Genomic DNA, 57,671 nt, shown 5'->3' with positions numbered 1-57,671 from the left:
CTCGAACATCGGCGCTTGCAACACCGCAGGCTCGCCGCCTAACATCAAACCTCAGACGAGGCCCGCACTCCGCAAACCTACGCCGCGAGTTGTGCCAAATGTTCTGACGACGGACATGCCGATACTTGCGCAGAACAATGAGCCAACTAGCCGCCACCGCAATCATCGAAAATGCGGTCATTGGCCAATGGAGCGAACCCAGAGGTGCCAAAACACTGCTCAGGCTCGCACTCAGCCCGGCGGCAACCAGCACCATCGGTAGAATGCAGCAAGAGCAAGCTGCCAAAACAGCAGCCGAACTGCTTATGACGCTCACAACGGTCGTCTTGCCGTCGTGCAAAGGTAGTGGTTCGACAGCATGAGTCGGTTCGGCCATCAAGCGACTAGCAACCACGAACGGCCCTTACCCATATGAAGTCTTCAAATAGGTCTGCCATAGTACTCTTTCGAACAGAGGCTTCACACGCGAGGGTTCATTGTATTTCGCGGATGTGGCATAGCCCTCCACCAAATGAAGGTCGAGGTCAATTGCGTCAAACTTTCTGACAGCTCCTCAACCCCGTCACGCAGCTGAGGTGTCCAAGCTCGGCGGACGCCGCAGTCCTTTGACCAACATAGCCGCGCTCAACAGCTATTGTACCTGAGAGACGGAACCCCGCGCCAGGCTTGGGTGAAGCGCGGGGTTCCTGAACGGCCCCGGGACACCTGCGATCCGCAGGGTTCAGGGGGAGGTGGGGCAGCCATTCGATTAACGAGGAGAAAACCGATCAGGACCGGATTTGGTTTTACCGTACACCTAATCGCTTACGCTTCTTGCCAATCTATATATCGAACAGATAGATCCACTCGCAGGTGTGGCGACGCGCTCAAATCCTAGCATGAGCATGCTATATTCACGCCGACATGCAATTGCTGGCAACCTGCTCGCGCAATTAGTCGATCGGTTCTTGGATCACACGCAAATACGGTTTCTTTTCGTCCCAACCATCGGGATATTTGGCTTTCGCATCTTCGTCCGACAAGGAAGGCGGAATAATCACATCATCACCCTTCTGCCAATTGACCGGCGTCGCTACACCCTTGCGTTCGGTGAGTTGCACCGAATCAAGCAGCCGGAGCACTTCATCGAAATTCCGCCCGCTGCTCATCGGATAAAGCAGCACGGCGCGAATTTTCTTGTCTGGCCCGATGATATAGACAGCGCGGACGGTGGCATTGTCGGCTGCGGTTCGCCCCTCCGCATTACCCGCTTCGTCGGCCGGCAGCATATTATAAAGCTTGGCGACCTGTAGGTCGCTGTCGCCGACCACGGGATAGTCGATCTTATTTCCGCTCACCTCCTCGATATCGGGAAGCCAATCGCGATTATCCTGGCTGCTGTCGACCGAAAGGCCAAGAATCTTGGTGTCGCGTTTGGCAAATTCCTCGCCAAGCCCGGCCATGTAACCAAGCTCGGTCGTGCAAACCGGTGTAAATGCCTTGGGATGGGAAAAGAGGATTGCCCAGCTGTCACCCATCCAATCATGGAAATGAATGCTGCCTTGTGTGGTCTGAGCTGTGAAATTGGGGGCTGTCGAGCCAATGGAAAGGGTCATGTAAATACTCCTACTTATCTTGTGGGAACTCAGGGCGCATTTCTAGCCATGCTCTGAGAAAAATGCGGGTTCGACTTCGGCTTGACCTTGGTCCTCAAGGATGAACGCCAGAGCCGCTTTGCTCGGGTCAATCGGTCATACGACAAACCGATCCCAGCCCGCATAATGCTCACCGCTTCGCTTACCGCGAGGCAGGCTCAGTCCGATCAAGAGCAGTCCGACCCCAACCGAGGCCACCGTTCCGGCAGCCGAAGCCCCTGCAAGCATGAAGGGCGCTGCGACCAGCCAGGCACCGAATGCAGCGTTGATGAAGCGCAAGGCGCGCGCGACTTCCGCGGTCGCGATGATTGCCACCGTAATCACCAAAGCACCCACCACGTGATCGCTGTTGGCCATCGCCCCCTCGCTGCCAAGCGTTATCCTTGTCAGCATCAGCCACGCTCCCAGAGCCGTGCTGGCCACCAGGGTCCACGGGAAGGTCACGCCGCGCACCGTGTTCGTCCAGATCGAACGCGCGTCGGTCATATAGTCGGTATCGTCGATTTCACCGTTTGACACTGCGCCGCCCTTGAAGAAGGTACGAACGAGTGACTTGCCTTCCTTTTTCGACCAGTAGAGATACTGTCCCATGGCGATGACTTCATCGAGCGAGAACGGGATCATGATGAGCATCGCAAGCGCAGCAATCAGAGCCGGCGTACTCCACGTCCCGATCATTATCGGCTGAATGATCACGAAATAGATACTGACCACACCGAGCGGAATGACCAGAATGCCGAAGAAGGTAACCATCCACGGCATCGTGCGCCAGCGCGTGCGGGTTCCCATGACCGCCATTAGGATCTCGAGCACATAGCTGACCGCCCCTAGTCCGGCATCCGGGATCGGCCACGCCTTGGATACATCCGACGTGATGATTTCCTCGGTGCCGTTCTTGGGATCGCCAAGCGATCCGGAGAAAAACGGCTCCCACGCCACATCGATATGGCCAAGCTGGTAGGAGGTAAGCATGCGCGATATCAGAAGGCCGATGATGCCCATCGCCACGATCGGGAATCGCTGGGCATCGGTCGAGGGACTGTAGGTCCACCCGGGCGGGATGGACTTCTTGTCCATCATCCCTTCCATGCTCATGCCGGGCATCATTGGCACCAGCACCGAGAATGCGATCGCCAATGTACCAACCAGGAGATTGGTCAGATATTGGGCCGCGCTCGGACTCCAGAAGAACAAGGGCGCGAAAAGCAGCCAGATGCCGACAAAGGCCGTCGCCCACTGCCCCAACCAGGCGGTGCGCTTCGAAAGCGACATCGCGCCGAAGATCATCAATGCGATCCCGCTCAGCATATCGCTTAGGGCAAGAGCATTGGCCCGCCATTCGATCGACGGCAAACCCCGCTCGAGAGTGACCGCTACGACCGAAGCACGCGCAGTATCGGCGGATACGACGTCATAAACACCAGGACTTGCAGCAAGCCACAGGCCAAGCCCGATGACAGCAAACTGCGTCCAACGGGTACCGCGCTGGGGGCCGTCCATGTCGTGCATGTTGCCGTCCATCTGGTGCCCATCATGAGCCATGTCGGTGTCATGCGATGGTAGTCGCGCCGGTTCGGTCTTCGCTGCATCCGAACTCTTTGGATGCCAGGCCACGCGGGACGTGTTCAGCTTGTTCGTTTCGTACCAGTCCTGCGGGTCGGCTTGCAACGCGTCGATGATGGTCGGAAGCGTTTCGCGGAGCGAGTGCTCTGGCTCCCACCCCAGCAGTTTCCGGGCGCGGGAGATATCGAGAATGTAGTGAGCGTTTGCGTCATCGACCATCCATTGCTTGACGAATCCGTCATGACCGAGGACTTCTTCCTCGATCCACGTGCCCAGTTTCGCCACGCTTTTTGGAATGCGCACTGTCGTCCATTCCTCGCCGTGGATCTGGCAATGAACGATGTCTTGAATCTCGGCGTATCCAAGCGTTTCGGGCTCGCCGACAAGTATCGGCGTCTCGCCCTCGAGGTCAGCGCGATTTGCAATTGTACGCTCTACCGCTCTGGTCAGATCTTCGAGGTGCAGTGCCGATTGCGCTGCGCACAACATGCCGGGATACAGATGCGCCGACACGCGGTGCTCATAGACACCGGCAATTTGTTCGGCGAGAAAGGCGGAGTGCCCCTTATCGTCATAGACTCCGGCGAACCGCAGGAACACAACCGGAATGTCGCCACGGTTCTCGCGCAGTACCTGCTCGGCGTCGGCCTTCGACTGAGGGTATGGCCAGGTAGGTCCGAGCGGACTGGATTCGTCGATACGCTCGTCGGGGAGCGGCTTGGGCTCGTGTACAAGCATCGAGCTTGCATAGATGAACTGTTCAACGTCGAAGTCCTGCAGCCCCGTGATCAGCCTGCGCGACCCTTCAACGTTGACGTCATTGTACAGAGGGTTCGGGTCGCCCGTGATGTCGAAATAGGCAGCTAGGTGTACACACGCCGCAATCGCGTTGCCGTGCGCGGCTCGCACCCTGGCCAGGGCATCGGCAATCGAAGCGTCGTCCGCGAGGTCAACGGCGTATGAGGCGTCGAGCCCAGGGATGTCTTCCGCGACCGCGCGATCGAGGCCGATGATGCGATATTGACCGCTTAATCGATCAACCAAAGAGCGTCCGATGTATCCTCTTGCACCGGTTATCAGGACGACGCCTTCAGCCATTGTCTACTCCATCGCGTTGTTCTTGGGTTTACTCTTCAAGACAGGACCGTCCTCAAAGGAAGACGGTCCTGCAGCGGCCCTCGGACTAGCAACAACCCGATGAGTCCTTTTCCTGAGATGGCTTGGAGATTTCCTCGACGAGTTCTGCAGTTTTTGCATCAGCACCGGACCGTGCAATATCGGCCTGGGAAACCATACCGCAGCAATTCCCTTCGTCATCAATCACGGGAACGCGCCGGACCTGGTTGCTCTCCATCGTGGAGCAACATGCATCTACCTCGGTGTCCGGCGTGACAGTAACAACCGACCGGGTCATGATGTCCCCCACCGGTGTGTCGGGCGACTTGCCTTCAGCTACGACGCGACAGCAAATGTCTCGATCTGTGACCACTCCCACCAGACCGCCTTCGCCATCAACAACTGGAATTTCTCCGCAGTCATTTCCCACCATGAGCTTCGCTGCGTCCTGTGCGCTCGCATTTTCGTCGCAGCAGGCGGGATTCTTCGTCATAATGTCCTTAACATGCATAGCTTTACTCCTTCATTGGTCGATCTGCGCGAAAGCACTTCCCATCAGGGCTGCTTCGCTCGAATCATTGGAAGTAATAAGGTAACGGTTCCCATCGTTGGAAGGTCAAGCATCCTCCTTGCGGCGCATTGGGTCTCCGCCGCCGACCTGGACCGCTCAAGGTGGTCGCGAAGGTGCTTTTCTTGCGAGGTTCTTTGATGGGTCACGCTTGCAGTACGAGCCAACTGCTCAAGCCCCTCAAATTTGCTGAACGGTAAAGGCGGGGAGCTTGGAAAAACATCGGCTCAGCGAATGGATAGCTCCCACTCAACATCGAGCTGATATCGGGATTAGTCCCAAATCAATGTTCGCAAGCGGGCTGACCACGCCTTGGCCAAAAACTGCAATCGCGAAACTGGCCAAGCTTGAGGTCTTGCGGACATCGACGCAGCTCCTTCGAACCCGCTCCAGGAGTCTTAAGTTTCTCGACGGTCAAATGTCGGACGTGTCCTGAACCAATTGCTGGTCCAACCCAAAAATGAAGCTGACCATGACAACAGACCAGTGCCAACTCTGTTTTTAGCAGACCCGCTGGTATCCGAACTTGTGACCGACTTCCTTTGCTAAGGCAGGATTGGCATCGTCGGACAGATCTTTGAGGATAGGACAATCTGGCTTGTCATCGTTCGTGCAACCCTCGATAAGATGCTCGAGGGCGTCGATCATGGAATGAATTTCTGCAGCCTTGGCGCGCAGAGCACCCAGATGTCCATCGGCAACCTCCCGAACATCCTTGCTGGCTCTTTTCTCGTCGTGCCACAGACCGAGCAATTCGCCGATATCATCTACCGAGAAGCCTAGGTTGCGGGCGCGGCGGATGAACCGCAGCGTATGTATTTCGGCAGGGCCGTAAAGCCGATAGCCAGCTTCGGTGCGCTCGGCCGCTCCGATCAGACCGATTTTCTCATAATGCCTGATCATCTTGGCCGACACGCCACTGTCTGCGGCGGCCTCACCAATTGTGTGTAGATGGTTCATGCATGCTGGATAACTTTCCCACGATGGGAATGCAAATAACCTCCGCCGCCGGAATATTTATTCTGACGCCCCTCTTGACCTTCCCATGATGGGAAGCCCTATCTTTCGGGTGATGTTTGATTCGCGGAGGAAGATTTGAAGAAAGCGCACTCCCGCGCATTGGCGCCGACATGCCCAGACGCTGCACCACCCTGGAAAGACGCAAGCCATATATGCGCAGCTAACCTGGGCAGGTAACTTGAGCGGCAAGTTCGCGCGCTTCCAAGTCTTGCGCATGATGACGCAAAACTGAATTTAGCGGAACAATGAAAGGAACTCTTTGATGAATAGTTTGAAACTAGCCGCCCTCGGAGCCTTGGCAACCGCCGGTCTCGCAACAGCTGCGGCCGCGCAACCCCAAGTTGATCATCAGCCCGCTCCGCAAGAGAGTTCGCAAAGTCAGGAGAGCAGCCATGAGCATGGTACAATGCAGGGCGAAATGTCGGGCTTGGAAGGCGACATGCGGGGCATGGATGGTGACATGTCCGGCATGATGGCGATGATGAACAATCCCGAGATGCGCGCTGAAATGATGGCGATGATGAACGATCCGGAAATGCGCGCCCAAATGATGGACATGATGCGCAACTGCAGCGAAATGATGAGAATGAAACAGGAACAGACGTCAGATGAAGAAGCAGGGTAATCCTGATCATCACACGTCACCTTGACGGATTGCCTTCGCAAAAACCTACCCCGCACACCCGAACGGGGCAGGCCTCGTCCGAATAACGATCGATAAATCCTGCCGACCTCATGTACCATGCAAGCGAACCATATTTATGATTGCTGCCACGACAGATCACGAAGGCTTGTCGAGACTCGCTTGCGCTCGTAGAGAAAGATGATGCGGTTACTGCGCTCTCTTGGAATTTTTCTGATTGCTTGCGGACTCTTTGTCCAGTCGGCCGCTCATGCCTCGGCGCTTCCACAGGCGCCGGCGACGATCGACGGGCCGTGCGATGAGATGCGCATGGAGGCTGGTTCTTCGACCGCTCCGGAAGACCAACACGGACCGTGCAAAAATCTTCGCCTGGATTGCCTTGTAGCCCTCGGCTGTATCGCTCCGCTGGTGATGGCCGGAGCCCCATCAGGAGAGCGTGTAACACTTGCTGCGCGTCCCTTGTTCACCCCGTTTGCCGCTTATTCTTTGGCTCTCGTTGGTCAAGGACCCGAGCCGCCCCCTCCGCAATAGCGATTCTGAGTATTGCCAGGGACTGCCCTGCATACTGAAGCTGAACGAATTTTCCGTCGCGCCTAGCGATGGTCGTTTGTTCCGTCCGCGCTTATATCGCGCGCTCTAGCGGAATCTAGAAATCATGCAGAAAATTTGCTGGACCGCATTTCCGGTCCTGCTGGCTTTGGCGCCAGCTAGTTACGCGCAGTCAATCGCCTACGAGGAGGCCTTGAGAGCGGCCGTTAGCGAACAGCCGCAGGTGCGAGCGCGGGAGTTGCAGCTCGAGGCACGTCGCAGCGTCGCTGATGCAGCTGACGAACTACCAGATCCTCGCCTCCGCGCTGGGATTCAGAACCTTCCGGTGACAGGCCCGGCAGCCTTCGAGATCGACCGGCAGCTGCCCACCCAGATCCAGGTCGGTGTGGAGCAGGACATACCCAATCTCGCGGAGCGCCATGCGAGAGCGCGCATGGCAGTGGCCGATATAGATCTGGCTTCCGCGCAGTTGACCCGCGCGCAGCTCACGGCTCGGCTTGGAGCAGGCGAGGCCTGGATTTCGCTCGCGTACACCCAACAGGCTCTGAATGTTATCGATGAGGCACTTAGGCAGATCGAAAGGCTGGTGCCCTTGGCGCGGAGCGCCGTTGCGGCGGGATCGGCCAGGCCGGCTGAGAGCCTCGAAATTCGCCGTGCGGTACTGGAAGTCGAGGACATGCGGACCCGCCTAGAAGGCGACCTTGACGCGGCACGGGCCATGTTGGCGCGATATGCTGCTGTGCAAGGCGCAGTTGCTACCGGGGCTATCCCCGCGGCGGATGTCGATGCCGAGCGACTCCGGGCGACCCTAGAGCTTAATCCCGATATCATTCTCGCTATCGCACAGGTTCGACAGGCAGATGCGAGGATCGATCTTGCCCGGTCGGAGAAGCGGCCCGATTTCGGCATCAATGTCAGCTATGGCAGGCGCGATCGGATGTTCGGTGATGTCGTCTCGGTCATGGGCTCGATTACGCTCCCCATCTTTGCGGGCAGGCGGCAGAACCCGAGGATTGCCGCTGCTGAAGCCGAAGCAAGCGCAGCGCAAGCAATTCAGCTTGATCGCTTGCGCGAACTGCAAGCGCAATTCGAGGCCGACCTTGCCGCCTGGCGCAGCGCATACCGCCAGTGGCAGCGAGCCACGGAGGAGTTGCTACCCCTCGCCCAAAGCCGGGCTGATCTCGAAAGGGCCAGCTTCGCGGCAAACCGCGCCGAACTGCTGGACGTCATCGAAGCGATCAAGGCGCTGGCGCTCCTACAAATCGAGATCCTTGAGCGTGAGGAGGCGACAGTTGAAGCCGCGACGACCTTGCGACTGACCTATACGGAGTTCCAGCCATGAGAGCCAAAATGGGAGCCGCGTGGGACAAACTGTCGCCGCGCCAGAAATCCTGGACGATGGCGGCAACGGTCGCCCTGATCAGCGTCACCGCAGGATACGGGTTATCGCAGCGGGGTGAGAGCGGAAGTCAGGCAAATGGCAACGGGGGATCATCCAGCGCCGAATGTGAGGACGTGCTTTACTGGTACGATCCGATGGTGCCGGGACAGCGTTTCGACGAGCCTGGAAAATCGCCGTTCATGGATATGGAACTTGTTCCCAAATGCGCTGGCGAGGAGGCCACCTCCGGGGTTCAGATCGACGCGGGGCTTGTCCAGAACTTCGGCATCCGCACCGCCGAGGCCGAATACGGCGTACTTGAGCCGGACGTGTCCGTTACCGGTGTTCTCGCTTACAACGGGCGGGACGTTGCAATTGTCCAGCCAAGGGCTGGCGGCTTTGTACAACGAACCTATGGGCGTGCTCCAGACGATGTGGTGAGCCGAGGCGCGCCGCTGGCCGATATTCTCGTACCCGAATGGGGCGGAGCGCAGCAGGAATATCTGGCCGTCCTGAACAGCGGCGATGAACAGCTTGCACAGGCCATGCGCGAGCGGATGCGGCTGCTCGGCATGTCGAATGGGCAAATTTCATCGGTGGGCCGGACCGGCCGCGCGCAGGCGACGATCACGGTCACCGCGCCGACCGACGGGGCCATCACCATGCTCGGCGTGCGACCCGGCATGACCGTGATGGCAGGCCAGACCCTGGCGGAAATAACCGGATTCTCGCCGATCTGGCTCGAGGCATCGGTGCCCGAAACACAAGCAGCGAATATCCGGGTCGGCCAACCTGTCAGTGCAACCCTGACCGCGTTTCCCGATGAGAGATTTTCCGGACCGATCATCGCGATCTTGCCGAGCGCACAGGATGCCAGCCGGACAATCACCGTCCGCGCACAATTGCCCAATCCTTCCGGACGGCTCAAGCCGGGCATGTTCGCGCAGGTCTCGCTGACCCCCGACACCCGGCGCGCTCTGCTGGTTCCTTCCGAAGCGGTGATCCGGACCGGGCGCCGCACCATCGTCATGATCAAGCAGGACGAGGGCGGCTTCATGCCTGCCGAAGTCCGGATCGGCCGTGAGGCGGGAGGCAGGACCGAAGTGCTGGCCGGCCTTTCGCAAGGCGAAGAGGTCGTGACCTCGGGCCAGTTCCTGCTCGATTCCGAGGCAAGCCTGGCAGGACTTGATGTTCGTGCGATCGATGAGGCAGGTCCGAACCGGGACGGTGAAGACCAACCAGTGACATTCAGCGCAATGGGGACGATCGAGAAGATTGCCGATGGCTCCGTCACGCTGCGGCACGGACCTGTCCCGCGGCTAGACTGGCCCGCCATGACGATGAGTTTCCGCACGAAGAATGCAGCGCAGATCAGCGGGTTCGAGGAAGGCGATAGAGTGCGCTTTACCTTCACCCAGCAGGACGCCGGCCCCCGTATCGAGACCATCAGGAGTGCCGGGCAATGATCGCGCGCATTATCGATGCCTCGATCGCCAATCGGCTTTTCATCGTCCTCGCCGCCATAGCTGTGACCCTTGGCGGGTTCTGGGCCGTCCGCACAACTCCGGTCGATGCTTTGCCCGATCTGTCCGATGTCCAGGTTGTCGTCCGATCCAACTATCCGGGCCAGGCGCCCCGGATTGTCGAGGACCAGGTGACCTACCCGATGGCCACGACCATGCTGTCGGTGCCGGGAGCGAAGACCGTACGCGGCTACTCGATGTTCGGCGACAGCTACGTCTATATCATTTTCGAGGACGGTACCGACCTTTACTGGGCACGGTCGCGGGTGCTCGAATATCTCAATCAGGTGCAGAACCGCCTGCCCGAGGGTGTTACGAGCACGCTCGGTCCGGATGCGACGGGCGTGGGGTGGATTTACGAATATGCGCTTGTCGATCGCACGGGCGGTCATGACCTTGCCGGGCTGCGCAGCCTGCAGGACTGGTTTCTGCGCTACGAGCTCAAGACGATCCCCGGCATTGCCGAAGTCGCGAGTGTCGGCGGTATGGTGAAACAATACCAGATCGTGCTCGAACCTTACCGGATGGCATCGTTCGGCGTCACGCATGCCGAGATCGTAAACGCCATCCAGTCGTCCAACCAGGAGGCCGGCGGTTCGATCGTCGAGATGGGTGAGGCCGAATACATGGTACGCGCGTCGGGCTATCTGACGACGCTGGACGATTTCCGCGAGATTCCCCTCAGGACTGCAACTGGCGGGGTTCCGGTTACCCTTGGCGATGTCGCCACAATCCAGGTCGGGCCGGAGCTGCGCCGCGGCATTGCCGAGCTCAACGGCGAAGGAGAGGTCGCCGGCGGCATCATCGTTCTCAGACAGGGCGCGGACGCTCGCAGCGCAATCCAGGCGGTCGAGGAAAAGCTGGACGAATTGCAGGCGAGCCTTCCCGAGGGCGTCGAGATCGTCACCACCTACGACCGATCGCAGCTTATCGACGCCTCGGTGGAGAATTTGACGACCAAGCTGATCGAGGAGTTCATCGTCGTCGCGATCGTATGCGCGCTGTTCCTCTGGCACGCACGTTCGGCACTTGTCGCCATCATCACCCTGCCTTTGGGCGTGCTCGCGGCGTTCATCGTGATGCGTTTCCAGGGGGTGAATGCCAATATCATGTCGCTGGGCGGGATCGCTATCGCGGTCGGCGCCATGGTCGATGCAGCCGTTGTGATGATCGAAAATGCGCACAAGCATCTCGAGCGATGGGAGCATGAAAATCCCGACACGGTGCTTTCGGTCAAGGAACGCTGGCGGATCATCGCCGATGCATCGAAGGAAGTGGGACCGGCGCTGTTCTTCAGCCTTCTGATCATAACCTTGTCGTTCCTGCCCGTGTTTACCCTACAAGCCCAGGAAGGCCGGTTGTTTGCACCGCTTGCCTTCACCAAGACCTATGCCATGGCGGCGGCTGCGCTGCTGTCGGTTACACTGGTTCCGGTGATGATGGGCTGGCTGATCAGGGGTAAGATACCGTCAGAAGACTCCAATTTCCTCAATCGCTGGCTGACCAGGATTTACCGACCGGGGCTTAATTGGGTGATGCGCTGGCCCAAAGCCACGCTCGCGGTTGCAGGCGCAATCTTCCTCACCACGCTGATCCCCTTCTCGCAGCTCGGCGGAGAGTTTCTCCCGCCGCTCGACGAGGGCGATCTGCTCTACATGCCGAGCGCCCTTCCCGGTCTATCGCCAGGCGAGGCCTCGGCGCTGCTGCAGCGGACCGACCGCCTCATCAAATCGGTACCGGAAGTCGAAACAGTCTTCGGCAAGGCCGGCCGTGCAGATACGGCTACCGACCCGGCTCCGCTCACCATGTTCGAGACCACGATCCGGTTCCGGCCGCGGGAGGAATGGCGCGAAGGCATGACGACCGATGCGCTGATCGAAGAACTCGACCGGGTCGTTCAAGTGCCCGGTCTCGCCAATGTCTGGGTACCCCCTATCCGTAATCGCATCGATATGCTTGCGACCGGAATCAAGAGCCCGATCGGCGTTAAGGTCTCGGGCGAGGATCTTGCCGAGATCGAACGGGTGGCGCTCGAGGTCGAGGGTGTGGCAAAGACGATCCCCGGCGTCAGTTCGGCTCTGGCCGAGAGGCTTTCCGGCGGGCGCTATGTCGATGTCGACATCGATCGCGCCGCAGCGGCGAGGTACGGCCTTAACATCTCCGATGTCCAGCAGATCGTCTCGGGCGCTATAGGCGGGGCCAATGTCGCGCGGACTGTCGAAGGCCTGGCGCGCTATCCGATCAATGTGCGCTACCCCCGTGAAATTCGTGACAGCGTGGACGAATTGCGAACCTTGCCTCTGCTGACTCCGTCGGGACAACAGATTACGCTCGGCACGGTCGCACGGATCGGCGTCAGCGATGGCCCTCCCATGCTCAAGAGCGAGCAGGGACGATTGACCAGCTACATCTATGTGGATGTGCGCGACCGCGATCTTACATCGGTGGTTGCCGACCTCCAGGAAGCGGTTGCCGCGGGCGTCAATCTTCCGGCAGGCGTCAGCCTGTCCTACGCGGGTCAGTTCGAGTACCTTACCCGCGCCTACGAACGGCTGCAGATCGTCGTACCCGCCACGCTCGTCATCATTTTCCTGCTGCTCTATCTGATCTTCAGAAGGTGGGACGAGGCAATGCTTATCATGGGTACGCTGCCATTCGCCCTGTCAGGCGGCTACTGGCTCCTCTATCTGATGGGCTACAACCAGTCGGTCGCAACTGCCGTCGGATTCATCGCCCTGGCCGGTGTATCGGCCGAGTTCGGCGTGATCATGCTGATCTATCTCAAGGCAGCCCTCGAGAAACGAAGTGGTGATTTGAGTGCCGAGGAAGTGGATCAGGCGATCCGCGAAGGGGCGCTCTTGCGTGTCCGACCCAAGGCGATGACCGTAGCGGTGATCCTTGCGGGTCTGTTCCCGATCTTGATCGGTACCGGAGCTGGCTCGGAGGTGATGAGCCGGATCGCGGCACCGATGATCGGCGGTATGATTACCGCGCCGCTCCTGTCCATGTTCGTACTTCCCGCCGCATATTTGCTGTTGCGGCGGCCCCGTCCGGAAAAACCGGCCAACCCTCAAGGAGAAGAAGAATGCGTACCCCAACCTATATGATCCTGCTCGCGGCACCGCTGGCGCTTGCAGCCTGCGACGCTGCAGACGACAGCTCAGAGACCATGATGTCAGACGACATGGCGAACTCGGACAGCATGCCCATGTCAGGCGAAATGCCGATGGCGGAGGAGACCGGCGGCGAGCAGAGCGCCAGCGCGGAGGGAACGGTTACAGCCATCGATTCCGAGGCGGGCACTGTGACCATCGAGCATGGTCCGGTCGAAAGTATCGGGTGGCCCGCGATGACCATGGCATTCGAAGCCGACGCGCAAATCCTCGAACAGGTCAGTGTCGGTGAGGGAATAGCCTTTAAATTTCGTACTGGAACCGAAGGCAGCGTCGTTACCTCGGTAACGCCGCGATAGGACGGTGGGTGGGAGGCGCTCGGTTGCGCCGGTGCCTCCCACGCAAAAACAGGTGAATATGCCAGGTATCGACAGGCCCGACTTTAAGGATCGCCGCGACTTCATCAAGAGCGCCGGCCTCGCGGCGACGGGTTTCACCGCGCTGCCGCTGCTGGGTTGCGGTACGCAAAGCAGGATGTCGCTCGATCAGGGAGGCGAAAGCAATCCTCTTGCCATACCTCGGCTACAGGCAGGAACGATCGAACGGGGCGAGCGTGTCTTTCGCCTGTCCCTGACACCGGGCGAGAAAGAATTCGTGCCCGGCACGGCGTCACCGACGATCGGTATCGACGCATCCTATCTCGGCCCGACCCTCGAAATGCGCCGCGGCGAACAGGTTCGCTTTCACATCGACAACAAGCTTGCCGAAGATGCGACCGTCCACTGGCATGGTTTCGAACTTCCCGCCACAGCGGATGGCGGGCCGCACCAGCTCATACGGCCCGGTGAGCGCTGGAGCCCGTCCTTCGAACTACGCCAGCGCGCTTCGTTATACTGGTATCATTCGCATCTGCATCGCCGGGCCGGACCACAGGTCTATGCCGGACTTGCTGCCCCGATCTACGTGCGCGACGAGGAAGAGGATCGCCTCGATCTGCCGAGCCGGTACGGTGTAGATGACATACCGCTCGTCGTGCAGGATCGCGTGATCGACGGCGCGGGCCGCCTTGTTTACCCGCTCGATATGCACTCGCGGATGATGGGGGTGATGGGTGAGCGCATCTATGTGAACGGAACGGCCAATGCCGTTTTCGAGGCCGCCGCCGGTCCGCTGCGCCTGCGGCTTCTCAATGGATCGAATGCGCGGTTCTACACCTTCTCGCTCGAAGGTGATCGTCCGATGCAACTCATCGCAAGCGATGGCGGCCTGCTTGCCGCGCCAAGCGAGGTTCGCAGTCTTACCCTTGCCCCAGGCGAACGCGGCCAAGTGATCGTCGATCTTTCCGAAGGGCGCCCGCTCCGGCTGATTGCCAGCAGCCCTGCTAACGCCATGGGCATGATGGGCGGACAAGGCGGGGGTATGATGGGCGGCGGAATGATGGGAAACCGGGCCGATCGCGAGAGGCAGGGGCGCACGTTTTCGATCCTCGATATGTGCCCCTCCGGCGCGGGGACTCCAGTAACGCTCCCGCCCATCCTGGCCACGCTTGCCGCGCCAGACCCCTCGCTCGCCGTTCGCAGCCGCCGCTTCGTACTCGATATGGGCATGATGGGTCGGGGCATGTCGATCAACGGCCAGACCATGGACATGGATGTCATCAACCAGCGCGTACCGGTGGGTCAGTGGGAAATATGGGAAATCGCCAACGCATCGATGATGGCCCATCCCTTTCACATTCATAATGTGCAGTTCCGCGTACTCGACCGGGACGGCCGGCCTCCGCGGGCGGAAGAGGCAGGTTTCAAGGACACCGTCATCGTCAATCCGCGTGAACAGGTCCGGCTGCTGCTGCGGTTCGAAGAGAATACCGATCCCGACACTCCCTACATGTATCACTGTCATATCCTCGAGCACGAGGACGCAGGCATGATGGGGCAGTTCGTGGTCACGGCCAATTAGGGGAGAACGACAAATGAGCGATGGGCACAATGCGATCGAGGGCACTGCGACCGACCCCGTTTGCGGAATGAGCGTGAAGATGGACGGCGCCCGCTTCATCGATCGACACAAGGGTGGCGACCATTACTTCTGCTCCTCGCGCTGCCTCGACAAGTTCCGCGCGGATCCGGAGATGTATCTTTCGAAGGCGCACCTCGATGCTGTCGAGGATGTCCCGGAAGGTACCATATACACCTGTCCGATGCATCCGGAGATCCGGCAGCCGGGGCCGGGCTCCTGCCCGATATGCGGGATGGCCCTCGAACCCGAAACGGTCACTCTGAACGAGGGCCCCGATCCCGAACTCGTCGACATGCGGCGAAGGTTCTGGTGGAGCGCGCTCTTCACGCTGCCGCTCTTCGCCTATGCGATGGGCGACATGATCCCGTCGCGACCGTTCGATCAGGTCATCGAACCCGCTATCGCGCAGTGGCTGCAGCTCCTGCTGGCAACTCCGGTGGTGCTTTGGGGCGGCTGGCCCTTCTTCACCCGCGCGCTGCAATCGGTCCGGACCATGAACCTCAACATGTTCACCCTGATCGGCTTCGGCGTCGCCATCGCCTATCTGTTCAGCCTTGTGGCAACCCTCGCCCCGGACATCTTTCCCGAGGCATTCCGCGATCATGCGGGCCGGGTCGGCGTCTATTACGAGGCCGCAGCGGTTATCACGACCCTCGTGCTGCTCGGGCAGGTGCTCGAGCTCAAGGCGCGCGGATCGACATCGAGCGCCTTGCGAGCGCTTCTCGAACTCGCACCCCCGACCGCGATGAAGATCTTCGGTCGCGGGGACGAGCGCGAAGTACCGCTCGATGAATTGACGTCGGGGGACCTGCTGCGCGTGCGTCCGGGCGACAAGGTCCCCGTCGATGGCACGCTCGAGGATGGAAGCAGTGCCATCGACGAATCCATGATCAGTGGCGAACCCATTCCCGTCAAGAAAAGCGCGGGCGATCCCGTGATCGGGGGCACCGTAAACCAGACCGGCAGCTTCACCATGCGCGCGACGCAGGTCGGCGCGGACACCATGCTCTCGAAGATCGTGCAGATGGTCGCGGAGGCCCAGCGCAGCCGGGCACCGATCCAGCGGCTCGCCGACCAGGTCACCGGATGGTTCGTACCCATCGTCGTCCTTGTCGCTATCGTGAGTTTTGTCGTCTGGGCCATCTGGGGACCGGCACCGGCCCTTGCCTACGCGCTCGTCAACGCGGTCGCCGTTCTGATCATCGCGTGTCCCTGCGCGCTCGGACTGGCGACGCCGATGTCGATCATGACCGGTACCGGCAAGGGCGCGCAGCACGGGATCCTGATCAAGAACGCCGAAGCGCTCGAAACGCTGGAAAAGATCGATACGCTGGTCGTCGACAAGACCGGAACGCTGACCCGGGGCAAGCCTGATCTTGTCGACGTAAAACCGCAGCCAAATTTCGACGAGCAGGAATTGCTGAGCCTTGTCGCTGCCGTTGAGAGAGGAAGCGAGCATCCGCTCGCCCACGCGATCGTGGAAGGGGCTCAAAACAGGGGCGCTGCCATTCTCGACGCTTCCGATATCGAATCCGTGACCGGCGAAGGTATCCAGGCAAATGTCGACAAGCGCCTGGTCGCGATCGGGAATGAAAAGATGATGGAGCGTATAGGGGCGCTCGAAGAAGGCTGGCGGTCAACGGCGGACGAAGGCCGAAGCCTCGGACAGACGGTGATGTTCGTGGCCGTGGACGGGGCACCGGCAGGCCTTATCGCGGTCGCCGATCCGATCAAGGCAACCAGCCGCACCGCTATTGCCGCGTTGCATGAGCGCGGCATCAAGATCGTGATGCTTACCGGCGACAGCGAAGCCACCGCGCGTGCGGTAGCAAGCCAGGTCGGTATCGACGAAGTCGAAGCGAACGTCTCGCCCGAGGACAAACATCGCAAGATCGAGCAGTTGAAGAGCGAGGGTCGCCGGGTCGCTATGGCCGGCGACGGCATAAACGACGCACCCGCGCTTGCCGCTTCGCATGTCGGCATCGCGATGGGAACGGGTACCGATGTCGCGATCGAAAGCGCGGGCGTGACACTGGTGCGCGGCGACCTCGTCGGCGTTGTTCAGGCGCTCGTCCTGTCTCGGGCCACTATGCGCAACATCAGGCAGAACCTGTTCTTTGCCTTTGCGTATAATGCGCTCGGCATACCGGTCGCAGCAGGTGTCCTCTATCCATGGACCGGGTTGCTCTTGAACCCGATGATCGCGGCCGCAGCGATGAGCCTGTCTTCGGTATCGGTGATCGGCAACGCCCTGCGCCTGCGCGGCCTCGCTCTTCCCAAATTCGATACCTGAGCGATGGGGACGGGACGGAGATCGCAGGAGTGACGAATCAGACGATGCAGGATCAGGACCAAATCTCTGAGGAATCGCGCGAATGGCGCGGTGCTCATCCAGCCCTCTGGATCGCGATATTCGGAATTCTCATCGCTTTCGCCTGGGAGATGCTCCAGCTTCCTTTCTACCAGTCGGGAGGTCTGTCGCCTGCCGAGGCAGCACGTCGCTGCGGCCTGGCCTCGTTCGGCGATGCCGGGATCATGGTGGCCGCTTATCTCGGCGCCTCTGTCGGCAGTGGTAAAACGCCGTGGCTCGTAGACTGGCCGATCTCGCGTTTTGTCGTGTTCCTGGGAATCGGCCTGGCCATTACTGCCATGGTCGAAGTGCTGGCTGTCGGTGCCGACTGGGGGTGGTCCTATAGTGCAATCATGCCGGTTGTGCCCGGGACCAAAATCGGCCTGGTACCGATCGTGATGTGGGTCGCGGTTCCCACGGCCACCTTGTGGCTCGCGCGCCGTCTCGGCACCGGACCCCGCTGATCGCAAACCGGGATCTCCTATCCCTCGACAGCTGCCGGCTGCGGTCCCGATGGTGATCGACTTACCCGAAATCCGGCAATCAGGGCCAGCAGCGTGAGCAATTGCGCGCCGATCGTCTCGACAGTCGGGAAGAAGCCGAGTTCGGCGAGGCGCGGCAAGCCGGCAATGAAAGTGGCGGAAAGAACTCCGGCCTCCTGGAAAGCGCCCACGCCCTTGCCCGCGAGAATGACCGCAAGGATCGCAATCAGGATAGCACTGTAGCGGAAGAACTGGGTGATCGGCAGTTTGCGGCTGTAGCGCAGCATGGCCCATGCAATGAGCGCCAGCAGCGCTACTGCGGACAAGGCACCTGCCAGTATGATGCCGCTGCTCTGCGGGTTCCACAGGGCAGCGTAGAACAGGAAAGTCTCGAACGCTTCCCGGTAGACGACCACGAATGCAAGACCAAAGAGAAACCATGCCGATCCGCGCGAAAGCGCCTTGCCCATTTTTTCCTGGATATAGCGCCGCCACTCCTCGGCCTGGGATTTGCCGTGCATCCAGATCCCGACCGATACGAGAATGACAGCCGCAAGCAGCGCGCCGATCCCTTCGGTCATCTCGCGGCTCGCCCCGCTGATGCTCACGAAGTAGGTTGCTACGACCCAGGTGGCGACACCTGCGAAAAGAGCAGCGATCCACCCACCATGGATATAGGGCAATACCTCGGAGCGCTGCGACTTTTTCACAAAGGCGATCATGGCGATCACAACCAGAAGTGCTTCGATCCCCTCGCGCAGCAGGATGGTGAACGCCCCGAGAAAGGTCGAGATTTCGCTGGCCGCCTCAGGAGCCAACGCTTCCTCGGTTCTTGCCAGCAGACTATCGATGCGAGCCCTTAGTTGCTGTAGTTCGGATGGATTCGCACCGGACTCTATTCCGGCCCGGAATTGCCCGAGCGCCTGTTCTACCTCCCGCATCAAACCGCCATCGCGCGTTGCCAGGAGGGCCTCCAGGGGTTCAAACCCGTCGAGATAGGCAGACAGGGCAAGCTGCCGCGCTTCCTCTCGGTCGCCAGCCCGATAAGCTGACAGGCTGCGATCGAGCGTATCGCGAACGAAGGCGAGCGAACCTGCGTCATTTGCCTGTCCCACCGCATCGGGATTGGCGCGAAGATAGGCCATGAGAGCGAGCGCGCGGTCCTCGCCGATCTGGTCGGCCAGACTTTCCGGCGTGAGCGCGGCGAGCGTCTCGAGATCGGGGACAAGCTGGCGTATGCCATCATCTTCCCGCCAGATACGCTCGCCTTTGGCCACATCTTCAAAAGCAATGCTGCCGGCATAGAATGCAAGCGCCCAGCGATCCTCGTCGGACAGCGATGCGAAGCTGGCCATGGACGTTCCTTCAAGCCCCTGCGTGATGACCTGGTAAAGCCCGAACGCACTGCGCTGCCGTGCCCGGTCGATATCGGTGAAGTCGATCGGCGGGGGATCAAGTGCCTGCATTGCGGCCGGTGGCGCACTTCCGGCGGCGCCGTGACACGAGGCGCAGTTTTGCGCAAAGAGCGACGCTGCCCGAGACAAATCTGGCGGGCTTCGGGGAGCCAGCGGAACCGGGTACGCCTCCAACAGCGATCCACCCAAGGCACGGGCCAGCCGGGAAACGCGCTCGATCGAGGCTTTCTTCTCAATCGCCTGACGCAGGTCCACCGACATCGCGATGAGGCCAGGTTTGGCCGAAGAACCCGGGAGCGCCGCTATTTGACCGCCGACGGTCGAAGAAAACTCGACCATTTCGCTGTATTCAAAATCGTCGATGACCTGCCCGTTCGACACCGCTGCGGAGTAATCGACAGCGATATAATCGAGCAGACGCCAAGTCGTACGCACATCGGGTTCTTCCGCGCTCGCGGTGGCGGACAGACACAGCGCAAGCGCCAGCAGAATGAGCCGCAGTGCCGGATGGACGGTAGCGGAGACGATGCGATGCATGAGGGAGCTCTATAACTTGTGCAATTAATTCGCAATAGCAGGGTATAGACGGAAACGTATTTCCCCCAATCCGCAATCGCGGGCATATTCTGAAGTTTAGGTAGAGCGCAGTTCGCCACGTGCCTGTTTGAAGACCTCGGCACTTCCCCACACCGCCAGTCCTGCCATGATGCTCGCCACAACCAGATCGGGCCACGCACGGCCGGTGCCGAAAACGCCAATCGCTGCCGCCAGCACGGCGATATTACCGATCGCGTCGTTGCGCGAACAGATCCACACCGAGCGCATGTTCGCATCGCCCGAGCGATACCGGAACAGCATCGCGGCGACGGCGAGATTTACCGCCAGAGCAAGAGAACCGATGGCGCCCATCGTTCCAGGCTCGGGCGACGCCTCGACAAAGAAACCCCAGATGGCCGAGCCGAGCACCCACACGCCGAAAGCCAGCATGGTCGCTGCTTTCGCAAGGGCCGCGCGTGCGCGCCATGCAATAGCCATTCCGGCAACTCCGAGACTGATGGCGTAATTGGCCGAATCGCCGAGAAAATCGAGGGCATCGGCCTGCAGTGCGCGCGAATCAGCTGCTATCCCGGCCACGATCTCAACAGCGAACATGATGGCGTTGAGAGCGAGGGCCACCCACAGGATCCGGCGCCATTGCGGATCGTTATGGGCATCGCCGACATCGGCGGCATCGCAACAATTCTTCGCCATCCACTCGACTCCTGGTTTCAAGACCGCCTATGCACCTTGTAGCCACTACAAGGTCAAGCGATTGGGGATGATGGTATGAGAATTGGTGAGGTCGCGCGCAAAACCGGCGTCAAGGCGGAGACGATCCGCTTCTATGAGCGCGAAGGCATTTTAACTGCCCCGCCCCGCACCCGATCCAACTATCGCGATTACGGACCTGACGAGGCGGCGACATTGACCTTCATTCGCCGGGCGCGCGATCTCGGCTTTTCGATGCCGGATGTCCGCGAACTGCTCGAGTTATCGAACGAGGACGATCGATCTTGCGCTGAGGTCGATTCATTGGCGCGTGCGCATCTTGATCAGGTAGAACGAAAGATTGCCGCCCTGCAGGTCATGCGCGATGAACTCTCGCGCATGATCGCAAGCTGTGAACAGTATACCATCAGCGATTGCAGGATAATCGATACTCTTGCCGCTTCGCATGGCCCCTGACGATCAGGGGAACCTGCGACAGTCAGCGCCTGCGGATTTCATTTTCATTTGCCATCCAGGGAACGCGGTGCTCGGGGACAAGCGCATTATCGCAACCTGGCGCTCGGCACGCCTCGAAAGACGCATGTCCAATTGCGAACCGTTCGGCAAGAAGGCTTCGCAGTTGAACCTTGAGGTCCTCGAAAGCATCTAGCGAGGTTGACGATAGGACGACGTGCGTCTCAAGCGCACGATGATGCTCGCCAAGGTTCCAGACATGAACGTGGTGGACGCTTTCGATACCTTTCTGATTTTCGAGAACGGCAACGATCCGGTCGAACTCCAGCCCGTCGGGTACTGCGTAGGCGCTTCGGATTGCGCTCCGGTTGCGACGCTCACTTCTCCGTCAAGAGCGCCCTAGCGCTTCATGCGGTGATTGGCGAAGCGAGCGCGCAGGCGGCGCGCGAGAGGGCAAGCGGAAATTCGACTAGACCGTCATCGCCTCTTCCAACATCAGCAAGAGAAGAAATCCGACGAAGAACATCGACGCGACCAAAGGCCCTTCGGGTGACTCGTGCGCGTCAACCAGCAATTCCTCGGTCACCAGATAGAGCAGCGCAATGAGTCCGAAGGCGAACAGGCCCGTCAGAACGGCCGTGGGCAGAACAGCGGCGGCCGTCCCAGCGAGGGTTCCCAGCGGCAGAAGCAGTCCGACGGCAGTCACTGTCAGCAGCAGTTTGCCGGTGCGCCAGCCCCGGCCAGCAAGGCCGAGAGCAAGCGCGACACCGATGAACAGGACCTCGAGGGATAACGCAATTGTGAGAAGCAGACCAGTTTGCAGCGCGGCAGTAAAGCCGATTCCCAGCACCAGTCCGTCGATGAAGAGATCGACCCCGATGAGCGTCGTCAGCGCCAGCGGCCCTTCGAACTTCTCGCCAATGCGCTTGATCGCCAGCATGAGCACGACGCCGAGGGCGCCGCCGATCAGGACTGCGACGGGCGAGACGGTATGCTTGAGGGCCGGGAGAATTTCGCCCGCCGCCGCCGCAAAGACGACCCCTGCCGCCAGGTGTTGAACGCCTGCGGTGAAGGCCGGACCGGGCCGGCGCCAACTCGCGTAGGCAGCCCCGGCAATCACGGCGACGAGCGGCACAAGGGTGTAGAGGAGCGCCTGCATTCGCTAAGACCCGTCTTTCCAGGCTGTGTCGCCTGACACGCCACCGCCGCGTTCGCCCTCGCCCGAAATTTTCAGTCGCGGACCGCCGGCCTTTTCGTTTCGCTTGTGCGACGATTGCCCAGCCACGGAAAGAGCGCGCCACCATCGGGCAAACCTGCTTCATGAAGAATGTTTACGAAGCTTCGACATGACAAGGGCGTTTCCAACGCGGGCTTGATGAGGACAGGACAACCTGCGGCGACCGCGGGTCCAAACTGGACGATCAGGTTGAGAGGGTGATTGAAAGCCGAGATTGCAACGACAGGACCGATCGGCTCGCAGAACGTGTACGCCGTCCGCCCCGCACCGGCCGGGGTAAGATCCATGGGGATCTCGCAGCTGCCCCCATCGAACTGCACCTGAACCCACAGTTAGACGTCTGTTGACCGCGCGCTCGGTTTCCACACGGGCATCGGCCAGAGGCTTGCCGCCCTCGCGGACAATCTGAAGCGCAAGCTCTTCGGCGCGTTCGGCCATGATTCCGCCTGCCCGCCGAAGGATGGCGATACGATCATACACCGGAAGCCATGCGCTGCGGTCGCTGTGGAGCGATGTCGCATCGTTCAGCCAGCCATCGATTTCAGGCCATTGGGCGAGTGGCACTTCGGCGATGGGTTCGCGGTCGAACGGGTTGTGTACGGTCGTTTTTTTCATAGGTCGCAGACCTTCGCGCCCAGTTCGTCGATGAGAACCTTATTGTTTTCGGAATAATCGACCGGGAGATCGACCAGATGGACGCCGCCTGCCTTGAACGCGGCATCCAACACGGGGATGAGCTGCGAGCTTTGTTCGATCCGGTGGCCGGTCGCCCCATAGCTCTTTGCATAAGTTACGAAATCGGGGTTGGCGAAAGTCAGACCATAATCAGGAAAACCGAGCTGGTCCTGCTTCCAGCGTATCATGCCGTAGGCCGCATCATTCAGAACCAGAACGACGAGATCGAGCGCGAGCCGGACGGCGGTTTCGAGTTCCTGCGAGTTCATCATGAATCCGCCGTCTCCGCACACTGCCAGGACTCGCCGTCCGGGCGACAGCATGGCTGCCATCATCGCTGACGGCAGTCCCGCGCCCATCGTCGCCAGAGCGTTGTCGAGGAGAATGGTCCCCGGCTCGTGCGCGATGTAGTTGCGTGCGAACCAGATCTTGTAGATGCCGTTGTCCAGCGCGACGATATCGTGGCGCGCCATCACACTGCGAACGTCGGCCACCACACGCTGAGGCACCATGGGGAACCGATCGTCATCACTCGTCTCCCGAAGGTGAGATGCGATTTCCTTGTGGAGGGCCGTGTAATAGCTCCGGTCGCAATTCAGCTTGCCATCGAGGCGTTTCCCCAATCGCTCGACCGATCCGGCGATGTCGCCGATGACCTCGAGTTGGGGAAAATAGACCTGGTCGACCTCAGCTGCCTTGTAATTGATGTGAATGACAGTCTGACCGTCGGGCTCCATGAAGAAGGGCGGTTTCTCCACCACATCGTGCCCGATGTTGACGATCAGATCGGCCTTCTCGATCGCGCAGTGGACATAATCACCCGATGACAGAGCGGCTGTCCCGAGATAAAGCTCGCTGTTCTCATCCACGACGCCTTTGCCCATCTGGGTATCAAAGAATGGAAATCCAGTTTGTGCCACAAATCGCCGCAGCGCCTTCGAAGCGCGCCAGCGGTTCGCGCCCGCGCCGATCAATAGCAGAGGCCGTTCGGCGGCTAGAATGCGCTTTGCCGCTTCATCAAGCACCGCGTCTCCGGCGACAGCATAACGCCGATCGTGCGGTGGTATGATCGGCTCGATCGTATCTTCCTCAGCAATGTCCTCCGGCAACTCTAGCAGAACGGCGCCAGGTCGCTCCTCTTGGGCCAGGCGAAACCCCTCGCGGACCAGCGAAGGAATACGGTTCCCGTTCACGATCTGCGTTGATGCCTTGCACAAAGGCCTAAACAGCGAAACCACATCCACGATCTGGAATTGTGCCTGCTTCGACGTCTTGATTGGTTTCTGCCCGGTGATGATGATGAGGGGGAAAGCCCCGAGCGCCGCATAAGCGGCAGGTGTGGTAAGGTTTGTCGCACCAGGCCCGAGGGTCGCCAGGCAAACGCCCGCCTTGCCGGTCAGCCGCCCATATGTCGCAGCCATGAAGCCCGCGCCTTGTTCGTGGCGAGTGACCACCAGTTGAATCGAGGACGTACGCAGGGATTCGAGCAAATCGAGATTCTCCTCGCCCGGAACGGCGAAGATGTACTCGACCCCCTCGGCCTCGAGCGCGGCGACAAAGAGGTCAGAGGCTTTCATGGGTTATCTTCCTCGCTGAATCGGCGATCTCGCGGAACGCCCCACCCGAAAGGATACCGCGAACGAACGGTCTATAGGACGCTGATCCCGACCGCGAGAACGGATGTGCCTCTCGCTCAGACGTTGCACGTCGGAGGGAATGACTCTGACGGCCATGAACGAAATGACGATGGGGTTCGGCCAGCAGATGGTTTCCATACAAAAAAAGGAGGTGACTTCGACGGCCGCCGATGGAGACGGATGACCAAACGAACCGGAGGCTTGAGGCGGCAAAACGGCCTCGATCCCCTCGGCGAGCAGCATCAGGGCAGCAAGGCTGGCAATCAGGACTGAAAGACCACGCCCAAGTCTGGGAGCGGCGGATTTCGTTTGATCAACAAGACCGAAAGCCCCGACCATGAGGGATCCCGCCTCGAATGCGAGCAACGCCGTCACCACCTCGGGGGTTAGCAATTTGAGCAAGGAATATGTTCCGAGTGCCCCGCCGAGAAACAGAATTGAAGCAATCGCGAAGTTGAGGCCAAGCTTCCTTTTGGCACCGTTTGGGGTTACGGATATGTCTGGAATCTTTGGCCACAAAACTGCCCAGGCCATGGCAAGGCCGATTGCAATTTTTAGTTCGACGTCGCGCGACGCGATGGCGGCGGTTCCAAAAATGAGCCCACCGGCGAGTGCCAGCGCCGCGGTTCGAAAGTTCTTGCGCCAGCCATATTGCCGATCCGTCGGCCCCTCGTTCGCCATACGGTTCCGAGTGAGCCATTTTGATGGATCCAAACCAAGACACGCGGCGAAGCTCAGGCCTCCCGCCAACATGGCCAGGGTTTCCGGCGGTCCGAGGGCCTTCTCGCTGGCGAGTTCGAAAAGAAGAATAAGAGCGAGACCCAGGGCAAACCCCGCCGACAGGAAGGCGGCCAGATCCCCGGCAGGCTGCGACAACAGAAGGCCGCGGACGCACAGAACGGTCGCCCCTGCAATCACTGCCATGAGGATGCCTACGGTCAGGACGTGCGAAAGTCCTTCGGAAGCGATAATAAGATCGACCAAGGTCATGCAGAGAACGCCGTTTCGCAGCGACGCCGCGTCGAAGCTTCATGTCGGCATGTCGCAACGGCCTGGATACAATTCGGATGGCTTAACGTCGCGACGGGCCTGGGTGAAAACCTTCCAATCACCGCCCGTCGCTCTGGCGGTTCGCTCTTTCCTCGTCATGTTTGTCGGAGTGCGCATCCCGGAGGATATCGATCCCGCCGTATAACGCGATGCCGGCGACCGCGACGCCCACCAAGAGATCGGGCCAGTTCGCGCCCGTGATCATCACAATGATACCGGCAATGATGATGCCGCCGTTGGAGATGAAATCGTTGAAGCTGAATGTGGTCGCCGCGCGCAGGTTGACATCCTTGTGCTGCATTTTCTGCAGCAGGCGGAGGCAATAGAGGTTCACGATCCCCGCTATAGCTGCCATCGCAATCATCAGGATGCCGCCGGGATCGGATCCCTCCAGGTAACGTCGGACGGCGTCGGCAATGACGCCGCCGGCGAATATCAGGAGCATGATCCCTGAAAAACGCGCGGCGCCGCGCTTCCAGCTTCCCGACCGCGACAACGCAAGGAGGCTGAGGCCGTAGACGATGGCATCCGAGGAGTTATCGAGACCATTGGCGAGAAGTGCGTTCGAGTCCGCAAAATAGCCACCAACGAAGAAGCCGACCGCGATCGCGACGTTGAGCCACAGAACGATCCACAATGTCCGGCGCTTGTCCGCCGAAGCCAAGTCGAATTCCGCATCATCGGTCATCGCATTGCCCCTTTCAAGTCTCCAGCCACCGCTTCGCCTGTGCTCGCTCCTCGCGTTCGAAAAAGCGCATCTTTGCAGAAGGGAAGAGGGGATTCGACAGCTTGGTTCCCCACTCCTCCCATCTCTTGTGGCCAACGACAGCGATCCGCCCAAAGCTGTCCTTGTGTTTCACGTCGAACTTCAGATCGCGCCAGAGCCCGCCCAGATCCCAACCGGCAAAGTCGTCATCCAATTCAATCAGCATCGGAAGGCGCCCCGCCCCGCGCGCGGCTGCTTCTTCGAAGGCGGGCACGAAGCGATCATAATCCGCCAGGGTGAGTTTGCCGCCCGCTCTGATGACAAGGATGCGGTCTTCTTCGGTTAGTTCCAACATATTCAAACCTCGCAGGCTGTTTGACTTTTCCTTTTCAGACACCGGGTGGGCGGTGTCGCGGCCCATCACGATAGGCAAGCAGTCGGAGCGCGTTGAACACCACGACCAGGGTCGAACCTTCGTGCATCGCGACCGCGGGACCGATCCCGAGGCCGAGAATTGTCGCCGGCACCAGCACGGCGACGACGCCGAGGCTTACATAGACGTTCTGTCGAATGATGGATTTCGTGCGCCTGCTGAGGCCGACCGCAAAGGGGAGATGCGCCAGGTCGTCGGCCATCAGTGCGACATCGGCCGTTTCCAGCGCAACATCCGATCCGGCCGCACCCATGGCGATGCCGACGGTGGCGTTCGCCATCGCCGGGGCGTCGTTCACGCCGTCGCCGACCATCGCGACCCTCGTGGTGTCGCGGATGGCCTTGATGACTTCGACCTTGTCTTCGGGGAGAAGATCGCCGCGCGCCTCATCGATGCCGACCTCGGCGGCGACCGCATCAGCGACCCGCTGATGATCGCCCGAGATCATGATCATGCGCTTGATGCCGAGCGCACGCAATCGCATCAGAGCATCCCTGGCGGGTCCCCGCGGGGTGTCCATCAGACCGATCGCGCCGAGATCGCGCCCGCCCATGCGCACGGCCACGCTTGTCTGACCGGCCCGGCGCAGCCGATCGATTGCCGCCTCCATGTCCGCGGACAATGGGGCGAGCCCCTCGACGCCGAACATCTCGGCCTTGCCGATGATGACATTCTCGCCGTCGATCTTCGCCGAAACACCCCGGCCGGTCAGGCTTTCAAGTCCCGTGGCGCGGGGGATGGGACTATCGCCCACGTGCTCGCGGCCGTGTTCCGCGATTGCTCGCGCAAGCGGGTGATCGCTCAGGCTTTCGACGGCGACCGCAACCCCCATCAACTCTTCTTTAGTCACGCCCGCTGCGGGCACGATCTCCTGGATGCGTGGCTCACCCATGGTCAGCGTGCCTGTCTTGTCGAACGCGATCACGTCGAGCGATCCCAACAGTTCGAGTGGGGCTCCGCCTTTGATCAGCACACCGCCCCGCGCGGCGCGCGCAATTCCCGAAAGGACCGCGCTGGGCGTGGCAATCGCGAGCGCGCAGGGACTGGCCGCGACGAGCACCGCCATGGCCCGGTAAAAGCTGTCGCGAAACGGCTCGTCGACGACCACCCAGGCAAACAGGAGCAGCACCGCGAGCGCCAGCACGGCAGGCACGAAGATCCGCTCGAAGCGATCGGTGAAGCGCTGCGTCGGAGATTTCCGCGTGTCGGCCTCGCTCACCATCTTCACCACCTTGGCGAGCGTCGTCTCGCTCGAAAGGCGGGTCACTTCGATCTCGATCATGCCGCTGCCGTTGATGGTCCCGGCGAAGACCCGATAGGCGGCATCGAGCCCGTCCGGGTCGGCGCGCGCGGCCTCGTCGTTCATCACGAAGCGCTTGTCGACCGGCATGCTTTCCCCGGTCACCGGGGCCTGGTTGATCGCGGTGATGCCCTTGACGATGAACCCGTCCGAGGGAACCCGCTCGTCGGGCCTGACCACGACAATCGCGCCAACCGTCAGCTCCTCGACAGGAACTTCGCGAAGTTCGCCATCGTCACCGCGCACGGTGGCGGTTTTCGGAGCGAGTTCGGCAAGCGCCTCGATCGCGCGCTTCGCGCGGCCCATGGCGTAGTGTTCGAGCGCGTGGCCAAGGCTGAACAGGAACAGCAGAAGCGCACCTTCGGCGAACGCGCCGAGCGCAGCGGCCCCCGCGGCCGCAACGAGCATCAGCGTGTCGATCTCGAACTTGCGCTGCTTCAGATTGTCGACCGCCTCGCGCACGGTGAAGAAGCCGCCGAAGAAATAGGCTGCGAGGTAAAGCGCGGTGGGTGACCACCCGGGCGCATCAGCCACGAGCTTGTCGATGGCGAAGCCGATAGCGAGCAGGCCGCCGCAAATGAGCGCAAATATCAGTTCCGAGTTCGCGCCGAGCGGGCCGCCATGTGCGTGATCGTGATCGTGATCGTGCTCGTGCTCGTCGTGGCCCTGATCGGGCGGCGGCGCGCCGGGGGTGCCGCATTCGGGCGCGGGAGATTGTTCGAAGGTCTGTGGCGGTGTCATTCTTGAACCTTAGGAGCTTCGCGCAAGAACAGCCGCGAAGGCCGCGTCTTGAGTGGAGCCGAGCACAATTGTGTCCGGGGCGAACGCGCCGCATCCAGCTGTCCCCCGCTCCCAAACTGGATGGACGTGGAGTCGGCGCAGAAGGCGGCCACGAGTTCGCTTGCTATCTGGCGTTGGCTCATTCAGGCCTCGCGTTTGCGGGGATGGTCGGCGGCGAAAAGGATTTCCACCGCCTCGAGAGTGATGAGCCCGATGCCGTGCATATCCGCGAGTTGCGGGACGAAATCGCGCAGCCGGTCTTCGCGGTCGACGAGCTCGATGACCATCGGCGGATTATCGCCGATTCCCAGCGAGTAGTGCCGATGCACCGCCGAACCCGAAGCGAAGCCGAGCCGACCGCGCAGCACGGTCGCCCCGGCCAGGCCCGCCTGTCGCGCCCTGCCGACTACGACGTGCACGGCTTCTTCGTCGCCGTGCATCGCTGCCTCATCGGTATAAATCCGCATCAGCATGGATTTGGTCTGCGTCATCGATGCTCTCCTTCAATCTTCACTCGGCAAAAGACGATCACACTGCGCCCCGTCGCCGCCAGCGCGCGAGAGGGCCGAAAGTCGGCAGCGTGGGCATCCATTTGCGAAGATCCCATCGCGCTCCCCCGTCGCCCTGCCGTGCCAGGATTAGGCGTGTCACCGCCGGCAGGACGAACAGGGTAAGGATTGTGGCCGTGATGAGACCGCCGATCACAACGATCGCGAGCGGCTTCTGCACTTCAGCGCCGGTTCCGGTCGCAAGCGCCATCGGCACGAAGCCGAGCGAGGGCACGATCGCGGTCATCAGCACTGCCCGGAATCGCTCGACGGCACCGCCATAGATGGAGTCATCGAGCGACATCCCTTCGCGCAATCGGCCCTGCATGCTCGTCATCATCACGAGTCCATTGAGCACCGCCACACCGGCAAGAACGATGAAGCCTACCGCGACCGAGATCGAGAACGGGAGTCCGGTCAGCGCCAGCGAGAATATCCCCCCGGCGATCCCGAGCGGGACCGTGACGAAAACGGCCGTCGCCATGCGCAGATTGCCGAGCGCCATGACGAGAAGGCCAAAGATAACCAGGCCCACGATGGGAACGACCACGCCGATCCGCGCCTGCGCGGCCTGGAGGTTCTCGTACTGCCCGCCCCACTCGAGATAGGCACCCGAGGGCAGCTGAACCTGTTGCGCGATCTTCTGCTTCGCCTCGGCCACGACCGAGCTGACGTCGCGCCCGCGGACGTTCAGCTGCACCACGACTCGCCGCTTGCCGTTTTCGCGGCTGATCTGGTTCAGCCCCTCAACCTCCTTGAGGCTTGCGAGCGAGCGCAAGGGAACCGACCGGCGTTCGCCTACCCCCTCTTCTGGGAGCATCACCGGAAGCGCCCCGATCGCATCGAGATCGTTGCGCACCTCGTCCGGCAGGCGAACCACGATGTCGAACCGCCGGTCGCCCTGGAAGACGAGACCGCTTTCGGCTCCCCCCAAGGCGGAGGAAACGGTCGCCGCCACTTCATCGACGGTCAGGCCATGCGCGGCGATGGCTGCCCTGTTGAATTCGATGTCGAGCGTTGGAAACCCTTCGGTCTGTTCTACTGAGACTTCGGTCGCACCATCGATCCCCGAAAAGATCGCTGCCAGCTGGTTGGCAGCAGCGGTTAGCTGCTCCAGGTCGTCGCCGAAGATCTTGACCGCGATGTCGCCGCGCACGCCGGCGATCAACTCGTTGAAGCGCATCTCGATCGGCTGACTGAATTGGAAGTCGCTGCCGATGCGCTTCGAGATCGCCTGCTCCATCTGTTCGATCAATTCCGGCTTCGACAGGTCGGGATCCGGCCATTCGTCGCGCGGCTTGAGGATGACGAACGCATCCGAGATGTTGGGCGGCATGGGATCGCTGGCGACCTCGGCCGTTCCTGTCTTCGAATAGATGTAATCGACCTGGGGAAATGCCGTGACCGTCTTCTCGATACCAAGCTGCATTTCGAGCGACTGATCGAGCGAGGTCGAGGGAATCCGGATCGACTGGATCGACAGATCCTGCTCGTCGAGCTGCGGCATGAACTCGCTGCCAATGAAACCAAAGACGACCAGCGAGAACGCAAACACGCCGAACCCCGCTAGCGCCGCTCGTTTGGGCCAGGCCAGCGCCTTGCGCAGCGCCGGCTCGTACTTGGCCTTAAGCCACGCGACCAGGCGTACTTCCTTTTCGGCAACCTTGCCGCGGATCAGGAGTGCGAGGAGGGCCGGGACCAACGTCAGCGAGATGACGAACGCTGAGAGGAGTGCGAGCATCACCGTGATGGCCATCGGCGAGAAGGTCTTGCCTTCCACGCCCTGGAAGGTGAGCAGCGGGACAAACACGAGCAGGATAATCGCTTGTCCGAATAAAGACGGTCGGATCATCTCTCTGGTCGACGCGATGACCTCCTCGAGCCGCTCACCGAGTGCGAGCAGGCGTCCTTCCTCATGCTGGCGTTCGCTGACCCGGCGCAGGAAGTTCTCGACGATGATCACACTGCCATCGACGATCAGGCCGAAGTCGAGGGCGCCCAAACTCATCAGGTTGCCCGAGACACCGACCCGGTTCATGCCGATCGCCATCATCAGGAAGGACAGGGGAATGACGAGCGCGGTGATCACAGCAGCGCGGAAATTTCCGAGCAGCAAAAATAGCGACGCGATCACCAGGAGCGCACCCTCGGTCAGATTTTTCTCGACCGTGGCGATCGTCGCGTTGACGAGCTTGGACCGGTCGAGCACGACATCGAGTTCGATGTCGGGCGGCATGGTCGGCGCAAGTTCGGCGAGGCGATCGCCCGCAGCAGCAGCCACGGACCGGCTGTTCTCGCCCAGAAGCATCAGGGCCGTTCCTACGACCGCTTCCTCGCCATCCTTGGAGGCGGCGCCAGTACGCAGATCGCCTCCGTTCTGCACGCTGGCGACGTCGCGCACGTGTACCGGGATCCCTTCGCGACGCGCGATGATAGCGTCCTCGATTTCCTCAATCGTGCGGAAGCGCGCGTCGGAGCGCACCAGAAACGCTTCGCCGCCCCGCTGGACGTAGTTGGCGCCGACCGACAGGTTGATGCTTTCCAGCGCGCTCGCGAGTTCGTCGAAACCAATGCCGAAGGACGCCATACGCGTCGATGACGGCGTCACCACGAACTGGCGCGCATACCCCCCGATGGAATCGACGCCTGCCATGCCGTCCACGTTGCGAATCTGCGGGGCGATGACCCAGTCCTGCAAAGTGCGCAGATAGGCCGCGCGCGAGACGTCGTCGGTCAGACGCTCGCCCTCGGGCGTGAGATAGGAGCCGTCGGCCTGCCAGCCCGGTCCGGTGCGTCCCGTTTCCCGCGTTCGGTCCGCGTAGCTCACCGTCCACATCAACACCTCGCCCAGACCGGTCGAGACCGGGCCCATCGAGGGCTCGGCCGTTGCGGGCAGGTTGTTGCGCACTGTGGTGAGCCGCTCGGCGACCTGCTGGCGGGCGAAGTAGACGTCGGTGCTGTCGCTGAAGATCGCGGTAACCTGCGAGAAGCCGTTGCGCGAGATTGAGCGGGTCGATTCCAGCCCCGGAATGCCGGCAAGTGAGACCTCGACTGGGTAGGTAACCAGGCGTTCGACATCGAGCGGAGAGAGCGTCGGATCGACTGTGTTGATCTGGACTTGGTTGTTCGTGATGTCCGGCACCGCGTCGATCGGCAGATTGAGGAGGTTGATGGTTCCCCAGATCGCGACCGCCGCCGTTAGGAACAGGACGAGGATGCGGTTGCGGACCGACATCTCGACTAGACTGGAAATCATCTTGGCAACTCCGGCTCAATCTGGATCAATGTTCTGCTTCGCCGCGTCCGAGCTCTGCCTTGAGCAGGAACGCCTTGCGGCCCGCGATGCGCGTGCCAGCGGCAAGCCCACCAAGGATCTCCACCCTTTCCGAAGTGCGCGCGCCGACCTGCACGGGTTGGACCTTGAAGCCGTTGGCGGTCCGGACGAACACGACATCCCGGCCGTCCACCGATTGCACGGCCTCGGCCGGCACCACCAAGGCACCGCCTGTTCCTTCCGGTGTGCGACTTTCGATCCGCACTCGCACATATTCGCCGGGCAGGAGGCCGGCGCCCGAGGCCGGGGCAAGGACGACGGTTGCCGAGCGGTTCTCGACATCGGCCGTGGGTGTCACGCTGAGCACCCTGGCGGTAATTTCCCCGCCAGGCGCTTCCACGCGTGCCGCTGCGCCTGCGGCGATGCGCCGGGCATCTTCCGCCGGAACCGCGGCCTCGATCTGCACGCTGTTGGCGTTGGCTATGCGGTAGAGTTCGTCTTGAGCCGTCACGTACGAACCGAGGACCACCGGCGCGCCCGTCACCCTGCCCGCAATCGGAGAGCGTACGGCAATGGTGCGGCCCGACGCATTTGCTGCCGCCGCGGCCTGCCTTGCCCGTGATACCTCGGCGAGGGCTTGCTGGTATTCTGCCCGAACTGTTTCGAGATCCGCACGCGCCGTTACCTGCTCATCAAAGAGCTTCTGTTCACGTTCGAGCCTCGTCCGCGCGAGTTCGGCGCGAGCCTGCGCCGAGGTAACATCGGCAGTTATCGCCGCCGCTTCCCGGCTGTCGATCGTGGCTACGGTCTCGCCGCGGCGAACAGGGTCGCCCAGCCTTTTCGCAATACGTGCGACCCGCCCCTCCGCGCCCGCGCTGAGCACGGCTTGGCCTTGCGGCGATGTGGCGACGCTACCTTGAGCGATGATTTCGGCACCGAGCGAACTCGCGCTTGCGGCTACTATGTCAAGCTGGGAAGCCTTGATCTGCTCATCGGTAAGCTCAACAATCCCTTCGGCTGCATGATTTTCTTCCGACCCTTCGGTCGCTACTGCGTCCGAGCTCTCGGTCCCGTCGCCTCCCCCCCACAACCAGAGAACTGCGATTAGAATAAGCACGGCTCCCACCAGCGCTACGATCAGATTTCTGCGGTTCATTTTTTGAAGACTCCTAGAGCGCTGAAAGACGGATGAGACGCGCCGCAGCCTGTCCGCGGGTCTCCTGCGCATCGATCAGCGCGTTACGGATGGCATCGCGCGCTTCGGCGGCGCTAAGAACTTCGATAAGCGGAAACCGACCTGCCCGGTATCCGATGCGAACCAGGCGCAAGGCCTCTTCAGCCTGCGGAAGCGATGTGTTCGACAAAGTGTCGACGCGTGCTTCAGCGGCCAGGAACTCGGCGCGCGCCTGCGCGACTTCCTGCCGGAAATCGGCTCGAACGATAGCTTCGCGCGCAGTAGCCGCTCGCAGCCGCGCTTGGGCCGCGGCTATGTTCCCCTGGTTACGGTCCCGGAACGGGAGCGGGATGGCCACGCCGACGAGGAAGGCGTTGTCCTTGCTTTCGGAGAACCGGCGGACGCCGGCCGATATGACCGGGTCCGGCACGCGCAGCGACTGCTCGCGAGCAATCGCTGCTTCTGCGGCTGCGGACTCCGCCCGCGCGACTTGTAGCCGCAGGGTGTCCTCGCTTGCGACAAGCCCCGCGGGTGGTTCGATGTGCGGAATGTCGGGAGGAACGGAAGGAAGTGTTTCGGACGCGCTCCACAGCGATCCGAGAGCCGCGCGCGCCGCAATACTCGCGGCTTCGGCGGCCTGCAGTTCGGCTTCGGCCTCCGCTAGCGCCGCCTTCGCGCGAAGGGCCCGCAAAGGCGGCTCGCGCCCTGTCTCGACTAGCAAATCGGCTATGCGGGTTAGTTCGCGATTGCGACCAACGATATCCTGGGCCAGCTCGACCCTCGCGGCGGCGGCGGCGGCACTGACGTAGCGCTCCCGCACAGAAAAGCCCAGTTCCGCTAACGATAGATCGCCTCTGAGCGAGGTGACACGCGCTTCGGCTTCCGCGGCCCGAACGCGCGCACTCCGCTTCCCTCCCAGCTCAATGCGCTGGCCGACGGCTAACGTGTATTCTGTCGCCCGGAGACCCGAAAACGCACCGGTTCCGGCTATATTTTCAGCCTCGAATGATACTTCGGGGTTCGGGCGTAGTCGCGCTTGCCCGACCAAGGCTTCGGCCGCTTCCTTATCGGCGCGCGGTCCAATTATACGCGGATTGAGTTCCGGTCCTTGTCTCTGCTGATCCAAGTCCTCCGAAGCCCCCGCACGGACCAGCGCGCCCTCCAACGTCAGGAGATCTTGCTCCTGCGCGGCCACCGACGTGGCAGTAGCGGCGAAGAGCAGCCCTCCAAGGAGGACTCCTCGCCAATGAATGGCTGACATTTTTCGAAAATTCCTCTGCTGACGATCCGAACTGCGCTGCGGCATGCAGCGCGGTGACGGTCGTTAGGCGCGAGGGGGGCGTTTCAGTCGGTCGGTAATGTCGGAAGCGAGCGCTTCGGCGGGAGGCGCATCGGGAACCACCACCAAATGAGGGACCGAATCCTTCTGCACGGTGCCGGCAAAGCTCGCCCCGTGATGACAATGGCCATGTCCACACACGCCGTGTTGCTCGGCCGGCGCGTCCGGATCACCCGGAACTTCGTCGGCGGCTGCGGATGACGCAGACGCGCTATCGAGCGAAGCCAGAACGGGCGTGCTTCCGGGCGCCACTTCGGCGCCGCAAGCAGCAGCATCCGCCGCCGTAACGAACACCATCGCGACCAGCATGAGCAGGACGACGAGAGGGTGCAGGACAAGGCGACGATAGCTTGTGGTCATGGATTCCAACGGCTCCTAGCAAACCGCATCAAGATTGCAAGTTCCGTAACACGATGAAGTATAAGTCTTTTGCTACAGTATAACATTCCTCGAATACTGTTTCGGTCTTTAAGAACGGCGAGATCAGGCCGCGTGAAGCTGGGGATGCGGATGCTCGCAGCGATGAATTTCGATCGTGACGTGCACATATTCTGCATGCTCTGAAAGTCGGCTGGCATAATGGTCGGGCGCGAGCGGATCATCGGCGATGAGCGAGGCGATGACTGCATACTTGCCGGGACCGATCCGCCAGATGTGCAGATCGCCGATCGCGGCGTCCCGGTCCTCGAGCGCCTCGCGCACCTCTGTGTACCGTTGAGAGGCCGCTTCGGCGTCGACAAGCACGGCAGCGGTATCGCGCAGCAGTGACCATGACCAGCGCCCTATCACGAATGCACCCACCAGCCCCATTGCCGCGTCCATCCATGCCCAGCCGAGGTACATGCCGGCGAGAAGGGCCACGATAGCCAGGACCGAGGTCAGGGCATCGGCAAGCACGTGGAAATAGGCGGAGCGCAGATTGTTATCGGCATGCGCATGGTCGTGGTGATGATGATGGTCGTGATCATGCCCATGGTGATGGTCGGCACCAAGCAGCCAGGCACTCGCGAGGTTCACCACGAGGCCGAGCACGGCGATCCAGATCGCCTCGGTATAGGCAATCGTGAGCGGACTGACGAACCTTTGAGCCGATTCAACCGCGATCCCGATTGCGAAGATGGCGAGGACAAGCGCGCTCGCGAAGCCGGCGAGGTCGCCCACCTTGCCGGTACCGAATGTGAAACGCGGGTTGTTCGCATGGCGCCTGGCAAACCAGTAGGCGAAGGCCGCGACGCCCAAGGCACCTGCATGGGTCGCCATGTGGATACCATCGGCGAGAAGCGCCATCGATCCGGTCCACAGGCCAGCGACGATTTCGACCACCATCATCGCGGCGGTCAAGGCAACGACATAACGCGTGCGCCGCTCATGGGCGTCGTGCGAGGCGCTCAGGAAGTTATGATCATGGGCGAGCGGATTGGAGTCGGCGTGATGCATGCGAGGCTGATACCCCGAGATGCCTTTCCAAGAAATCCCCTCTCCAACCGAAAAGGCAATCGACGACGATTGTCTGTGATGATCGCCGCAGCTAATCGATGGTAGAAACGCTGCGGCGACCATCAGGCTATTATCCCTTAGTCTTGGATCGGGACGTTACGGTCCTGCGATCGACCACGGTGATCCGGCGCGTCTTGGCATCGATCACCAGTCGTTCGGTGACGCCATTGCCCGGAAAGGCGACGACATAACGCGGATTTAGCGAAAGCATCTGCTCGTTGCGCTTGAACCCGGCGCGGGCACCAAGACGACGATCGAGCGAATAGGTCAACTGCTGCACTTCGCGGCGCTCGGCCCAGCTCGCGGCGAGGCGATCGGCACCCTTGCCGTCGCCGCCATGGACCAGGAAGAGATCAGGAACAGCATCGCGAACCTTGTCCAGCGTTGCCCAGATAGTGTCGGCATAGACACGCGCATCCTCGGCGCTCTCGAAGCTCTGGCGACCACCGGCGAAAACGACCGGAGTTCCTTCCGGAATCAGAGCGTGACGCCGGTTCTCGGCGCGTGCGCGGAGGAAATCGCGGGCATCGATTACGGCCGAAGTGAGGTTGCGCGAATGGCTGGTCCGCGAGCCCGAAACGGGCTTCCACGAGGAACCGGTCTCGTCGCGGTATAGTGCCGCAGCAGCTTCACGCATCTGTTCGAAGGCCAGCATGCTTGCTTCGGCGGCCTGCGCGCGTTCGACCTGTTCTTCGAGATTGCTGGAATGCACTTCGGAGCCATCGGCCGATGCGAGGAGAACCCGAATCTCGTCGCTGGCCCGGTCAAGTTGAGCCGACTTGCGGCTGGCTGCACGGTGAAAGAGATTGACCATGCCCCAGGCAATATCCTCGGCATCGGCCTCCAGGGCTGTGTCGGAAAACATCGCGAAAAGGTCGGACCATACGGCGCCAAGCGTCTGGTCGATCGCGTCCTCGCAGGGAAAATCGGTTTCGTTAAATGGGGCCGGCCTGATGCTGAGGCCTGAAAGGTCAAGGCCGTTCAACTGGTCGATGAAGCTGTCGTACATGGGGTGTCTCCTGATCGCGGGGACAAGGAGAGGAGGCACCATCGCCTCGGCCCTGTCCGCCGGAGCCCGATCAGGGCCGGGGAAAGGGGCGTGACGCACCGCGTAGCGGGAAACCTGCGGCCCTAGGCTGGCGCGGGCAACACGGGCCGACGGGCCGCAGGTTGCGGCTCGCCCCGACCGGCCCAAGGGCCTCTCCCGGTGGACAAGGATGAGGCTGGATCAGGACCCGGTGGCACAAGCGGATCGGGAGCGCTCGAAGATCGCTTCGCCATTCGAGAACCGCCCGACCAGGCGCAACTCACCGAACAGATCGATGAAACTACCCGAGACCTGGCCAAGCCAGTGCCGTGCCCGTGCTGTTCGCGGTGTGTAGAAATCGGCCTCCCAGTATCTGGGATCGTCACGCTCGACGAGCCAGATCGCGGCAAGGCCGCAATAGGTCGATATGCCGCAATCAGCGAAGGCGTTGCGCAGGAGGATACGGTCCTCGCGGCCGCGCCATCCATCGAAGCGCTGAAAGGAAGGAAAGGTCGCCTTCGTGGTATCGATGACCTCGTCGACGAGGCACTCGTAGGCCCAGTCTACATCGTCCTCTTCGCCATCATTAAGCAGGCGAAAGGCCACCACGGAGCCGGTCGGATAGCTGACGGAACGTCCCATCTCACTGCTCCTCAGGCTGCATCAGCGAGATCGACATCGGTCTCGCCTTCGCTTGATTGGTATCCGCCCAGTCCGAGCAGCAGGCTGGCCGCTTCCTCGGCCTTGGCCGCGGCGGTGAGGATCGCGCGCTCGTCCGATTTGAGGATCTTGAGCCAGGACGCGATGTAGCTGGCGTGATGGTCGAGGTGGGTGACTGGAAGACCCAGTTCGGCCCCAAGAATTGCTGAGGACAGTTCTGCGATCAGTTCTTCGGCAGCATAGGCGTCGCTGCCGAAGCGGTTCTTGAGATCGCGGTCGAGCCGCGAAGAATGACCCGTCCAGTGCGACAACTCGTGTGCGAGCGTCGCATAGTAGTGGTCGTAGGCTTCGAACAACTCGGCTGGCGGCATGGTGACCCGGTCGCGCAGCGGCTCGTAATAAGCCTGGGCACCATGATGGCGCAGGTCTGCGCCGATATGGGCAAAGAAGGCATCAAGCCGGTCTTCGCGTCCCTCGGGCTCAAGCGCGGCAATGAGTGGCTTAGGATGATAGCACTCGGGGAGGCCGTCGCACTGATCCGCGTTGAACACCGCATAGGCCTTGAGTACGCGTCGGTTCTCGGTGTCGGCTTCGCCTTCGGCGTTCTCGACCTCCTTGGTGTAGCTCTTGTAGAAGATCGCAATGGTCGATTTCTCACCCTTGCGGACTTGTCCGCCGAGCGCCTGACATTGGCGATAAGTCATCCAGTAAGGCGAGGCGTAACCGCAGCCATCGGCCACCATCCACAGCCAGAAGGTGTTCATGCCGCGATAGGGCGTCCCGCAGCTCCGCAAGGGCCGCGAGACCGGCACACCGCGCCACGGCTTGACCCAGGGCTTTGTGCCTTGCTCTAGCTTCTCGATGATTGCGGCAGTGATGCGCTGAGCGGGCGATGTCGAAGCAGTGCGGCGGGACTTGGTCATGGGAGGTCTCCTGATCGCCGGGACGGACATGCCCCGGCTCAGGAAGAGCAAAGCTCCCTCTCCTCTCTCCTTGCTGCGTATCACCTTGCACGTGCTGGGTCTTCGTCGGACACGGGGTCGCACGGCAAGCAATCGCTCAAAAACCGGTCCCTGCGGCTTGCCCATTCGCTTGCGATCAGCTAACCGCCCGCCGATGCGCCAGCTCCATTTCCTGTTTTTGTTGGCATTGCTCCTGGTCTCGCATGGCGGGCTTCCGGGATCGATTCCGCATCTGGAAGCGGCGCATGCACATGAGGCGGCAAGCGCGCATCATGCGCATGAGCACAATTCCGCCGATGTCATCGAGGTCGAGACAGACGCCGATTCGCTCGCGTCCGAAGATATCGTGCCTCACCCCGCTTCGCATTCGCACAGCTCGATTGCGATGCCGGATCAGACCGAGTTCGCGGGCAACGCCCCTGCGCCTCGAACACTTCTGCGGCCGGGCGAGACACCGCCTCTCATCGGCTTTTCGCCAGCTCCGTTAACACAGCCCCCATCAGCCTGATTTTCTGAATCCGGCCCGCATTCCGGGCCACTTTCCGTTCAGACAATCAGGAGCAATCTATCATGCACGTGTCCACGCGTGCCGCCCTTTTGGCGGCCACGTTGGTGTGGGCGACCTCGGCATCCGCCCAGACGTACACACTCGAGGAGGCCGTTCGAACTGCGGTCGCCAATTCACCGCAGGGCGAGGCGACCGCCGCGCGCCTCGACGGCCTCAACGCAGCGCGAAACGCTGCCGATACCAACCCCGCGCCCACGATCGATGGGACCGTCGAGAACATCGGCACCCCGGGCTTCTCGCAATGGCAGATCGACGGGACCTACAACCAGCGACTGGAGCGCGGCGGCAAGCGCGCGGCGCGCGTGGGCCTCGCGCAAGGCGATATCGCCGTTGCCGAGGCCGAGGCACTCGTGCGGCGTCTCGATCTCGCGAGCGAAGTCCAGGCGTTGTACGTCGAAGCGCAAGCCGCCGCCTTGTCGCTCGAACTTGCCAGGAGCAGGGTCGAGATCGCCGAGACCCTCGCCAATGAGGTGCAGCGCAGGGTCGATGAGGCGCGCGACCCTCTCTTCGCCGGAACGCGGGCCCGCACGCAATTGGCCGAAGCCCGGGTGGATCTTGGGCTGGCTGAACACGCCTTCGAAGCCGCTCTGGCGCGCCTGGCGCTCCTTACCGGCGGGGATCCAGGCAGCATCGGGGTCGTGACCTCGGGCTTCCTCGAAGCCGAAGAGATTGCCTCCATCAGTGCCGACCTTACGCCAGTCGATCTTGCCGTCTTCCAGGCCCGGCGCGAGAGGGCGGACGCGAACTATCGCCTCCAGGAAGCCAATTCGCGCACCGATCCAACTGTCTTCGCGGGACCCAGGTTGTTCGGCAATGGCGACGTCGCCGTCATTGCGGGCTTCTCGCTGCCTTTGCCCAACCGCGCGCTCAATCGGGCCAACATCGACCGCGCCGCGGCCGAGCAGCGGCAGGTAGAGGCGGACCTCGCGGTCGAACGGTTCCAGCGTCGCCGGCAGATCGCCCTGGCGGCCGAACGCGTCGAAGAGGCGCGCCACGAGGCCGAGGCGATCCAGGAGCAGGTGGTGCCCGGTGCCGAACAGACCCTGCGGGAGGTCCGTGCCGGCTACAATCGCGGAGGGTTCACCTTTCTCGATGTCTCCATTGCCCAGACCGCATTGCACGAAGCCAGAGTCCGCTTCGTCGATGCGCTCGCCGAATATCATCAGGCCAAGGTCGACTACGACCGACTGACTGGCCGCTTCATCGAACTTGTTGGGGGTTATTGATCATGCGCAAGACGCATTTATTCCTTGCTGCATGCTTTGCAGCGACACTTGCCGCCTGCGGCCAGTCGGCGGATTCGCCGGAAACTTCCGAAGAACAGGCAGCCTCAGAGGGCGAGTACGAGCGCGGTCCACACAACGGGCGCATGCTTCGTGACGGCGACTTCGCTATCGAGATTACCGTCTTCGAAGACGGTGTTCCGCCCGAATACCGTCTCTACGCCTACCGTGACAACGAGCCCGTCGATCCCGAAACGGTCCGTGCCCGGGTCCTGATCACGCGTCTGGACGGCGAAAAAACCACGTTCGAATTCGAACCGGAACAGGATTACCTGCGAGGCCAAGGGGTTCTCGTCGAACCGCACAGTTTCGACGTCGTGGTGGTGGCAAACGAAGGCGACAACAGCCATCGATGGGCGTTCGAATCCTACGAGGGTCGGGTCACGATCTCGGACGAGGCGGCACGTGCGGCCGGCATTCGGACCGAAACGGTCGGACCGCAGCAGGTCGGTGAAACCGTGGAAATCATCGGACGGGTTGAGCTCGATCCCTCTGGCAGCGCCGAGGTGGGAGCCAAATTCCCGGGCACCGTCATGTCGCTGCATGCCAATCTCGGCGATCGTGTAGCCCGAGGGGCGCTGCTGGCGCGGGTGGAAAGCAGCTCATCGTTGCAGACCTATCCGATCTACGCGCCGATTTCCGGAGTGATCACGCAGCGCAAAACCAACATTGGCGACATCGCGGACAGCGATCCGATGTTCGTCATCTCCGATCCGTCCCGCACGGTTGCGACCTTCCCGATCTTCCCACGCGACATCGAGCGGGTTCGTCCCGGACAATCGGTGCTTATCCGGGGCCTCGAAGGCCAGCGTGCGCAGGGCTCCCGCATCCGGGATTTCCTGCCTCTGGCGGAAGTCAGCAGCCAGGCGGTCACCGCACGTGCGTCGCTCCCCAATCGCGATGGCTTCTGGCGACCGGGAATGGCGGTCAGGGGGCTTGTCTCGGTCGACCAGCGACGGGTGCCTCTCGCCGTCAGGACGGACGCTATCCAGCAATTCCGCGATTTTCGCGTCGTCTTCGCAAAGATCGGCGAGACCTACGAGGTGCGGATGCTCGAGCTTGGTCAGGAAGGTCCCGAGTGGACCGAAGTGCTGAGCGGGATCGATGCAGGCACCATCTACGCATCCGAGAACAGCTACGTGATCAAGGCCGACATCGAGAAGTCGGGCGCGAGCCACGATCACTGAGGAGCGCGATTTCATGTTGGAAAGAATTGTCGAGCTGTCGATCAGACAGCGTTTCGCAGTGCTGGCAGCGGTGTTCATTTTCGCCGCCGTGGGCATTTACAGTTTCGGCCGGCTCAAGATCGATGCCGTGCCGGACATCACCAATGTGCAGGTGCAGATCAACACTTCGGCGCCGGGCTTTTCTCCGCTCGAAGCCGAGCAGCGCATTACCTATCCGGTCGAAACCGCCATCGCGGGGTTGCCGGGGCTGTCCTATACGCGCTCGGTTTCGCGCTACGGTCTGAGCCAGGTTACCGTCGTTTTCGAGGACGGCACCGACATCTACTTCGCCAGGCAACTCGTCAACGAGCGCCTGCAGGCGGTACGTTCGAACCTGCCGGAGACGGTCGAACCCGAGCTCGGGCCTATCGCCACGGGCCTGGGCGAGATCTTCATGTACACGGTCGAAGCCGAGCAGGGCGCGGTCAAACCCGATGGCTCGCGCTATACCGCGCAGGATCTGCGGACATTGCATGACTGGGTCGTTCGGCCCCAGCTTCGCACGGTTCCAGGGGTCACCGAGGTCAACTCGATCGGCGGCTACCGCAAGGAGTATGTCGTAGCGCCGCTTCCCGAACGTCTTGCCGGCTTCGGTCTGACGGTCGAGGACGTGATCGAGGCGCTCGAAAACAACAATGCCAATGTCGGTGCTGGCTACGTCGAGAGGTCGGGTTCGCAATATCTTATCCGCGTACCCGGACAGGCCGAGGACGAACGCGATCTGTCCGGGATTATCGTCGATTACCGCGATGGCATTCCCATTCGTATCGCTGATGTGGCGGATGTCGAGATCGAATCCGAGATCCGCAATGGCGCCGCGACCAAGGATGGCCGCGAAGTCGTGCTCGGCACGATCTACATGCTCGTTGGCGAGAATGCCCGCGATGTCAGTGTCGCGGTGGCCGAAAGGCTGGAAGAGGTAAACCGCTCGCTGCCCGGCGGCGTTGTCGCCAATACGGTCTACGATCGCTCCGAACTGGTCGAAGCAACGGTCTCCACAGTCGAGAAGAACCTCGCCGAAGGGGCGCTGTTGGTCATCGTTGTCCTGTTCGTCCTGCTCGGCAACTTCAGGGCTGCACTCATTACCGCTGCCGTGATCCCGCTCTCTTTCCTCCTGATGATCACGGGGATGGTCGAGAACAACGTGTCGGGCAATCTGATGAGCCTGGGGGCATTGGACTTCGGCCTGATCGTGGATGGTGCGGTCATCATTGTCGAAAACTGCCTCCGTCGGTTCGGCGAGGCGCAGCATTCGCTCGGAAGACTGCTGAATCGCGAGGAACGCTTCAAGCTGGCGGCCCGCGCATCTGCCGAGGTGATCAAGCCGAGCCTTTTCGGCATTCTGATCATCACGATCGTCTACGTGCCGATCTTCGCTCTCGAAGGCGTGGAGGGCAAGACGTTCCACCCGATGGCGATCACGGTCGTCATGGCGCTCACCGCCGCCATGGTGCTCTCCCTCACCTTCGTTCCGGCCGCGGTCGCGACATTCGTGACGGGCAAGGTCGAGGAGAAGGAGACGCGCGTCATGCGCGCCGCCAAATCGGGTTATCGTCCGATGCTCGATTTCGCCTTGCGTTCGCGCAAAGCTGTCCTTGCCGGAGCCGTGGCTCTGGTGGTCCTGAGTGGATGGGGTGCAAGCCGGATGGGATCGGAATTCATTCCCAATCTGGATGAAGGCGATATCGCGCTCCACGCCCTGAGAATTCCGGGTACCAGCCTCAGCCAGGCGGTCGCCATGCAGACTGCCCTGGAAGACAAAATTCGCACCTTCCCCGAGGTGGACCAGGTGTTCGCGAAGATCGGTACCGCCGATGTGGCCACTGACCCAGTGCCGCCATCGGTCGCCGACACCTTCGTGATCATGAAGCCGAGAGAGGATTGGCCGGATCCCCGCAAACCGAAGGAGCAACTCGTCGCCGAGATGAACGAGGCCGTCCAGCAGGTGCCGGGTTCGCGCTACGAGTTCCTTCAACCGATCCAGATGCGTTTCAACGAACTCATCGCGGGCGTGCGTTCAGACGTCGCGATCAAGATCTTCGGGGACGATCTCGACCAGCTCGCTTCCGTTGCAGCCGAGGTCGAGGGCGTTGTCTCTTCGATCGAGGGATCGCAGGACGCGCAGACCGAACAGGTGACCGGCTTGCCGTTCATTCAGGTCATCCCTGATCGCATCCGCCTGACCCAGCTCGGGTTGAACGTGGACGATGTTCAGACGGTGGTGTCGACGGCAATCGGCGGGACCGAGGCCGGCCAGATCTTCGAGGGTGATCGACGCTTCGATATCGTTGTCCGGCTGCCCGAAGAGATGCGCGAGGATCGCCAGGTGCTCGAGCGTCTTCCTATCGCACTGCCAGGTGGAGGGTCTGTCCCGCTGTCGGAGGTTGCGACGATCGAGAACGTTCAGGGGCCGAACCAGATCAGCCGCGAGGACGGCAAGCGGCGTGCGGTGGTCACCAGCAATGTGCGCGGACGGGACCTGGGTTCCTTCATATCCGAGGCGCAAGAGAGGATCGCCACGGAGATCGAGCTGCCCGAGGGCTACTGGGTCGACTATGGCGGCACATTCGAGCAACTCGAATCCGCGAGTGCGCGGCTTCAGATCGTCGTTCCGCTCGCCTTGCTGCTGATCTTCGGCCTGCTGGTGGCGCTGTTTCGCTCGGTGAAGGACGCGCTGGTCGTGTTTTCCGGGGTGCCATTGGCGCTTACCGGAGGGGTGGCCGCGCTCATGCTGCGCGGCATCCCCTTCTCGATCTCGGCGGGGGTCGGCTTCATCGCCCTGTCGGGGATCGCCGTGCTGAACGGCGTCGTCATGCTGACGTTCATCCGGCAGCTGATGGATGACGGCAAGCCGCTCGAGGACGCCATCAAGGAAGGAGCCATGGCTCGTCTGCGGCCCGTACTCATGACCGCACTCGTCGCAAGCCTCGGCTTCGTTCCGATGGCTCTGAATGTCGGGCTCGGTTCGGAGGTGCAGCGTCCGCTCGCGACGGTCGTCATCGGCGGGATCGTCTCGGCTACCGCGCTGACACTGCTGGTTCTGCCAGCACTCTACAGGGTGGTTCGCGGCGAACGCACGGAAGTCCCGGAGACAGGGACATCCGACGAAAACCCCAACCCTCAACTCGCAAGCTGAAGCCGGAGCAGTCGTCCGCAGGGTGCAATCCTGCGGGCGGCCGACATCCGGGACCGGAGAACGAAATGATATCGATAACGCAATCTCGATCCAATACAGCAGTCATGCGCATTCTCGCGCTCGCTACAGTTCTGCTAATCTTCCTCGCCTCGGGTGCCGAAGCGTGGGCGCACAATGTCGCCGAGGGGGACAAGGGCTACATCCAGGAGAGCAGCGGAACGCTGATCCTGCCCTTCATCTATCTCGGCGCAAAACACATGGTGACCGGATACGATCACCTGCTCTTTCTTTTCGGCGTCATCTTCTTTCTCTACCGGTTGAAGGACGTCGGAATCTACGTGACGCTGTTCGCGATCGGCCATTCGACCACGCTGCTGTTCGGTGTCCTGACCGGTATCACCGCCAACGCCTATCTCATCGATGCGATCATCGGTCTGTCGGTCGTCTACAAGGCGTTGGACAATCTCGGTGCCTTCCAGCGGTGGTTCGGATTCCAGCCAAGTACCAAGGCAGCAACCCTCATTTTCGGCTTCTTTCACGGCTTCGGCCTTGCCACGAAGATCATCGAATTCGAGATCGCCGAAGACGGCCTCATCCCAAATCTTCTCGCCTTCAATGTCGGTGTGGAAATCGGGCAATTGCTCGCCCTTGGCGCAATCCTGATCGTGATGGGCTTTTGGCGCAGGACCGAGAGCTTCATGCGTCACGCCTTCGCCGCCAACACTCTTCTCATGACCGCGGGCTTCATGCTCGTCGGCTACCAACTCGTCGGCTTCGCCGTAGCCTGATCACATTTTTCCAGGAGCAATAGACATGTTCAATTCACAGCGCCCGTCCACCAGCGACCTTCCCACCAACCGCCAGCTTGTCAAGGCGACCGCGTTCGCCTTGGTGACCGCGACCGTCCTCCTGGTCACCGTGGTTCTACCCGCGGAATACGCGATCGATCCGACCGGAGCGGGCCGTCTTCTTGGATATTCCGAGATGGGCGAGATCAAACAGCAACTTGCTGCGGAAGCAGCTGCCGACGAGCAGAACACAGCCATCGAGGAGGTTCGTACGCTCGCCGGTAACAGCGGCAGCGGCTCCGAAGCGGCAACGCGCCGCGATGTCACCGAATTGACGCTCGCGCCTGGTGAGGGTGCGGAAGTCAAGGCGGTCATGGCCGATGGGGCCAGTCTTCAATACGAATGGTCGGTGCAAGGTGGCCACGTCAATTTCGATACGCATGCCGATGCCCCGGGCATTTCTTACCACGGATACGACAAAGGCCGCGAATCCACGGGTGAGTCCGGCACACTCGTCGCCGCCTTCGATGGGAGCCATGGCTGGTTCTGGCGCAATCGTTCTGGCGCAACCGTAACCGTGACCCTCAAGACCGACGGCAGCTACTCCGAAATCAAGCGTGTAGTCTAGATCACTCTCTGCCCAAAGGAAGACATCGCCATGCTCTCCGTTCTGACCAATCGCACATATCGTCACCTGTTTTTTGCGCAGGTCATCGCGCTTGTCGGAACGGGGCTCTCGACGGTCGCTCTCGGCTTGCTGGCCTATGATCTCGCCGGTGCCGACGCCGGCGCGGTCTTGGGTACGGCACTTGCCATCAAGATGGTCGCCTATATCGGTATCGCTCCCCTTGCCGGGGCCTATGCCGACAAATTTCCCCGCAAACGCCTGCTTGTGGGAATGGACATCATCCGCGCCGGCGTTGCGCTACTGCTCCCATTCGTCGATGCGGTCTGGCAAATCTATCTGCTCATTTTCGTGCTGCAGTCGGCATCGGCCGTCTTCACGCCGACCTTCCAGGCCACCATTCCCGACATCCTGCCGGACGAAGAAGAGTACACGAAAGCTCTTTCCCTGTCCCGAATGGCCTACGATCTTGAAAGCCTGGTCAGTCCGGTCCTGGCTGCCGCGCTACTGGTGACCATAAGCTTCCACTGGCTGTTCGCGGGAACCGCCATCGGCTTCGTCGTCTCGGCGATGCTTGTGGTGAGCGCCGCTCTACCTCACAGGAAATCGCTGGCAAAGCGGGTGGAGGGTGTATGGCGCAAAACCACACGCGGCATGCGGGTCTATCTCAAGACACCCAGGCTTGTCGGCTTGCTGGCCGTCACCCTTGCTGCGGCGGCTGGCAGCGCGATGGTCATCGTCAACACGGTTGTCATCGTGAAAAACATGGGACGCAGCGAAGGCGACGTCGCGCTGGCTTTGGCGGCTTACGGAGCGGGCTCGATGCTGGCTGCGCTTGCTCTGCCCCGCATCCTGACCGGGGTGAAAGACCGTACGGTCATGATTTTCGGCGCGGCTCTCTTGGTCGCCACACTGGCAGCGATAGGGCTGGTGTTCGGACAGCTGGGCACCCAACCGCTCTGGCCGTTTCTGCTGGTCGGCTGGCTCGCGATGGGTATCGGGTATTCGCTTTGCGTCACGCCGAGCGGAAGATTACTCAAACGCTCGTCGGCGGATGAGGACCGCCCGGCGCTGTTCGCTGCCCAGTTCGCGCTGAGCCATGTGTGCTGGCTCGTCGCGTATCCCATGGCAGGTCAAATCGGCGCTCGCTTTGGCATGACGCCGACTTTTCTGGTGCTAGCGGCCTTGGGCATTCTGGGCGTCGGGCTTACCCTGTGGCTCTGGCCCCGCAAAGACCCCTCCATGCTTTACCATACGCATCCCGAACTGCCGTCTGATCATCCGCATTTGCAAGAGCATGGAAGCGACGGCCATCGGCACCATTTCGTTATTGACGACTTGCATGTGGGCTGGCCAGGCAAGGTTTGAAATGAACCCGGACGGACCGTCAGGAGGGCTCAGGCGGCCCGACTGGCCACCTGCTCAACCGCCGCATCCTCCGGCACAGTTTCGGCGTAAGCCTCGAAGGGATCTCGCTTTTGACGCCGGCAAAAGTGTCCGCGGCCTAAGCCTGCCTTAAGCTGGCGGGCTAGTTACCGTTGGTTGACGGTTCAAGTCGAGACAGGCGATGCGTCGACGATGGGACCGACTAAAGGAGAGAGCCAATGAGGTCCTACGTCATTCTGGCCGCTGGGGTGATTGCGACAATCGGCTCTCCCGTCAGCGAGACGCAAGCCGCTCCCCAAGAGATGGAGAGGCGTGTCGGAAGCAAAAACGGAGAATTCACGGTTCAACGCATCCTCGATATTCCCAGTCCGATCCGCTACGGTGACTGGTATTGGGATGAGGAGGGCGTGCCGGACGGTGAGCTAACGGTGACGGTCGATCTACAGGCACGAGTCATGTCGGTCTGGCGGGGCGGTTATGAAATTGGGGCCACAGCCGTGCTTCTCGGAACCGAGGATCATCCAACCCCAACCGGGGTGTTTCCAATTCTGACCAAAGAGCGGCACAATACGTCGAGCATTTACGATGACGCTCCGATGCCGTGGACCCTTCGCCTGACTTGGGACGGCATTGCCATCCACGGCGGTTCCGAGATCGAAAACGGCTACGCGAGCCATGGCTGCGTTGCGGCACCCGACCCCTTCATGGATAAACTCTTCGCAACGGCCGGAAAGGGCGACAAAGTCATCATCACGGACGGAAGATTCATCGGACTTGGTGAAAGCGTACGCTAGCTTTGCCAAGATGATCGTAGCCGCAATTGGCACGGTAGTGGCAAAAACTTCAGGAGGGCAGCTCTCGGCCAGCGAGCGAGAGTGCTCAATTCATAACATGACGGGAAAAAGCGGCCCGTCCCGATAGGGACGGACCGCCCGCCGAGTGACCTAGACCTGTCAGGAGGGGTCAGGCAGCCTGCTCGGCAATCTCGTCGGTCACATCGCCGCTGACCGTTTCGCCGGCTTCATCTTCAATCGACGCATCTTCCTCGAGATCGGTGGGAACGTCAGTATCGGTGAACCGCATGATCGTCGGAACCCAGGCTTGTGCCCGCTCCTTGACCTCGGCATCGCCGATGAAGTTGCCCGAGAAGATGCGCTCGGCAGCGCTCGCCAGCTCGGCCTTCTTGGAGGCGGCATAGCGACTAACCAGTTCGGGACCGCCGGCGGCATCGAGCGCCTCAAGCGTGCGGGCCTTGGCCACGCGGTCGAAGTAGTTCGCCGCCGTGGGACGCCACCAATGCGCGGTTTCGATTTCGAGCAGCGAGCCGAGCGCCTCATGCAACAGTACAGAGCGTTCGCCCTCGCAGGCAAGGCTGGCAATAAGAGTGCGCGAGACGACATGACCAAGCCAGGCCGAGCGCGCCTCGTCGGATAGTGCCCGGAACCTCGCAAACCGCTCCACGTCGCTTGTCCCAGCACGCCAGCTTTCATCGAGCGACCCGGCAAACTCGGCCAAAGCAGCACTCGCGGGCGCATCCTTGGCCTCGAAGCCGGTAACCGGGCCGGAAGCAACCGAGCCGACCAGCGTCGACGCTTTCTTCGCACGCCAGTCATGCCCATCGGCATCGGCGAGCGTGAAGACCATGAAGTCGAGCGCCAGTGCCGGATCGTTGGCGAGATGGATCGCCAGGATGTCGCGGCGCTGCATTGCGAGCTCATCGAGCAGGCGCTGCGACAGCGAGCTTCCCTTGGGCTTCGCCGCACCGCTCTCTTCAATGGCCTCGACCACGCCTTCGTCAGGGATGACTTCGGTCTCGGTGTAGAACTGCGGGACCAGTGTCGGCTCGCCATTGCGAGAGAGGACGAGGAAGGCACCGGCCGCAGCTTTCAGTTCGTCGGGGAGCACCGGCGGACGATCATTAAGAGCGCGCATCGCGCGGTCGATCACCATGAGTTCCTGTTCGGCCTTGGCGACCTCGTCCTCGTCGCTGTCCTCGTCTTCGAGCACGGCGGCGACAAGGTCGTAGTCAGCCTCGAGCTCGCCGAGTTCCTTTACTTCCTGTTCGGTCATCGGCGCAGGCTCGCAGGGCAGACGGCTCATACCTTCAACAAGGTCATGGCTGACATAGGTGCCAAGCGTCGGGCGCACCCAGGCAAGGCCATATTCAAGCGCGGTCTTTTCTGCGGCTTCTTCCATGGCCTTGTGCGCGAGGTCCTCGAGCAGAGCGACATCGATCCAGCTCTCGCTGGCATCATCGTCGAACAGTTCGCGCTCGATCCGGCCGCCTGCGGCGAGGTAGGCGTCGCGACCGACGAGAACAGTGCGCGGGTCGGAACCGCGCACCGTGGCATCGAGCACCATGCGGCGGATCGTGTCGGGCGTGATCTGATACCAGGCGTCCTGCAGTTCGGCATAGACTTGCGCCTGGCGCTCGACATCGGAAATCGCACCGTAGGCCTTCGCCATGTCGAGCGTGATCGTGCCCTCGGCGAGCGCTTCGAAGACGCAGGGTGCCAGACTTGCCAGGCGCAGACGCCCTTCGACAAACCGAACGGTGAGGCCAAAGCGGCGCGCCACGTCTTCGGGTGTGGCCCCCGCCTCGATGATGGAAGCGAAGGCCTGGGCCTCATCGGCAGGGTTCATCGCGAGACGCTGGAAGTTCTCGGCAAGGCTGGCTTCACGCACTTCGCTTTCTTCGCCTTCGATGACGAGGCAGGTGACTTCGTGCGTGTCAGGCAAGGTGCCTTCTTCGGCCAGCGCCAGCAGCGCGGCGAGACGGCGACCGCCGGCCTCGACCTCGAACTTTCCGCGCTTTCCTTTGCGCACCACGAGGTTCTGCAGCAGGCCCCGCGCGGCGATGTCTGCCCGCAGCTGGAGGTCGGCTAGCGCATCGCTCGACTTGCGAACGTTGCGCGGGCTCGGAACAAGCTTATTCAAGGGGATCGACTGGATCATGGGTGTTCTCCTGATGGAATGAAGGCGCAGGTGAGGATCACGAGGCCCACAAGCCCAAAGGGCTCCCTCCACTCTCTTCGATGGCTGTGGCGACCATCTATACGACCGGGCTGGGGCGATCAGGGATCGGTTGAGTTCAGTCCATGAGAGCAGTTGTTTTCGATGCGCGAACCCATCGGCAGGCCCGTCATCACTGGGCACAGGCAGAATATTCGCCCGGATTTAAGGAAGGACGTGATCAGGCTCCGGCGCTACGCGACACGGGAGCTTATCGATTCATTCAGTCACACGGAGGGGAGGAGATAAGGGGGAAACTTGAGCGCATTCGGAGGCAGCGCTCGGGTTCATCCGGACCCTGACCTCTTCAGCGGAACCTATGCCTATCCGCTGCTGAGCAAGCGCTCTTCGAGAAGCGTCCGAAAATCCCGGCGCGCATCAGCAATTACGAACACGGTCACCTGACCGGGTGCTGGATCGGGCCGATACCCGTAGATGATGCGGAATGGAGAGCGCGACAATTGCCGAAAGTCGGTGATCCCGAGAGCCTCAAGTTCCGGTGGAATCGGTCCTTTCTGAGGATTGTTCACAAGGGATTCGATAGACGCGACAAGGTCATCCAGCAGTGCGTCCGCACCATCATCGCCATCCGGCCCGCGCTGCTTCAGGCGGCGCTGCCAGATACCCACAAGATCGCGCTCCGCACCGGAGGTGATCTCGATCGCTACGGCGACCGCCATCATTCAGTTTGACTTACCTCGTACGCGATCCGCAAGGCCTGCCACCGGGCGGGTCCGACCGGCGACAACATCGGCCTGTCCGAGCGCCAGAAGTTTTAGCAGAGCGAGCGTTTCCTGTGCGCGCTCGTAGCTGGCGACATCCTGCAGAACTGCCTTGGCTTCGCCATTCTGCGTGATGACCATTGGCCCGGCGCCATCTCCGATCTCCCGGATAATTTCGGCGCTGTGGGCCTTCAGATAGCTGATCGGTTTGATGCGCTGGTCCAGCTTCATAGAACACCTTCGGACTGAATTTGGTCTCTATATAGACCAGTTTAGGGCAAATGAGAAGTTCAAGGCTCGATTGCGATGCTTTGAAGGATCTCGCTTGCTCTCGAGACCGGGGCAAATAGCCGCGTGCGGTAGCGGATGATCTCGGTGAAGCAGCCCTTGTTCTTGTACCAGTCGAGGCGATCCGGCGAGAACCCGGTCAGTTCGAGGCGCTGTTCGCCGCCGACCAGCGAGCGCTTCACGGTGAGTGGATCGTGGCTTGCGAGGCCCAGCGGCTTGCCGTTTGCGAGGACGAGGTCGCCGATCTGCTCTGCCGATGGTCCGGTAACACCGGACAGGCCAAAGGTTTCGGCGATCGCAGCGAGATCGATATCGAGCACTTCGCGGCCGATGATCGACTGGCCGTCCTCGGCAACGAGCCGGGTGACGCGGACATGATCGCCGGGCAGGCGCTTCCAGACCGGCAGCAGCAGCCCGGTGGCGAGATGGACGCGCTCGGTCATCGGTGAAGCGGCGGCCTCCTCTTCCTCGGCCCGCCAGGCGCTGGTGAACGCGGTGACGCCAATTTCTTCCCAGTGGCTCTCAGCGAGTGCCTCGAATGTCCAGTTCGCGGACTTGAGCGGGCGTAGCAGGCGTCGGCGTTCGATCACGACCCCGTCGTCGGCGATGAGGCGACGGGCTGGAACCGACAGTGCGACCTTGCCCGAGCGCGCATTGCGCATCGGGATCGCGTGCAGGCTGCCAATCTCGTGCATGCGTACGAGGCGCTGCAGGCGTAGGGGCCGAAGGTGCCTCGTCACTTCGAGCGAGACGAGACGGGTCTCGGCTCCGGTTACGGGATCGGTTCGCAGGAGTTCATCGGCAAGAACCGTGAAGTGATCGACCTTTACAGTTTCCAGTCCCTGATCGAGCCTTCCGGCTTCGCGCGCGGCTTCGATCCGCGCTTCGACGAGGCCAAGATATTCGTCGAAGATCGCGTTCTGAAGCGCGATCGGTAGCGCGAGAATGCGATTGAGCCAGCGCTGGATCGTCGGGAAATTATCGGTCAGCCCGCCATCGGGGCTTTCAAGCCGGAGGCCGGTGCGCTCGACGAAATTGCCGAACGTGGTGGCTTCGAGCTTGCCGTCATAGAGCAGCTGGAACCAGCGGCTGAGCGCGTCGCGCGCATAGTCGCTTTCGAGATTGTCGGCCGGGTCGAACAGGTTCTGTCCGCCGGTCTGGCGCTGGCCGCGCGTCAGCGCACCCAATGCGTCGAGCCTTCGCGCAATAGTCGAGATGAACCGGCGCTCGCCCTTCACATCGGTGGTTACCGGCCGGAACAGCGGGGCCGAGGCCTGGTTGGTGCGGTTCGTACGACCGAGACCCTGGATCGCGTTGTCGGCGCGCCATCCCGGTTCAAGCAGGAAGTGAACCCGGCGCTGCTGGTTCCGGCAGCCAAGGTCGGCATGGTAGGATCGACCCGTGCCGCCTGCGTCCGAGAAGACCAGGATGCGCTTGGTCCCTTCCATGAAGCTTTGCGCTTCGGCGACATTTGCGCTCGGGCTTCGCCGTTCGAGGCGCTGCTGACCATCACGGCCCATAACCAGCCTGCGGGTCCGGCCCGTGACCTCGGCCACGGCGTCGGTTCCGAAATGTTCGATAATCGCATCGAGCGCAGTGGCGATGGGCGGCAGCGCGCAGAGCTTCTCGATCAACGCGTCACGCGCGGCCACGGCGCGAGTGCAGAAGATCGGATTGCCCTCCTCGTCGCTCATCGCTTCGGAGCGAAGATTGCCGTCCTCGTCGGCGAAAACCTGCATCAGGCGCACCGGGAAGCTCTTCGCAAGATAGTCGATGACATATTCTTTGCAGTCCGCGATTATGTCGAGTCCGGCAGCCGGAGGCTCGGATTTGCGTCGGTTCGTCATGATTTCACTCCAGATAATATGAGCGTTGGGGGAATGTCCGGGGACGGGCTAGGCCCGCCTCCGAACGTCGGTAAGCATGGTGATCAGGGCATCGGATGGCGGCTTGAAGCGCCCGGGTTTGATGGCGGGGGCGCCGTGAGCCGCGAGGATTTGCAACTTCTCGTCGGGATCGGCGCGCAAATAGGCCTCGGTGCTCTGGATGCTGGCGTGGCCGAGCCATAACGCGACCTTGCGGATGTCCCCGGTCGCTGCGAGCGTGTGCATCGCACAGGAATGGCGCAACACGTGTGGCGTGACGCGCTTGCCAAGGATCGACGGCTGCTTCTCTGCCGCGGTCTTGACGTGCTCGGCCAAACGGAACGCAAACCCGTCGCGGGTCATCGGCTGCCCGTTGGCATTGAGGAATATCTCGGCGACCTCGGCGTCGGGGCGGATCGCAAGCCATGCGCGCAACGCGAACTGGGTCTCCTTCCAGAGCGGCAGGACCCGTTCACGCCGACCCTTGCCCATGATGTGCACGGTGGACAGGGAGCGGTCGGGAAAATCGCGCAGCTGCAGCGTTACGAGTTCCGACACTCGGAGCCCGCCAGCATAGGCCAGATGCAGCATTGCGCGATCGCGGGTGCCAAGGCGTGTCCTGGGATCGGGGGCATCCAGCAATGCCTTGATCTCTGCCCGGTCGAGATAGTCGATGAGCGCCTTGTCAGTCTTCTTGCTTGGGATCGATCGAACCCGAAGCGCCTGGTCAAGACAAACCGGAACTCGATACTCGATGTACCGGAAGAAGGACCTGATCGCCGCCAACCTGCCATTGCGGGTGCGCACGGAGCTGCCGCGCTGGGCTTCGATATGGTCGAGAAATGCCAGGATTAGATCGATGCCGAGATCCTCGACCTCCAGATCGGTCGGTCGGCGCTTCAGCCGATCGGCAGCAAACCGGACTAGCAATACGAAGCAGTTGGCATAGGTCTTCACCGTGTGCGGGCTGACGGCGCGTTCCCGCGGCAGATGTTCGCGGAGGTATGCCGTGAGATGGGGAGCGAGCGCCGTCATGCCACTTCTCCCAGGAAGAGGTGTTCGCTCGCGGCAGCGATGTCGCGCAGCAGCACCGGGGTGGCTTCGAGATACCAATAGGTGTTGGCGATCGAGGCGTGCCCCAGATAGGCGCTGAGTCCGGCCATGTGATGCGCAACGGCCTCCCTGTCCGGCGAACACGACTCCAGCGAGCGCACGGCGAAAGTGTGCCGCAAATCGTGTAGCCGCATTCCGGTCGTACCGGTTGGTCCACGATAGCCGAGCTGTCGCGCCAGTCTGACGAACACGATATGAGCGCGCACCTTGTGGGGTGCTCTTCCCCGGATCGTCACGAACAGGTCGCTGCCAGTGGCGCCGAGCCTTGCCCGGGTAGCGAGATAGGCTTCGAGCGCCTGACGGGTCGATGGCTGCAACGCTATCAGGCGCTGCTTGCCGAACTTGCCGTTGCGAATGATCAGGCCGTCTCCGCCCAGATCGTCGCATTGTAGCGCCAAGGCTTCGGAAATCCTGAGGCCCGTCGCAGCCAGCAGTCCAAACAGGCAATGGTAGGTATGAGGGCTGATCATGCCCGTGGGCGGCAGGTCCAGTGCTGCTGCCATGATCGCCCGAACCTGTTCCGGTTCGATGATGGTCGGCGTGGGGCGCGGACGCTTGCCCCGACCGAAAACGCCCGCAGGTGGGACCTGGTGTCCTGAATCTTCGGCGTGGGCGAATAGGCTGAAGTTGCGAACCGTGTCGAACCGCCTTTGGGCCACGTTCTGCGAGCTCGACGTGTGGCACCAGTCGTAAATCCGTTGGACCTTGGTCCGCCGGTCTCCGAATCCTTCTGCGTATGCTGCGTAGAGTCTGAGCATCCGGTCCTGTTCGCGGAACTTCCGGCCCAGGCTGCGATGCAGCGCGACGTATCTGGAAATATGCGTGTTCAGCATGACAGATCTCCTGGCCAGGGCTGCGCGATCTTCATGAGCATCGGCAAATCGACCTTGGCGTAGATGGCAGTGGTCTCGGGCGAGCTGTGACGCAGGATGGTCCCGACGGACTCCAGGCCTGCGCCCGCGCGCAGCATGTTGGTGGCAAGCGAATGCCGGAATATGTGTGATCCGGTCGGCAGACCTTCGATCCCGCTTCGCTCCAATGTGCGTGATACGATGCCGGCAATCTCAGCCGACGAGCTCAACGACCGAAACGGGGCATGCGCGCGCAGGAACAGGTGCCTGTCGATCGCCTTTGGGCGAGCCGTCGACAGGTATGCCAATATCGCGTCGCCGACATCCTGGGGCAGTGGCAACCGGTCCGACTGACGTGACTTGCCCTTGACTATCAAATGGCTGGAACGCCAATCGATGTCGTCGAGGCGCATATCCCGAATATCACTTGCCCGCAGGCCGAGCCGGGCAAGCAAGAGAATGATGGCCTTATCCCGGATCTGCACTGGCTGAACCGCCCCGGGATTGCCGGAGGCCATTTGGTTTAAATTATGCCGCCATGGGCGTGTCGTCCAGCATGGCGTAGTATCGTGCTTCAGCTTCGGCAGGCGGGATATTGCCGATGGGCGCGAGCAGGCGCCGGTTGTTGAACCAGTCGACCCATTCGAGCGTGGCGTATTCCACGGCTTCAAATGATCGCCACGGACCTCGGCGGTGGATGACCTCGGCCTTGTAAAGGCCGTTGATCGTTTCGGCCAAGGCGTTGTCGTAGCTGTCGCCAACACTGCCGACCGATGGTTCGATCCCGGCTTCGGCAAGACGCTCGGTATACTTGATCGAGACATATTGGCTGCCACGATCACTGTGGTGGATCAGGCCGCCACGGTGAACAGGCCGTCGGTCATGGATCGCCTGCTCCAGGGCATCGAGTACAAAGCTGGCATGCGCCGTTCTGCTCACCCGCCAGCCCACGATATAGCGGGCGTAAACGTCGATCACGAAGGCGACATAGACGAACCCGGACCACGTCGCGACGTAGGTGAAGTCCGAGACCCACAGCATGTTGGGTGCCGGTGCATGGAACTGGCGGTTGACCTGATCGAGCGGACATGGCGCTGCCTTGTCGCTCATCGTCGTCTTCACCGGCTTCCCCCGGATCACGCCCTGCAGGCCCAGCTCACGCATCAGCCGTTCCACCGTGCAGCGGGCAATATCGAAGCCCTCGCGCTGCATCTGCCGCCACACCTTGCGATACCCGTAGACCTTGAAGTTGGCATCGAACACGCGCTGAACCTCGGGCTTCATTGCTTCGTCGCGCTGGGCGCGTGGTGACAGGCGCGACGGATCGCGGCGCTGTGCGACACGCTCGTGGTAGGTTGATGGGGCGATCGGCAGAACCCGGCAGATCGGCTCGACCCCATACTCACCCCGA

Annotated in this window: 48 protein-coding genes and 2 pseudogenes (1 of these 50 running past the window's edge); 18 read left to right on the top strand and 32 right to left on the bottom strand. The window is 61.5% G+C overall.

The window, feature by feature from the left end; translation table 11 throughout:
• Both D6858_RS06305 and D6858_RS15625 read left to right on the top strand, forming a co-directional pair.
• Window positions 1-42, top strand: a protein-coding gene (locus D6858_RS06305) for an IS3 family transposase (RefSeq protein WP_120108378.1); it begins 1,310 nt to the left of the window's first position. Within the gene, window positions 1-42 belong to an annotated coding region that runs on past the window's edge; the region does not span the whole gene.
• A 95-nt stretch (window positions 43-137) separates the two neighbouring features.
• Entirely contained in the window at window positions 138-362 is a 225-nt protein-coding gene (locus D6858_RS15625; RefSeq protein ID WP_133305251.1) for a hypothetical protein, read from the top strand.
• Between the two features lie 570 nt (window positions 363-932).
• Here the strand turns inward: D6858_RS15625 and D6858_RS06300 are convergent.
• The 4 genes from D6858_RS06300 to D6858_RS06285 form a co-directional block, all read right to left on the bottom strand.
• Window positions 933-1,595 carry a peroxiredoxin gene (locus tag D6858_RS06300; RefSeq protein ID WP_120108375.1) on the bottom strand — a complete coding sequence of 221 codons (663 nt, stop codon included), beginning with the start codon at window positions 1,593-1,595 and terminating at the stop codon, window positions 933-935.
• A gap of 135 nt (window positions 1,596-1,730) precedes the next feature.
• Window positions 1,731-4,295: an NAD-dependent epimerase/dehydratase family protein gene (locus tag D6858_RS06295; protein ID WP_120108373.1), complete on the bottom strand. Its 2,565-nt coding sequence runs from the start codon at window positions 4,293-4,295 to the stop codon at window positions 1,731-1,733.
• Between the two features lie 85 nt (window positions 4,296-4,380).
• Window positions 4,381-4,824, bottom strand: coding sequence for a CBS domain-containing protein (locus tag D6858_RS06290; protein ID WP_120108371.1), 444 nt, complete (start codon window positions 4,822-4,824; stop codon window positions 4,381-4,383).
• A 558-nt stretch (window positions 4,825-5,382) separates the two neighbouring features.
• Window positions 5,383-5,841 carry a MerR family DNA-binding protein gene (locus D6858_RS06285; RefSeq protein WP_120108368.1) on the bottom strand — a complete coding sequence of 153 codons (459 nt, stop codon included), beginning with the start codon at window positions 5,839-5,841 and terminating at the stop codon, window positions 5,383-5,385.
• 322 nt (window positions 5,842-6,163) lie between these two features.
• Here D6858_RS06285 and D6858_RS15620 point away from each other — a divergent pair, with 322 nt between their 5' ends.
• The 8 genes from D6858_RS15620 (at window position 6,164) to D6858_RS06245 (ending at window position 17,943) form a co-directional block, all read left to right on the top strand.
• Window positions 6,164-6,526, top strand: a complete 363-nt coding sequence (locus D6858_RS15620) for a hypothetical protein (protein WP_133305250.1) — start codon at window positions 6,164-6,166, stop codon at window positions 6,524-6,526.
• 673 nt (window positions 6,527-7,199) lie between these two features.
• On the top strand, window positions 7,200-8,435 hold the full coding sequence (locus D6858_RS06275; RefSeq protein ID WP_120108364.1) for a TolC family protein: 1,236 nt from the start codon (window positions 7,200-7,202) through the stop codon (window positions 8,433-8,435).
• An 8-nt stretch (window positions 8,436-8,443) separates the two neighbouring features.
• On the top strand, window positions 8,444-9,940 hold the full coding sequence (locus tag D6858_RS06270; RefSeq protein WP_120108362.1) for an efflux RND transporter periplasmic adaptor subunit: 1,497 nt from the start codon (window positions 8,444-8,446) through the stop codon (window positions 9,938-9,940).
• Window positions 9,937-13,104 carry an efflux RND transporter permease subunit gene (locus D6858_RS06265; protein ID WP_120108360.1) on the top strand — a complete coding sequence of 1,056 codons (3,168 nt, stop codon included), beginning with the start codon at window positions 9,937-9,939 and terminating at the stop codon, window positions 13,102-13,104. The genes D6858_RS06270 and D6858_RS06265 overlap by 4 nt, the downstream gene beginning before the upstream one ends.
• Window positions 13,083-13,469, top strand: a complete 387-nt coding sequence (locus D6858_RS06260) for a copper-binding protein (RefSeq protein ID WP_224801918.1) — start codon at window positions 13,083-13,085, stop codon at window positions 13,467-13,469. The genes D6858_RS06265 and D6858_RS06260 overlap by 22 nt, the downstream gene beginning before the upstream one ends.
• 58 nt (window positions 13,470-13,527) lie before the next feature.
• Window positions 13,528-15,069, top strand: coding sequence for a multicopper oxidase family protein (locus tag D6858_RS06255; RefSeq protein ID WP_120108356.1), 1,542 nt, complete (start codon window positions 13,528-13,530; stop codon window positions 15,067-15,069).
• A gap of 13 nt (window positions 15,070-15,082) precedes the next feature.
• Window positions 15,083-17,422, top strand: a complete 2,340-nt coding sequence (locus tag D6858_RS06250; RefSeq protein WP_120108353.1) for a heavy metal translocating P-type ATPase — start codon at window positions 15,083-15,085, stop codon at window positions 17,420-17,422.
• A gap of 29 nt (window positions 17,423-17,451) precedes the next feature.
• Entirely contained in the window at window positions 17,452-17,943 is a 492-nt protein-coding gene (locus D6858_RS06245) for a hypothetical protein (protein ID WP_240623724.1), read from the top strand.
• A gap of 17 nt (window positions 17,944-17,960) precedes the next feature.
• Here the strand turns inward: D6858_RS06245 and D6858_RS06240 are convergent, their stop codons facing one another.
• Both D6858_RS06240 and D6858_RS06235 read right to left on the bottom strand, forming a co-directional pair.
• Entirely contained in the window at window positions 17,961-19,913 is a 1,953-nt protein-coding gene (locus D6858_RS06240; RefSeq protein ID WP_120108348.1) for a cytochrome c/FTR1 family iron permease, read from the bottom strand.
• Between the two features lie 96 nt (window positions 19,914-20,009).
• Complete coding sequence (locus D6858_RS06235; protein WP_039388625.1) at window positions 20,010-20,627, bottom strand: cation efflux transmembrane domain-containing protein; 618 nt, start codon at window positions 20,625-20,627, stop codon at window positions 20,010-20,012.
• A gap of 75 nt (window positions 20,628-20,702) precedes the next feature.
• Between D6858_RS06235 and D6858_RS06230 the strand changes: the two genes are divergently transcribed.
• Window positions 20,703-21,101, top strand: coding sequence for a MerR family transcriptional regulator (locus D6858_RS06230; protein ID WP_039388626.1), 399 nt, complete (start codon window positions 20,703-20,705; stop codon window positions 21,099-21,101).
• A 22-nt stretch (window positions 21,102-21,123) separates the two neighbouring features.
• Here D6858_RS06230 and D6858_RS16350 read toward each other — a convergent pair whose 3' ends face one another.
• The 18 genes and pseudogenes from D6858_RS16350 to D6858_RS06140 form a co-directional block, all read right to left on the bottom strand.
• Window positions 21,124-21,426 carry a cation transporter dimerization domain-containing protein gene (locus tag D6858_RS16350; RefSeq protein WP_476718450.1) on the bottom strand — a complete coding sequence of 101 codons (303 nt, stop codon included), beginning with the start codon at window positions 21,424-21,426 and terminating at the stop codon, window positions 21,124-21,126.
• Between the two features lie 141 nt (window positions 21,427-21,567).
• Window positions 21,568-22,257 (bottom strand): ZIP family metal transporter, encoded by a 690-nt coding sequence (locus tag D6858_RS06220; protein ID WP_120108345.1) that lies wholly within the window; start codon window positions 22,255-22,257, stop codon window positions 21,568-21,570.
• Between the two features lie 71 nt (window positions 22,258-22,328).
• Entirely contained in the window at window positions 22,329-22,622 is a 294-nt protein-coding gene (locus D6858_RS16205; RefSeq protein ID WP_255352634.1) for an aldehyde dehydrogenase family protein, read from the bottom strand.
• Between the two features lie 115 nt (window positions 22,623-22,737).
• Window positions 22,738-22,950: pseudogene (locus D6858_RS16200) on the bottom strand (aldehyde dehydrogenase family protein); the annotation flags it as partial.
• Window positions 22,947-24,587 carry an acetolactate synthase large subunit gene (locus D6858_RS06210; RefSeq protein WP_120108343.1) on the bottom strand — a complete coding sequence of 547 codons (1,641 nt, stop codon included), beginning with the start codon at window positions 24,585-24,587 and terminating at the stop codon, window positions 22,947-22,949. The pseudogene D6858_RS16200 and the gene D6858_RS06210, both read right to left, overlap by 4 nt.
• Before the next feature lie 3 nt (window positions 24,588-24,590).
• A complete protein-coding gene (locus D6858_RS06205) occupies window positions 24,591-25,637 on the bottom strand; it encodes a hypothetical protein (RefSeq protein WP_039388630.1) in 1,047 nt (348 codons plus the stop codon).
• Window positions 25,638-25,755: 118 nt separating this feature from the next.
• Window positions 25,756-26,385: a cation diffusion facilitator family transporter gene (locus D6858_RS06200; protein WP_039388631.1), complete on the bottom strand. Its 630-nt coding sequence runs from the start codon at window positions 26,383-26,385 to the stop codon at window positions 25,756-25,758.
• A 13-nt stretch (window positions 26,386-26,398) separates the two neighbouring features.
• On the bottom strand, window positions 26,399-26,824 hold the full coding sequence (locus tag D6858_RS06195; RefSeq protein WP_240623723.1) for a SpoIIAA family protein: 426 nt from the start codon (window positions 26,822-26,824) through the stop codon (window positions 26,399-26,401).
• Complete coding sequence (locus D6858_RS06190; protein ID WP_240623722.1) at window positions 26,793-28,877, bottom strand: heavy metal translocating P-type ATPase; 2,085 nt, start codon at window positions 28,875-28,877, stop codon at window positions 26,793-26,795. The genes D6858_RS06195 and D6858_RS06190 overlap by 32 nt, the downstream gene beginning before the upstream one ends.
• A 182-nt stretch (window positions 28,878-29,059) precedes the next feature.
• Window positions 29,060-29,407 (bottom strand): DUF190 domain-containing protein, encoded by a 348-nt coding sequence (locus tag D6858_RS06180; RefSeq protein WP_039388633.1) that lies wholly within the window; start codon window positions 29,405-29,407, stop codon window positions 29,060-29,062.
• A 37-nt stretch (window positions 29,408-29,444) separates the two neighbouring features.
• On the bottom strand, window positions 29,445-32,720 hold the full coding sequence (locus tag D6858_RS06175) for an efflux RND transporter permease subunit (protein WP_084591927.1): 3,276 nt from the start codon (window positions 32,718-32,720) through the stop codon (window positions 29,445-29,447).
• 25 nt (window positions 32,721-32,745) lie between these two features.
• Window positions 32,746-33,894 (bottom strand): efflux RND transporter periplasmic adaptor subunit, encoded by a 1,149-nt coding sequence (locus D6858_RS06170; RefSeq protein ID WP_039388634.1) that lies wholly within the window; start codon window positions 33,892-33,894, stop codon window positions 32,746-32,748.
• A gap of 13 nt (window positions 33,895-33,907) precedes the next feature.
• Window positions 33,908-35,173 carry a TolC family protein gene (locus D6858_RS06165; protein ID WP_039388635.1) on the bottom strand — a complete coding sequence of 422 codons (1,266 nt, stop codon included), beginning with the start codon at window positions 35,171-35,173 and terminating at the stop codon, window positions 33,908-33,910.
• Window positions 35,174-35,236: 63 nt separating this feature from the next.
• Window positions 35,237-35,611, bottom strand: coding sequence for a hypothetical protein (locus D6858_RS06160; protein WP_120108338.1), 375 nt, complete (start codon window positions 35,609-35,611; stop codon window positions 35,237-35,239).
• Window positions 35,612-35,734: 123 nt separating this feature from the next.
• Window positions 35,735-36,688 (bottom strand): CDF family Co(II)/Ni(II) efflux transporter DmeF, encoded by a 954-nt coding sequence (dmeF, locus tag D6858_RS06155; RefSeq protein ID WP_120108336.1) that lies wholly within the window; start codon window positions 36,686-36,688, stop codon window positions 35,735-35,737.
• Between the two features lie 130 nt (window positions 36,689-36,818).
• Entirely contained in the window at window positions 36,819-37,757 is a 939-nt protein-coding gene (locus D6858_RS06150) for a DUF2493 domain-containing protein (RefSeq protein WP_120108333.1), read from the bottom strand.
• Between the two features lie 219 nt (window positions 37,758-37,976).
• The gene (locus D6858_RS06145; RefSeq protein ID WP_120108330.1) at window positions 37,977-38,417 is read right to left on the bottom strand and encodes a hypothetical protein; all 441 of its coding nucleotides are present in this window, start codon (window positions 38,415-38,417) and stop codon (window positions 37,977-37,979) included.
• 11 nt (window positions 38,418-38,428) lie between these two features.
• Complete coding sequence (locus tag D6858_RS06140) at window positions 38,429-39,358, bottom strand: ArdC family protein (protein ID WP_120108327.1); 930 nt, start codon at window positions 39,356-39,358, stop codon at window positions 38,429-38,431.
• Between the two features lie 609 nt (window positions 39,359-39,967).
• Here D6858_RS06140 and D6858_RS06130 point away from each other — a divergent pair.
• The 7 genes from D6858_RS06130 to D6858_RS06100 all read left to right on the top strand — a co-directional run bounded on the left by D6858_RS06130 (window position 39,968) and on the right by D6858_RS06100 (window position 49,203).
• Window positions 39,968-41,191, top strand: a complete 1,224-nt coding sequence (locus D6858_RS06130) for a TolC family protein (protein ID WP_120108324.1) — start codon at window positions 39,968-39,970, stop codon at window positions 41,189-41,191.
• A gap of 2 nt (window positions 41,192-41,193) precedes the next feature.
• Window positions 41,194-42,435 (top strand): efflux RND transporter periplasmic adaptor subunit, encoded by a 1,242-nt coding sequence (locus tag D6858_RS06125; RefSeq protein WP_120108321.1) that lies wholly within the window; start codon window positions 41,194-41,196, stop codon window positions 42,433-42,435.
• A 13-nt stretch (window positions 42,436-42,448) separates the two neighbouring features.
• Window positions 42,449-45,610 (top strand): efflux RND transporter permease subunit, encoded by a 3,162-nt coding sequence (locus tag D6858_RS06120; protein ID WP_119594110.1) that lies wholly within the window; start codon window positions 42,449-42,451, stop codon window positions 45,608-45,610.
• A gap of 104 nt (window positions 45,611-45,714) precedes the next feature.
• Window positions 45,715-46,398, top strand: coding sequence for a HupE/UreJ family protein (locus D6858_RS06115; RefSeq protein ID WP_225082084.1), 684 nt, complete (start codon window positions 45,715-45,717; stop codon window positions 46,396-46,398).
• A gap of 25 nt (window positions 46,399-46,423) precedes the next feature.
• A complete protein-coding gene (locus tag D6858_RS06110; RefSeq protein ID WP_119594106.1) occupies window positions 46,424-47,026 on the top strand; it encodes a transmembrane anchor protein in 603 nt (200 codons plus the stop codon).
• 30 nt (window positions 47,027-47,056) lie between these two features.
• Entirely contained in the window at window positions 47,057-48,391 is a 1,335-nt protein-coding gene (locus D6858_RS06105) for an MFS transporter (RefSeq protein ID WP_119594104.1), read from the top strand.
• Between the two features lie 236 nt (window positions 48,392-48,627).
• The gene (locus tag D6858_RS06100) at window positions 48,628-49,203 is read left to right on the top strand and encodes a L,D-transpeptidase family protein (protein WP_120108318.1); all 576 of its coding nucleotides are present in this window, start codon (window positions 48,628-48,630) and stop codon (window positions 49,201-49,203) included.
• A gap of 169 nt (window positions 49,204-49,372) precedes the next feature.
• Here the strand turns inward: D6858_RS06100 and D6858_RS06095 are convergent, their stop codons facing one another.
• From D6858_RS06095 to D6858_RS06060, 8 genes and pseudogenes are all read right to left on the bottom strand, one after another.
• Window positions 49,373-51,364: a ParB/RepB/Spo0J family partition protein gene (locus tag D6858_RS06095; RefSeq protein WP_120108316.1), complete on the bottom strand. Its 1,992-nt coding sequence runs from the start codon at window positions 51,362-51,364 to the stop codon at window positions 49,373-49,375.
• A gap of 380 nt (window positions 51,365-51,744) precedes the next feature.
• Window positions 51,745-52,104: a type II toxin-antitoxin system RelE/ParE family toxin gene (locus tag D6858_RS06090; protein WP_119594098.1), complete on the bottom strand. Its 360-nt coding sequence runs from the start codon at window positions 52,102-52,104 to the stop codon at window positions 51,745-51,747.
• A complete protein-coding gene (locus D6858_RS06085) occupies window positions 52,105-52,374 on the bottom strand; it encodes a type II toxin-antitoxin system Phd/YefM family antitoxin (protein ID WP_119594096.1) in 270 nt (89 codons plus the stop codon).
• Window positions 52,375-52,433: 59 nt separating this feature from the next.
• Window positions 52,434-54,170 (bottom strand): strawberry notch C-terminal domain-containing protein, encoded by a 1,737-nt coding sequence (locus D6858_RS06080; protein WP_240623721.1) that lies wholly within the window; start codon window positions 54,168-54,170, stop codon window positions 52,434-52,436.
• A gap of 156 nt (window positions 54,171-54,326) precedes the next feature.
• Window positions 54,327-55,331, bottom strand: coding sequence for a tyrosine-type recombinase/integrase (locus D6858_RS06075; RefSeq protein ID WP_011608102.1), 1,005 nt, complete (start codon window positions 55,329-55,331; stop codon window positions 54,327-54,329).
• Window positions 55,328-56,242, bottom strand: a complete 915-nt coding sequence (locus tag D6858_RS06070; RefSeq protein WP_120108311.1) for a tyrosine-type recombinase/integrase — start codon at window positions 56,240-56,242, stop codon at window positions 55,328-55,330. Before D6858_RS06070 ends, D6858_RS06075 begins: the two co-directional genes overlap by 4 nt.
• Window positions 56,236-56,751: pseudogene (locus tag D6858_RS06065) on the bottom strand (tyrosine-type recombinase/integrase); the annotation flags it as partial. The pseudogene D6858_RS06065 and the gene D6858_RS06070, both read right to left, overlap by 7 nt.
• Window positions 56,752-56,788: 37 nt before the next feature.
• On the bottom strand, window positions 56,789-57,671 hold an 883-nt coding region (locus D6858_RS06060), incomplete at its 5' end, for an IS3 family transposase (RefSeq protein WP_120106458.1).

Origin of the sequence: Tsuneonella suprasediminis, assembly GCF_003605755.1 — a bacterium.
GTDB lineage: Bacteria > Pseudomonadota > Alphaproteobacteria > Sphingomonadales > Sphingomonadaceae > Tsuneonella > Tsuneonella suprasediminis.
The sequence above is the reverse complement of the archived record's forward strand: the minus strand, read 5'-3'. Positions and strand labels throughout refer to the sequence as shown.

Bases quoted from the DNA above. Each gene is read 5' to 3' on its own strand.
- D6858_RS15625 (WP_133305251.1), top strand. From the start codon at position 138: ATGAGCCAACTAGCCGCCACCGCAATCATCGAAAATGCGGTCATTGGC.
- D6858_RS06300 (WP_120108375.1), bottom strand. From the start codon at position 1,595: ATGACCCTTTCCATTGGCTCGACAGCCCCCAATTTCACAGCTCAGACC.
- D6858_RS06295 (WP_120108373.1), bottom strand. From the start codon at position 4,295: ATGGCTGAAGGCGTCGTCCTGATAACCGGTGCAAGAGGATACATCGGA.
- D6858_RS06290 (WP_120108371.1), bottom strand. From the start codon at position 4,824: ATGCATGTTAAGGACATTATGACGAAGAATCCCGCCTGCTGCGACGAA.
- D6858_RS06285 (WP_120108368.1), bottom strand. From the start codon at position 5,841: ATGAACCATCTACACACAATTGGTGAGGCCGCCGCAGACAGTGGCGTG.
- D6858_RS15620 (WP_133305250.1), top strand. From the start codon at position 6,164: ATGAATAGTTTGAAACTAGCCGCCCTCGGAGCCTTGGCAACCGCCGGT.
- D6858_RS06275 (WP_120108364.1), top strand. From the start codon at position 7,200: ATGCAGAAAATTTGCTGGACCGCATTTCCGGTCCTGCTGGCTTTGGCG.
- D6858_RS06270 (WP_120108362.1), top strand. From the start codon at position 8,444: ATGGGAGCCGCGTGGGACAAACTGTCGCCGCGCCAGAAATCCTGGACG.
- D6858_RS06265 (WP_120108360.1), top strand. From the start codon at position 9,937: ATGATCGCGCGCATTATCGATGCCTCGATCGCCAATCGGCTTTTCATC.
- D6858_RS06260 (WP_224801918.1), top strand. From the start codon at position 13,083: ATGCGTACCCCAACCTATATGATCCTGCTCGCGGCACCGCTGGCGCTT.
- D6858_RS06255 (WP_120108356.1), top strand. From the start codon at position 13,528: ATGCCAGGTATCGACAGGCCCGACTTTAAGGATCGCCGCGACTTCATC.
- D6858_RS06250 (WP_120108353.1), top strand. From the start codon at position 15,083: ATGAGCGATGGGCACAATGCGATCGAGGGCACTGCGACCGACCCCGTT.
- D6858_RS06240 (WP_120108348.1), bottom strand. From the start codon at position 19,913: ATGCATCGCATCGTCTCCGCTACCGTCCATCCGGCACTGCGGCTCATT.
- D6858_RS06235 (WP_039388625.1), bottom strand. From the start codon at position 20,627: ATGGCGAAGAATTGTTGCGATGCCGCCGATGTCGGCGATGCCCATAAC.
- D6858_RS06230 (WP_039388626.1), top strand. From the start codon at position 20,703: ATGAGAATTGGTGAGGTCGCGCGCAAAACCGGCGTCAAGGCGGAGACG.
- D6858_RS06220 (WP_120108345.1), bottom strand. From the start codon at position 22,257: ATGCAGGCGCTCCTCTACACCCTTGTGCCGCTCGTCGCCGTGATTGCC.
- D6858_RS16205 (WP_255352634.1), bottom strand. From the start codon at position 22,622: ATGGATCTTACCCCGGCCGGTGCGGGGCGGACGGCGTACACGTTCTGC.
- D6858_RS06210 (WP_120108343.1), bottom strand. From the start codon at position 24,587: ATGAAAGCCTCTGACCTCTTTGTCGCCGCGCTCGAGGCCGAGGGGGTC.
- D6858_RS06205 (WP_039388630.1), bottom strand. From the start codon at position 25,637: ATGACCTTGGTCGATCTTATTATCGCTTCCGAAGGACTTTCGCACGTC.
- D6858_RS06200 (WP_039388631.1), bottom strand. From the start codon at position 26,385: ATGACCGATGATGCGGAATTCGACTTGGCTTCGGCGGACAAGCGCCGG.
- D6858_RS06195 (WP_240623723.1), bottom strand. From the start codon at position 26,824: ATGGGCCGCGACACCGCCCACCCGGTGTCTGAAAAGGAAAAGTCAAAC.
- D6858_RS06190 (WP_240623722.1), bottom strand. From the start codon at position 28,877: ATGACACCGCCACAGACCTTCGAACAATCTCCCGCGCCCGAATGCGGC.
- D6858_RS06180 (WP_039388633.1), bottom strand. From the start codon at position 29,407: ATGACGCAGACCAAATCCATGCTGATGCGGATTTATACCGATGAGGCA.
- D6858_RS06175 (WP_084591927.1), bottom strand. From the start codon at position 32,720: ATGATTTCCAGTCTAGTCGAGATGTCGGTCCGCAACCGCATCCTCGTC.
- D6858_RS06170 (WP_039388634.1), bottom strand. From the start codon at position 33,894: ATGAACCGCAGAAATCTGATCGTAGCGCTGGTGGGAGCCGTGCTTATT.
- D6858_RS06165 (WP_039388635.1), bottom strand. From the start codon at position 35,173: ATGTCAGCCATTCATTGGCGAGGAGTCCTCCTTGGAGGGCTGCTCTTC.
- D6858_RS06160 (WP_120108338.1), bottom strand. From the start codon at position 35,611: ATGACCACAAGCTATCGTCGCCTTGTCCTGCACCCTCTCGTCGTCCTG.
- dmeF (WP_120108336.1), bottom strand. From the start codon at position 36,688: ATGCATCACGCCGACTCCAATCCGCTCGCCCATGATCATAACTTCCTG.
- D6858_RS06150 (WP_120108333.1), bottom strand. From the start codon at position 37,757: ATGTACGACAGCTTCATCGACCAGTTGAACGGCCTTGACCTTTCAGGC.
- D6858_RS06145 (WP_120108330.1), bottom strand. From the start codon at position 38,417: ATGGGACGTTCCGTCAGCTATCCGACCGGCTCCGTGGTGGCCTTTCGC.
- D6858_RS06140 (WP_120108327.1), bottom strand. From the start codon at position 39,358: ATGACCAAGTCCCGCCGCACTGCTTCGACATCGCCCGCTCAGCGCATC.
- D6858_RS06130 (WP_120108324.1), top strand. From the start codon at position 39,968: ATGCACGTGTCCACGCGTGCCGCCCTTTTGGCGGCCACGTTGGTGTGG.
- D6858_RS06125 (WP_120108321.1), top strand. From the start codon at position 41,194: ATGCGCAAGACGCATTTATTCCTTGCTGCATGCTTTGCAGCGACACTT.
- D6858_RS06120 (WP_119594110.1), top strand. From the start codon at position 42,449: ATGTTGGAAAGAATTGTCGAGCTGTCGATCAGACAGCGTTTCGCAGTG.
- D6858_RS06115 (WP_225082084.1), top strand. From the start codon at position 45,715: ATGCGCATTCTCGCGCTCGCTACAGTTCTGCTAATCTTCCTCGCCTCG.
- D6858_RS06110 (WP_119594106.1), top strand. From the start codon at position 46,424: ATGTTCAATTCACAGCGCCCGTCCACCAGCGACCTTCCCACCAACCGC.
- D6858_RS06105 (WP_119594104.1), top strand. From the start codon at position 47,057: ATGCTCTCCGTTCTGACCAATCGCACATATCGTCACCTGTTTTTTGCG.
- D6858_RS06100 (WP_120108318.1), top strand. From the start codon at position 48,628: ATGAGGTCCTACGTCATTCTGGCCGCTGGGGTGATTGCGACAATCGGC.
- D6858_RS06095 (WP_120108316.1), bottom strand. From the start codon at position 51,364: ATGATCCAGTCGATCCCCTTGAATAAGCTTGTTCCGAGCCCGCGCAAC.
- D6858_RS06090 (WP_119594098.1), bottom strand. From the start codon at position 52,104: ATGATGGCGGTCGCCGTAGCGATCGAGATCACCTCCGGTGCGGAGCGC.
- D6858_RS06085 (WP_119594096.1), bottom strand. From the start codon at position 52,374: ATGAAGCTGGACCAGCGCATCAAACCGATCAGCTATCTGAAGGCCCAC.
- D6858_RS06080 (WP_240623721.1), bottom strand. From the start codon at position 54,170: ATGCAGGTTTTCGCCGACGAGGACGGCAATCTTCGCTCCGAAGCGATG.
- D6858_RS06075 (WP_011608102.1), bottom strand. From the start codon at position 55,331: ATGACGGCGCTCGCTCCCCATCTCACGGCATACCTCCGCGAACATCTG.
- D6858_RS06070 (WP_120108311.1), bottom strand. From the start codon at position 56,242: ATGCTGAACACGCATATTTCCAGATACGTCGCGCTGCATCGCAGCCTG.